This is a genomic window from Salinicola halophyticus (assembly GCF_003206695.1).
Lineage (GTDB): Bacteria > Pseudomonadota > Gammaproteobacteria > Pseudomonadales > Halomonadaceae > Salinicola > Salinicola halophyticus.
This window is the reverse complement of the sequence record NZ_PZJN01000008.1, coordinates 1-55216: the sequence shown is the minus strand read 5'-3', so window position 1 is coordinate 55216 and position 55216 is coordinate 1. Positions and strand designations below refer to the sequence as shown.

At 62.6% G+C, this 55216-nt stretch carries 55 protein-coding genes and 1 other RNA gene; 37 read left to right on the top strand and 19 right to left on the bottom strand.

The window, feature by feature from the left end; genetic code table 11:
* Window positions 1–60: 60 nt before the first annotated feature.
* Window positions 61–1524: a metalloprotease TldD gene (tldD, locus tag DOM58_RS13170; RefSeq protein ID WP_245392269.1), complete on the top strand. Its 1464-nt coding sequence runs from the start codon at window positions 61–63 to the stop codon at window positions 1522–1524.
* Between the two features lie 148 nt (window positions 1525–1672).
* Here tldD and yjgA read toward each other — a convergent pair whose 3' ends face one another.
* Complete coding sequence (gene yjgA, locus DOM58_RS13165) at window positions 1673–2188, bottom strand: ribosome biogenesis factor YjgA (RefSeq protein ID WP_110693351.1); 516 nt, start codon at window positions 2186–2188, stop codon at window positions 1673–1675.
* A gap of 224 nt (window positions 2189–2412) precedes the next feature.
* On the opposite strand from yjgA, the gene pmbA reads away from it, so the two are divergent.
* Window positions 2413–3753 carry a metalloprotease PmbA gene (gene pmbA / locus DOM58_RS13160; RefSeq protein ID WP_110693218.1) on the top strand — a complete coding sequence of 447 codons (1341 nt, stop codon included), beginning with the start codon at window positions 2413–2415 and terminating at the stop codon, window positions 3751–3753.
* Between the two features lie 84 nt (window positions 3754–3837).
* On the opposite strand, the gene DOM58_RS13155 is transcribed toward pmbA, so the two are convergent.
* The 11 genes from DOM58_RS13155 to DOM58_RS13105 all read right to left on the bottom strand — a co-directional run bounded on the left by DOM58_RS13155 (window position 3838) and on the right by DOM58_RS13105 (window position 12746).
* Window positions 3838–4227: an acyl-CoA thioesterase gene (locus DOM58_RS13155; RefSeq protein WP_110693217.1), complete on the bottom strand. Its 390-nt coding sequence runs from the start codon at window positions 4225–4227 to the stop codon at window positions 3838–3840.
* A gap of 82 nt (window positions 4228–4309) precedes the next feature.
* On the bottom strand, window positions 4310–5665 hold the full coding sequence (mgtE, locus tag DOM58_RS13150; RefSeq protein WP_075563101.1) for a magnesium transporter: 1356 nt from the start codon (window positions 5663–5665) through the stop codon (window positions 4310–4312).
* Window positions 5666–5775: 110 nt separating this feature from the next.
* Window positions 5776–6045 (bottom strand): HPr family phosphocarrier protein, encoded by a 270-nt coding sequence (locus DOM58_RS13145; protein WP_110693216.1) that lies wholly within the window; start codon window positions 6043–6045, stop codon window positions 5776–5778.
* Window positions 6032–6973 carry an RNase adapter RapZ gene (gene rapZ / locus DOM58_RS13140; RefSeq protein WP_110693215.1) on the bottom strand — a complete coding sequence of 314 codons (942 nt, stop codon included), beginning with the start codon at window positions 6971–6973 and terminating at the stop codon, window positions 6032–6034. Before rapZ ends, DOM58_RS13145 begins: the two co-directional genes overlap by 14 nt.
* Before the next feature lie 17 nt (window positions 6974–6990).
* Window positions 6991–7467 (bottom strand): PTS sugar transporter subunit IIA, encoded by a 477-nt coding sequence (locus DOM58_RS13135; protein WP_075563174.1) that lies wholly within the window; start codon window positions 7465–7467, stop codon window positions 6991–6993.
* Between the two features lie 9 nt (window positions 7468–7476).
* Window positions 7477–7785: a ribosome hibernation-promoting factor, HPF/YfiA family gene (gene hpf / locus DOM58_RS13130; protein WP_075563104.1), complete on the bottom strand. Its 309-nt coding sequence runs from the start codon at window positions 7783–7785 to the stop codon at window positions 7477–7479.
* A 118-nt stretch (window positions 7786–7903) separates the two neighbouring features.
* On the bottom strand, window positions 7904–9355 hold the full coding sequence (locus DOM58_RS13125; RefSeq protein ID WP_110693214.1) for an RNA polymerase factor sigma-54: 1452 nt from the start codon (window positions 9353–9355) through the stop codon (window positions 7904–7906).
* Between the two features lie 137 nt (window positions 9356–9492).
* A complete protein-coding gene (lptB, locus tag DOM58_RS13120) occupies window positions 9493–10218 on the bottom strand; it encodes an LPS export ABC transporter ATP-binding protein (RefSeq protein ID WP_075563106.1) in 726 nt (241 codons plus the stop codon).
* Window positions 10219–10349: 131 nt separating this feature from the next.
* Window positions 10350–10880, bottom strand: coding sequence for a lipopolysaccharide transport periplasmic protein LptA (lptA, locus tag DOM58_RS13115; protein ID WP_075563107.1), 531 nt, complete (start codon window positions 10878–10880; stop codon window positions 10350–10352).
* Window positions 10877–11488: an LPS export ABC transporter periplasmic protein LptC gene (lptC, locus tag DOM58_RS13110; protein ID WP_110693213.1), complete on the bottom strand. Its 612-nt coding sequence runs from the start codon at window positions 11486–11488 to the stop codon at window positions 10877–10879. The genes lptA and lptC overlap by 4 nt, the downstream gene beginning before the upstream one ends.
* Before the next feature lie 247 nt (window positions 11489–11735).
* Entirely contained in the window at window positions 11736–12746 is a 1011-nt protein-coding gene (locus DOM58_RS13105; RefSeq protein ID WP_110693350.1) for a KpsF/GutQ family sugar-phosphate isomerase, read from the bottom strand.
* A 211-nt stretch (window positions 12747–12957) separates the two neighbouring features.
* Between DOM58_RS13105 and DOM58_RS13100 the strand changes: the two genes are divergently transcribed.
* From DOM58_RS13100 to hisD, 9 genes are all read left to right on the top strand, one after another.
* A complete protein-coding gene (locus DOM58_RS13100) occupies window positions 12958–13773 on the top strand; it encodes an ATP-binding cassette domain-containing protein (RefSeq protein ID WP_110693212.1) in 816 nt (271 codons plus the stop codon).
* On the top strand, window positions 13770–14552 hold the full coding sequence (mlaE, locus tag DOM58_RS13095) for a lipid asymmetry maintenance ABC transporter permease subunit MlaE (RefSeq protein WP_110693211.1): 783 nt from the start codon (window positions 13770–13772) through the stop codon (window positions 14550–14552). The genes DOM58_RS13100 and mlaE overlap by 4 nt, the downstream gene beginning before the upstream one ends.
* Window positions 14549–15010, top strand: a complete 462-nt coding sequence (gene mlaD, locus DOM58_RS13090) for an outer membrane lipid asymmetry maintenance protein MlaD (RefSeq protein ID WP_075563112.1) — start codon at window positions 14549–14551, stop codon at window positions 15008–15010. The genes mlaE and mlaD overlap by 4 nt, the downstream gene beginning before the upstream one ends.
* A gap of 104 nt (window positions 15011–15114) precedes the next feature.
* On the top strand, window positions 15115–15744 hold the full coding sequence (locus tag DOM58_RS13085) for an MlaC/ttg2D family ABC transporter substrate-binding protein (protein ID WP_110693349.1): 630 nt from the start codon (window positions 15115–15117) through the stop codon (window positions 15742–15744).
* A complete protein-coding gene (locus tag DOM58_RS13080) occupies window positions 15741–16103 on the top strand; it encodes an STAS domain-containing protein (protein ID WP_110693210.1) in 363 nt (120 codons plus the stop codon). Before DOM58_RS13085 ends, DOM58_RS13080 begins: the two co-directional genes overlap by 4 nt.
* Window positions 16104–16251: 148 nt before the next feature.
* The gene (locus DOM58_RS13075; protein ID WP_075563114.1) at window positions 16252–16506 is read left to right on the top strand and encodes a BolA family protein; all 255 of its coding nucleotides are present in this window, start codon (window positions 16252–16254) and stop codon (window positions 16504–16506) included.
* 97 nt (window positions 16507–16603) lie between these two features.
* A complete protein-coding gene (gene murA, locus DOM58_RS13070; RefSeq protein WP_110693209.1) occupies window positions 16604–17866 on the top strand; it encodes a UDP-N-acetylglucosamine 1-carboxyvinyltransferase in 1263 nt (420 codons plus the stop codon).
* A gap of 18 nt (window positions 17867–17884) precedes the next feature.
* Window positions 17885–18535 carry an ATP phosphoribosyltransferase gene (hisG, locus tag DOM58_RS13065; RefSeq protein ID WP_075563116.1) on the top strand — a complete coding sequence of 217 codons (651 nt, stop codon included), beginning with the start codon at window positions 17885–17887 and terminating at the stop codon, window positions 18533–18535.
* Between the two features lie 55 nt (window positions 18536–18590).
* Window positions 18591–19901 (top strand): histidinol dehydrogenase, encoded by a 1311-nt coding sequence (gene hisD / locus DOM58_RS13060; RefSeq protein ID WP_110693208.1) that lies wholly within the window; start codon window positions 18591–18593, stop codon window positions 19899–19901.
* A gap of 109 nt (window positions 19902–20010) precedes the next feature.
* On the opposite strand, the gene DOM58_RS13055 is transcribed toward hisD, so the two are convergent.
* The gene (locus DOM58_RS13055; RefSeq protein WP_110693207.1) at window positions 20011–21375 is read right to left on the bottom strand and encodes a Do family serine endopeptidase; all 1365 of its coding nucleotides are present in this window, start codon (window positions 21373–21375) and stop codon (window positions 20011–20013) included.
* A gap of 274 nt (window positions 21376–21649) precedes the next feature.
* Between DOM58_RS13055 and DOM58_RS13050 the strand changes: the two genes are divergently transcribed.
* Window positions 21650–22408, top strand: coding sequence for a Nif3-like dinuclear metal center hexameric protein (locus DOM58_RS13050; protein ID WP_110693206.1), 759 nt, complete (start codon window positions 21650–21652; stop codon window positions 22406–22408).
* Between the two features lie 136 nt (window positions 22409–22544).
* On the opposite strand, the gene DOM58_RS13045 is transcribed toward DOM58_RS13050, so the two are convergent.
* On the bottom strand, window positions 22545–22997 hold the full coding sequence (locus DOM58_RS13045; RefSeq protein WP_075563177.1) for a Z-ring associated ZapG family protein: 453 nt from the start codon (window positions 22995–22997) through the stop codon (window positions 22545–22547).
* A gap of 187 nt (window positions 22998–23184) precedes the next feature.
* Between DOM58_RS13045 and zapE the strand changes: the two genes are divergently transcribed.
* The 5 genes from zapE (at window position 23185) to DOM58_RS13020 (ending at window position 26724) form a co-directional block, all read left to right on the top strand.
* Window positions 23185–24366 carry a cell division protein ZapE gene (zapE, locus tag DOM58_RS13040; RefSeq protein ID WP_245392268.1) on the top strand — a complete coding sequence of 394 codons (1182 nt, stop codon included), beginning with the start codon at window positions 23185–23187 and terminating at the stop codon, window positions 24364–24366.
* 203 nt (window positions 24367–24569) lie between these two features.
* A complete protein-coding gene (gene rplM, locus DOM58_RS13035) occupies window positions 24570–24998 on the top strand; it encodes a 50S ribosomal protein L13 (protein WP_075563121.1) in 429 nt (142 codons plus the stop codon).
* A 12-nt stretch (window positions 24999–25010) separates the two neighbouring features.
* A complete protein-coding gene (rpsI, locus tag DOM58_RS13030) occupies window positions 25011–25400 on the top strand; it encodes a 30S ribosomal protein S9 (RefSeq protein WP_075563122.1) in 390 nt (129 codons plus the stop codon).
* Window positions 25401–25565: 165 nt separating this feature from the next.
* On the top strand, window positions 25566–26192 hold the full coding sequence (locus DOM58_RS13025; RefSeq protein ID WP_075563123.1) for a glutathione S-transferase N-terminal domain-containing protein: 627 nt from the start codon (window positions 25566–25568) through the stop codon (window positions 26190–26192).
* Window positions 26193–26229: 37 nt separating this feature from the next.
* Window positions 26230–26724, top strand: coding sequence for a ClpXP protease specificity-enhancing factor (locus DOM58_RS13020; RefSeq protein ID WP_110693204.1), 495 nt, complete (start codon window positions 26230–26232; stop codon window positions 26722–26724).
* Window positions 26725–26882: 158 nt separating this feature from the next.
* Here the strand turns inward: DOM58_RS13020 and DOM58_RS13015 are convergent, their stop codons facing one another.
* The 4 genes from DOM58_RS13015 to DOM58_RS13000 are packed head-to-tail and all read right to left on the bottom strand — an operon-like array spanning window position 26883 to window position 30349.
* Window positions 26883–27437, bottom strand: coding sequence for a BON domain-containing protein (locus DOM58_RS13015; RefSeq protein ID WP_110693203.1), 555 nt, complete (start codon window positions 27435–27437; stop codon window positions 26883–26885).
* A gap of 6 nt (window positions 27438–27443) precedes the next feature.
* Window positions 27444–28037 (bottom strand): phosphoheptose isomerase, encoded by a 594-nt coding sequence (locus DOM58_RS13010; protein ID WP_075563126.1) that lies wholly within the window; start codon window positions 28035–28037, stop codon window positions 27444–27446.
* Window positions 28038–28059: 22 nt separating this feature from the next.
* Window positions 28060–28440, bottom strand: coding sequence for a YraN family protein (locus tag DOM58_RS13005; protein WP_110693202.1), 381 nt, complete (start codon window positions 28438–28440; stop codon window positions 28060–28062).
* Complete coding sequence (locus DOM58_RS13000; protein WP_110693201.1) at window positions 28430–30349, bottom strand: penicillin-binding protein activator; 1920 nt, start codon at window positions 30347–30349, stop codon at window positions 28430–28432. Before DOM58_RS13000 ends, DOM58_RS13005 begins: the two co-directional genes overlap by 11 nt.
* Window positions 30350–30600: 251 nt before the next feature.
* On the opposite strand from DOM58_RS13000, the gene rsmI reads away from it, so the two are divergent.
* The 16 genes from rsmI to lpxC all read left to right on the top strand — a co-directional run bounded on the left by rsmI (window position 30601) and on the right by lpxC (window position 48965).
* Window positions 30601–31455: a 16S rRNA (cytidine(1402)-2'-O)-methyltransferase gene (gene rsmI, locus DOM58_RS12995; RefSeq protein WP_110693200.1), complete on the top strand. Its 855-nt coding sequence runs from the start codon at window positions 30601–30603 to the stop codon at window positions 31453–31455.
* A gap of 261 nt (window positions 31456–31716) precedes the next feature.
* Window positions 31717–32068, top strand: an RNA gene (gene rnpB, locus DOM58_RS12990) — RNase P RNA component class A.
* A gap of 31 nt (window positions 32069–32099) precedes the next feature.
* Window positions 32100–33122 (top strand): 16S rRNA (cytosine(1402)-N(4))-methyltransferase RsmH, encoded by a 1023-nt coding sequence (gene rsmH, locus DOM58_RS12985; protein WP_110693347.1) that lies wholly within the window; start codon window positions 32100–32102, stop codon window positions 33120–33122.
* A gap of 8 nt (window positions 33123–33130) precedes the next feature.
* The gene (gene ftsL / locus DOM58_RS12980; protein WP_075563130.1) at window positions 33131–33460 is read left to right on the top strand and encodes a cell division protein FtsL; all 330 of its coding nucleotides are present in this window, start codon (window positions 33131–33133) and stop codon (window positions 33458–33460) included.
* The gene (locus DOM58_RS12975; protein ID WP_110693199.1) at window positions 33457–35187 is read left to right on the top strand and encodes a peptidoglycan D,D-transpeptidase FtsI family protein; all 1731 of its coding nucleotides are present in this window, start codon (window positions 33457–33459) and stop codon (window positions 35185–35187) included. Before ftsL ends, DOM58_RS12975 begins: the two co-directional genes overlap by 4 nt.
* Window positions 35184–36716 carry a UDP-N-acetylmuramoyl-L-alanyl-D-glutamate--2,6-diaminopimelate ligase gene (locus DOM58_RS12970; RefSeq protein WP_110693198.1) on the top strand — a complete coding sequence of 511 codons (1533 nt, stop codon included), beginning with the start codon at window positions 35184–35186 and terminating at the stop codon, window positions 36714–36716. The genes DOM58_RS12975 and DOM58_RS12970 overlap by 4 nt, the downstream gene beginning before the upstream one ends.
* Window positions 36713–38068 (top strand): UDP-N-acetylmuramoyl-tripeptide--D-alanyl-D-alanine ligase, encoded by a 1356-nt coding sequence (locus DOM58_RS12965; protein WP_110693197.1) that lies wholly within the window; start codon window positions 36713–36715, stop codon window positions 38066–38068. The genes DOM58_RS12970 and DOM58_RS12965 overlap by 4 nt, the downstream gene beginning before the upstream one ends.
* 9 nt (window positions 38069–38077) lie before the next feature.
* The gene (mraY, locus tag DOM58_RS12960) at window positions 38078–39160 is read left to right on the top strand and encodes a phospho-N-acetylmuramoyl-pentapeptide-transferase (RefSeq protein WP_075563134.1); all 1083 of its coding nucleotides are present in this window, start codon (window positions 38078–38080) and stop codon (window positions 39158–39160) included.
* Between the two features lie 70 nt (window positions 39161–39230).
* The gene (gene murD, locus DOM58_RS12955) at window positions 39231–40586 is read left to right on the top strand and encodes a UDP-N-acetylmuramoyl-L-alanine--D-glutamate ligase (RefSeq protein WP_110693196.1); all 1356 of its coding nucleotides are present in this window, start codon (window positions 39231–39233) and stop codon (window positions 40584–40586) included.
* A complete protein-coding gene (gene ftsW, locus DOM58_RS12950) occupies window positions 40580–41836 on the top strand; it encodes a putative lipid II flippase FtsW (protein ID WP_245392267.1) in 1257 nt (418 codons plus the stop codon). Before murD ends, ftsW begins: the two co-directional genes overlap by 7 nt.
* The gene (murG, locus tag DOM58_RS12945) at window positions 41829–42914 is read left to right on the top strand and encodes an undecaprenyldiphospho-muramoylpentapeptide beta-N-acetylglucosaminyltransferase (protein WP_110693195.1); all 1086 of its coding nucleotides are present in this window, start codon (window positions 41829–41831) and stop codon (window positions 42912–42914) included. Before ftsW ends, murG begins: the two co-directional genes overlap by 8 nt.
* A 34-nt stretch (window positions 42915–42948) precedes the next feature.
* Entirely contained in the window at window positions 42949–44358 is a 1410-nt protein-coding gene (gene murC / locus DOM58_RS12940; RefSeq protein ID WP_245392278.1) for a UDP-N-acetylmuramate--L-alanine ligase, read from the top strand.
* A 55-nt stretch (window positions 44359–44413) separates the two neighbouring features.
* Window positions 44414–45133, top strand: a complete 720-nt coding sequence (locus DOM58_RS12935) for a cell division protein FtsQ/DivIB (RefSeq protein WP_075563138.1) — start codon at window positions 44414–44416, stop codon at window positions 45131–45133.
* 335 nt (window positions 45134–45468) lie between these two features.
* Window positions 45469–46740 carry a cell division protein FtsA gene (ftsA, locus tag DOM58_RS12930; RefSeq protein WP_075563139.1) on the top strand — a complete coding sequence of 424 codons (1272 nt, stop codon included), beginning with the start codon at window positions 45469–45471 and terminating at the stop codon, window positions 46738–46740.
* 30 nt (window positions 46741–46770) lie between these two features.
* Window positions 46771–47940, top strand: a complete 1170-nt coding sequence (ftsZ, locus tag DOM58_RS12925) for a cell division protein FtsZ (RefSeq protein ID WP_075563140.1) — start codon at window positions 46771–46773, stop codon at window positions 47938–47940.
* 113 nt (window positions 47941–48053) lie between these two features.
* Window positions 48054–48965: a UDP-3-O-acyl-N-acetylglucosamine deacetylase gene (gene lpxC / locus DOM58_RS12920; RefSeq protein ID WP_110693194.1), complete on the top strand. Its 912-nt coding sequence runs from the start codon at window positions 48054–48056 to the stop codon at window positions 48963–48965.
* 160 nt (window positions 48966–49125) lie between these two features.
* Here lpxC and DOM58_RS12915 read toward each other — a convergent pair whose 3' ends face one another.
* Complete coding sequence (locus tag DOM58_RS12915; protein WP_110693193.1) at window positions 49126–49611, bottom strand: DUF721 domain-containing protein; 486 nt, start codon at window positions 49609–49611, stop codon at window positions 49126–49128.
* A gap of 62 nt (window positions 49612–49673) precedes the next feature.
* On the opposite strand from DOM58_RS12915, the gene DOM58_RS12910 reads away from it, so the two are divergent.
* From DOM58_RS12910 to DOM58_RS12895, 4 genes are all read left to right on the top strand, one after another.
* Window positions 49674–50018: a hypothetical protein gene (locus DOM58_RS12910; RefSeq protein ID WP_075563143.1), complete on the top strand. Its 345-nt coding sequence runs from the start codon at window positions 49674–49676 to the stop codon at window positions 50016–50018.
* Between the two features lie 103 nt (window positions 50019–50121).
* Window positions 50122–52863: a preprotein translocase subunit SecA gene (gene secA, locus DOM58_RS12905; protein WP_110693192.1), complete on the top strand. Its 2742-nt coding sequence runs from the start codon at window positions 50122–50124 to the stop codon at window positions 52861–52863.
* A gap of 46 nt (window positions 52864–52909) precedes the next feature.
* Window positions 52910–54118: a bifunctional glutamate N-acetyltransferase/amino-acid acetyltransferase ArgJ gene (gene argJ / locus DOM58_RS12900; protein WP_110693191.1), complete on the top strand. Its 1209-nt coding sequence runs from the start codon at window positions 52910–52912 to the stop codon at window positions 54116–54118.
* Between the two features lie 129 nt (window positions 54119–54247).
* Entirely contained in the window at window positions 54248–55201 is a 954-nt protein-coding gene (locus DOM58_RS12895; RefSeq protein WP_075563146.1) for a Nudix family hydrolase, read from the top strand.
* Window positions 55202–55216 lie beyond the last annotated feature (15 nt).

Below are 55216 nucleotides of genomic sequence, written 5' to 3'. Positions count from 1 at the left end.
GTTCAGCAAGGCCTTAAACGGTGGGTGGTCGCACTAAAAAGCAAAGGAAATCAGAACGGTATGAATTCTACTGGAACGATGAGTGGTGACGCTCTCAAGCAGGCAACGGCGCTGTTGCTGGCCCCCGGCGGGCTCGACGTAGGATCGCTGGATGTCGGCCTGGGCCACGCCATGGGCGCCGGCATCGACTATGCCGATCTCTTCTTTCAGCGCACTTGGCACGAGATGTGGGTGCTGGAAGATGGCGAGGTCAAGGATGCCAGCTACAGCATCGACGGCGGTGTCGGGGTGCGTTCGCTCTCCGGCGAGAAAACCGGCTTCGCCTATTCCAGCCAGATCAGCCAGGATGCATTGCTGGATACCGGGCGTACGGCTTCGGGTATTGCCCGCAGCGGTGACCGGCGTAAGCCGATGCCGATTCAGCTCGCGACGGCGACGTCGCGTTACCAGGGTATCGATCCGCTGAGTGGACTGAGTGCCGAGGACAAGATCGCCATGCTCAAGCAGGCGGATCGCGTGGCCCGGGCCGCCGACCCTTCGGTGACCCAGGTCAGCGCCTCGTTGACCGGCGTGCACGAAGTCGTGCTGGTATGTGCCAGCGACGGTACGCTCGCGGCGGATATTCGCCCGCTGGTGCGTTTCAATGTCAACGTGATCGTGGCCAAGGAGGGGCGCCGTGAGCGCGGCAGTGCCGGTGGCGGCGGCCGCTATTCGATGGAACGGCTGCGCGATGAGAACGTTGCCGACACCTACGCCAGAGAAGCCGTGCGCCAGGCGCTGGTGAATATCGATGCCGTGGCCGCGCCCGCGGGGCAGATGCCGGTGGTACTGGCCAACGGCTGGCCCGGCATTCTCCTGCACGAGGCGGTAGGTCACGGGCTCGAGGGCGATTTCAACCGCAAGGGCAGCTCGTCCTTTGCCGGGCGTCTGGGCGAGCAGGTCGCCGCCAGGGGCGTCACCGTCGTCGATGACGCCACGCTCAGTGACTGTCGCGGCTCGCTCAGCGTCGACGACGAGGGAACGCCGGGCCAGTACACGCCGCTGATCGAAGACGGCATTCTGACCGGCTACATGCAGGACAAGCTCAATGCGCGCCTGATGGGCATGAAGCCTACCGGCAACGCGCGGCGCGAATCCTACGCACATGTCACCATGCCGCGCATGACCAATACCTTGATGCTGGCGGGGAACGACGATCCGGAAGAGATCGTCAGGAGCGTCAAGAAAGGGATTTATGCGGTCAGTTTCGGCGGCGGTCAGGTAGACATCACCTCGGGCAAGTTCGTGTTCTCGGCATCCGAAGCGTATCTGATCGAGGACGGCAAGATCACCGCGCCGGTCAAGGGTGCCACGCTAATCGGCAATGGTCCCGAGGCGATGTCGCGCGTTTCGATGATCGGCAACGATATGGCGCTGGACACCGGTATCGGGGTCTGCGGCAAGGAGGGGCAGGGGGTGCCGGTCGGCGTGGGCCAGCCGACACTGAAGCTCGACGAGATCACGGTCGGGGGGACGGCGTCCTGACCTCGGCGGGCCTGCGCTTCGGCCATGCGGCGTCGACAACCGGCATCGGCATGCTCATCGATAACCCATCAACTCCGCTGCCTTGTCGGTTTTCGCCTAGCCTGGCCATTGCTCGGCCGCGCCGCACAGTGAAGGCGTCACGGACAGATCAAAGGCCGGCGGTATCGCGGATCAGCTGGAACAGCTTGCGCGAACTGGCGGGCGGCTTGCCACGCTGTTTTTCGCTACGGGCGTTGCGAATCAGCTGGCGCAGGGCCTGGCGATCGACCTGGGGGTGCGCTTCGATGAACGGTTCGAGCGCTTCGTCGTCTTCGATCAGCCGATCGCGCTGCTGTTCGAGCCGGTGGAAGGCAGCGTTGCGCTGGACGTGTTCATTGTCGATCTCTTCGAACGCCGCTCGGATCGCATCGCGATCCTCCTTGCGCATGACCTTGCCCACATACTGCATGTGGCGGCGCCGGCCTTCGTGGGAGCGAACGCGACCGGTCTCCTCGACGGCCTCGCGCATGTCGTCGGAAAGCGGCAGCCGGGCTCGGACGGCGGGCTCCAGCGCGATGATGCGTTCGCCTAGCGCCTGTAGCTCCTGCATCTCGCGTTTGAGCTGGCTTCTGCTGGGCGGCGCGTCATCCTCGAAAGGCGTGTCGTTGTCCGATTTTCTACCCATGATCTTGACCCTGGCGACGAAGAATGAGGGCCGCAGTATATCAGCGTGATCCGGCTCGCCCACGTCTCGCGTCCGTTCGATGCGCGAATCCGTGCTGATGGCGTCGCTGGCCGAGGTCTTCTTGAGCGGAAACGCTTTGATTGTCGCCGTCTTCCGACCCGGTTTTCGATCAGGTTTTTGACTGTGATGTCTATGATCCGAGTTTTACGAATCAGGAGTTTGAGATGAGCCAAGCCTTCAATGCCGAGGCGCAGCAGTCGCGTCTCGAAGAGCGCGCCAGCATGGCGTTGGACCTTGCCAGTCAGATGGGCGCGGATGCCTGCGAGGTCGGCGCCAGTGTCGATCAGGGGCTGGGTGTGAGTGTGCGTCTCGGTGAAACCGAGACCGTGGAACTGTCTCGCGATCAGGGTATTGCGGTCACGGTCTACGTCGGCAATCGCAAGGGCAATGCGTCGTCGTCGGATGCCGGCGATGCGTCCCTTCGCGCAGTCGTCGAAAAGGCGATCTCGATCGCGCGTTACACCGGCGAAGATCCGGCCTCGGGCCTAGCCGACGCTCGGCTAATGGCAACCGACTTGCCGGATCTGGATCTGCATCATCCCTGGGCGCTGAGCACCGACGAGGCGATCGAGCTGGCGCTGCGTTGCGAAAACGCCGGACGCGAGCGGGCCGGGATCACCAACTCCGAGGGAGCGAGCCTCTCTTCCTCCGAGGTGGTGACGGTGTATGCCAACAGCCATGGCTTCCTCGGCAGCAAGCGGGGGACGCGACATTCGCTCTCCTGCCTGCTGATCGGCGGCAGCGGCGACGCCATGCAGCGCGATCATGATTTCACCACCGCGCGCAAGTCCGCCGATCTGGCAAACCCGGAGTCGGTGGGCATCAGCGCGGCGGAACGCACGCTACGCCGCCTGGGGGGCCAGCGGCCGAAGACCGGGCGGCTGCCGGTACTGCTGGCACCGGACATGGCACGCAGTCTGGTCGGCAATCTACTCAACAGCATCGCCGGCGGCGCGCTCTACCGGGAGTCCTCGTTTCTCTGCGATCAACTGGGCGAGACGCTGTTCCCCGAGTGGTTTTCGCTGGGCGAGCATCCGCGCGAGATCGGTGGCATGGCGAGCGCGGCGTTCGATGGCGACGGCGTGGCCACCCGCGACAACGTGTTCATCGATCGCGGCAAGCTGGCGAGCTACATGCTGTCGGCTTACAGCGCTCGCCGGCTGGGGCTTGAGACCACCGGCAACGCGGGCGGAGCGCGCAACGTGCGCATTCAGGCGCCGACGACGCCGCTGGAGAGTCTGATGCAGCAGATGGGCACGGGCATTCTGGTGACCGAGATGATGGGGCAAGGCCTCAATCCGGTGACCGGTGACTATTCGCGCGGTGCGGCCGGCTTCTGGATCGAGAATGGCCGGATATCCCACCCGGTCGAGGAGTTCACGGTGGCAGGCAACCTGCGCGACATGTTTGCCGGCCTGCAGGGGATCGGCGACGACATCGATCGGCGCGGCAGCATCCAGACCGGCAGCTGGCTGCTCGATTCGATGACGATTGCGGGGCAGTAGAGGCTGGAGCTACGAGCTACGAAAAAAACGTCAGCGACGCCGTCGCTGACGTTTTTTTCTGGCAGAAGCCGGCGGCTTGCGGCCTCAGGCGTCGAAGCGGTCCTTGATATAGGTGATCTCGGTGCGCCCGTGAGCTGCCGGCGCCCCATCCTCGCCTAAATTGACGAAGACCATTCTGTCGATCGTCAGGATGCTCTTGCGCGTGATCTTGTTGCGAACGTGGCACTCCAGCGTGATCGAACTAGTGCCAAAATGGGTGGCAGTGATGCCGAGCTCGATGATGTCGCCCTGGCGGGCGCTGGAGACGAAGTTGATCTCCGAGATGTATTTGGTCACCACCTGGGCGTTACCCAGCTGAATGATGGCGTAGATCGCGGCCTCTTCGTCAATCCAGCGCAACAGACTGCCGCCGAATAGCGAGCCGTTGGGATTGAGATCTTCGGGTTTGATCCACTTGCGGGTATGGAAGTTCATCGGCATCTCCTGTTTTCGATAGCTGGCACGCTCTGGCAGCTGGCGCGTCTCGGTCTCTTCGAGAGGCTTCGCTATCTTGCCTTTACAGATAAAATACGGTTGCCAGTCCCAGGAAGGCGACGAAGCCCACGACATCGGTGATGGTGGTCAGCAGGACGCCGCCGGAGAGCGCCGGGTCGATCTTGAACTTCTTGAGCAGCACCGGGATCAACGTGCCGGCGAGGGTCGCGACGGTCAGATTGATCACCATCGCCATGGCGATGATCTCGCCCAGCCGAATGTCGTCGAAGCGAAACACCGACATCGTCCCCACGACGACCGCCCAGATCAGGCCGTTGGTCATGCCGACGAGCAGCTCGCGCACCAGCAGCCAACGAACGTTGGCCCCGGAGACGTGGCCGAGCGCGATGCCGCGAATCATCACGGTCAGGGTCTGGGAGCCGGCGATGCCGCCCATGCTGGAGACGATCGGCATCAACACGGCGAGCGCGGCGATCTGCTGAATCGTATCTTCGAAGAAGCCGATGGCGATGGAAACGATGGTCGCGGCGAGCAGGTTGATGCCCAGCCAGACCGCGCGTCGGCGGCTGGTTCTCAGTGCTGGCGCGAAGGTGTCCTCGTCTTCGTCCAGACCCGCCATGCTCATGACCTGGTGCTCGGCGTCCTCGCGGATGACGTCGACCACGTCATCGATAGTGATGCGGCCGAGCAGCTTGCCGTCGATACCGACCACCGGCGCCGATATCAGATCGTGCTTCTGGAACAGGGTGGCGACGTCGGTGTCCGACGCGATGGCCTGGATCGCGTGAAAGTCGGTCTCCATGACCTCACGCACCAGCACCGAAACGTCCGATACCAGCAGGCGGTTGAGCGATAGAATGCCGATCAGCTCGTCGCGACGCGTGACCACCAGCAGCGTATCCGTGGCATCGGGCAGGCGCTCGTGGCGGCGCAGGTAGCGCAGCACCACGTCCAGCGTGATGTCCGGACGGATCGTGATCGCGTCCGGGTTCATCAAGCCGCCGGCGGTATCCTCGGGATAGGAGAGGACGGCCTCGACCCGCTGGCGCTCCTGTGCCTCCATCGACTGGAGGACTTCCTGGATGACGGTGTTGGGAAGCTGCTGCAGCAGGTCGGCGAGATCGTCGACATCGAGACCTTCGGTGGCCGTCAGCAGCTGTTCCGCGTCCATGCGGTTGAGGAATTCGATCTGGACGTCGTCGCCCAGATACTGCAGCACATCGCCGTGGAGGTCGGGATCCAGCAAACCCCACAGGATCTCGCGTTCCTTGGGCGGCGTGGACTCCAGCAGGTGGGCGACGTCTACCGGCGCCAGCCCCCGATTGAGCATGCGCCTGGCCTGGTCCAGTGCGCCGCTTTCGAGGGCTTCGTTGAGCTTGGCCAGCCGGGGCTGCAGTTTTTCGGGATTGTTGCTCATCCTGAACGGTCATCCTTGAGCGACTGGCGGTAGGATGAGCATTCTACCATCGTCGAAAAAAATGACGAGGATGTAAAACACTGTTCACGAATGGGTCGGCAGCGTGAGCGCTACTCGTCCTCGTGAAAACGCGCCTCGAACAGCGCGACGATCGCCTCCATGGCAGCATCTGCCTCGTCGCCGTCGGTTACCACGGTCAACTCGGTACCGCAGGGGGCGGCGAGCATCAAAAGGGACATGATGTTGGCGGCGTCCGCGCGGCGTTCGCCATGGTGGATGGCGACGCGAACGGAGAACGGCTGGCAGCACTGCACCAGCTTGGTGGCGGCCCGGGCATGCAACCCGCGGCGGTTGGTCAGACGAAGTTCACGTGTTGGCATCGTGCTCGGATGATCCTGCCTCTTTTGACGGCGCAGCCAGCGATACCGACGCCTTCGAGAGTTCGGTATGAATACCGAGTTCGCGATGACGAAGCCGGGTATCGACGGCTTCATGATGGAAATGGTGAGCCAGCCGCTCGATCAGATAGACCGAACGATGCTGGCCCCCTGTACAGCCGATCGCCAGCGTCAGGTAGCTGCGATGACTGGCCAGGTAGGCCGGTAACCAGCGATCGAGCCAGGCGTGAATGTCGTCGGCCATGGCGTGAACGTCGGGATAGGACTCCAGAAATTCGATGACCGGTTGGTCGCGGCCGTCGTAGGTGCGAAGGCCGGGATCCCAGAACGGGTTGGGCAGACAGCGTGCATCGAACACCATGTCGGCATCCAGCGGCACGCCGCGTTTGAAACCGAAAGACTCGAAGGTCAGGGTCAGGCGTCCGCCGCGGTGGCTGGCGACCTGTTCGCTGATCCGCCCCCGTAGGTCGTGTACCGATAATCCGCGGGTGTCGATCACTAGGTCGGCCATGCGGCGAATCGGTGCGAGATACTCCTGCTCGTGATCGATGGCCTCGGCCAGCGTCATGTCGTTACCGCGAGTCAGCGGATGGCGTCGACGGGTGGCCGAGTAGCGCTCGAGCAGGATCTTGGCATCGGCGGTCAGATAGACGACCTGAGTGTCGATGCCGCGCTCGCGCACCGCCTCCAGCAGGCCCGGAAAGCGCTCTAGCGACTCCGGAAGGTTACGGGCATCGATGCTGACCGCAACATTGGACCGCGAGGGCGGCGCGCCGCGCAGCTCGTCGATCAGCGGCGCCAGCAGATTGGCCGGAAGGTTGTCGATGGCGTAGTAGCCCAGATCTTCCAGCGCCTGCAAGGCGATCGATTTTCCCGATCCCGAGAGGCCGGTGATGATGACGAGCTGCATGGTTTGTCCGTCCTGATTTAACCGTCGTCGCTGCTGTGATGGCGGATGGCGTCGACCAGCGCATCGTGCAGCGCGGCCTGCGTCTCGACCTGACGCAACTGCTGGCGGACGCTGCTCTGGCTCATGATGCCGGCGACTTCTGCCAACAGCGAGAGATGGGCTTCATCGGCCTCTTCCGGCACCAGCAGTACGAACACCAGATCGACCGGTTCGCCATCGATCGCATCGAAGTCGATCGCATCCTCCAGGCGCATGAAACCTGCCACCGGCACCTTGCAGTGAGGGCTTCGCGCATGAGGGATGGCAACGCCGTGACCGATTCCCGTGCTGCCCAGCCGCTCGCGGCCGATCAGACGACTGAAAACTTCCTGGCTATCCAGGCTGGGTGTGTTTTGGGCGATGAAGGTGCTGAAGAATTCCAGCAGACGTTTTTTGCTGCCCCCCGTGACCCCGTAAAGGGTACGTTCGGGGGGCAGAATGCTTTCCAGTGTCATCATCAGGCGTTAACGGGCGCCAGCGCCTTGGGCGCGGGCTTGTGCCTTCTCTTTGTGTTTGACCAGTTGACGGTCGAGTTTGTCGGCCAGCGAATCGATGGCGGCGTACATGTCGGTTTCGCTAGCCTCGGCGTGTAGATCGGCGCCAGCGGCATGCAGGGTACAGGCAGCCTGTTGACGCTCCTTCTCGACACTCAGGGTGACCTGAACATTGGTGATGTTGTCGTAGTGACGCTCCAAACGAACGAGCTTCTCTCCAACATAGTCCCGTAGGGCGTCGGTCAGCTCGACGTGGTGGCCGGTAACGTTCACTTGCATGGCACGCTCCTGTTGCGGCAGATGGCACTTCGGATTGTAACCCTTTTCAGGGCACTGCAAAGTCATCGTGATCGATCTGACGTAGATTGGCGAGCGTTGGTTGATCTTCCGCTCGGACTCAAGCCAGACGTTTGCGTTCGCTGGAGGAGGGAATGCCCATGGCTTCACGATATTTGGCCACGGTCCGCCGGGCGACGCAGATTTCCGACTGGGCCAGCAATTCGACCAGTTTGCTGTCCGAGAGCGGCTTTCGCGGTGGCTCCTCGCCGATCAGCTTCTTGAGTCGGGCGCGAATCGCGGTGCTCGAATAACTGTCGCCATCGCTTCGCTGGCCACCGACCTGACTCGAGAAGAAGTACTTCAATTCGAAGACGCCGCGAGGCGTGTGGATGTACTTCTGCGTGGTGACGCGGGAAATCGTCGATTCATGCAGTTCGACGCTGCCGGCGATGTCGGCCAAGATCAGGGGTTTCATGGCTTCCTCGCCGTGGGCGAGGAAATCGACCTGACGCGACATGATCTCGCGGCCGACGCGCAACAGGGTGTCGTTGCGGCTGGAGAGGCTCTTGAGCAGCCAGCGGGCCTCCTGGAGGTGCTGGCGCAGAAAGGTATTGTCGTCGCTCTTGTCGGCGCGTTTGATCAGCGCTGCGTAGTCCGGCTGGATGCGCAGGCGTGGCAGCGATTCGGCGTTGAGTTCGATACGCCAGCCCTCGGGGGAGGGCGTGGCGACGAGATCGGGGATCACGTAGTGGTCGCGACTGGTATCGAAGCGCTGCCCCGGGCGGGGTTCGAGCGTGCGAATCAAGGCGATGACGCAGTCGAGTTCGTCTTCTTCCAGGCGCAGGCGCCGCATGAGCAGGCGTCGGTCGTTGCCGGCCAGTGCCTCCAGAAACTGACGTACCAGCCGCTTGGCCTGGGGCAGCAGCGGCGTTTCGCTCGCCAGCGCGCCGAGCTGAAGCAGCAGGCATTCGCGCAGATCGCGGGCGCCGACCCCGGTGGGATCGAACTGCTGTACCCGCATCAGGACATGCTCGAGGTCCGCCGTGCTGACGCTTTCGCCGCGCTGGGCTCGGAGGCCGGCGGCGAGTTCGTCGAGTGAGCCGGTGAGATAGCCGTCGTCACCGATGGCGTCGATCAGGCATTCGCCCAGCTCGCGCTCGCGGCCGTCGAAATCCCCCATCGCCAGTTGCCATGACAGATGGTCGTGCAGGCTGGTGGCGATTGCATTGCGGTCGAAATCCGGCGCGTCTTCGCTGCTACTGCCGTTGCCACTGAGCGAGCCCGCGTTGGCATCCTGGTAGGTGTCGCTCCAGTCGCTGTCGAGCGCCAGTTGGTCGGGAATATCGCTTGCCCATTCGTCCTCGGGCGCTTCCTGAGACTCTTCTTCGGAACAGGGCTCTTCGGAATAGGGCTCTTCCAGCTCCAGCATCGGATTGGATTCGAGGGCTTGCTGGATCTCCTGGCAAAGGTCGAGCGTCGACAGCTGCAGGAGTTGAATCGCCTGCTGGAGCTGAGGCGTCATGGTCAACTGCGTGCCGACTCTAAGTTGCAGCGAGGGCTTCATGGACATGGTGAGGCGATCGTCACAATCAACGAGAAGGGGACTACGTTACTGACTGATCGGGTAGCGTGCAACGACTTATACAGGAAAACAATGCAAGAAACATGCCAGTGACTCGCATCAGTTGGTGCCGGTTCGCAAGGCGGTCATAGCCGGAACTCGTGACCCAGATAGACGTCACGCACGCGCTGATTGTCGAGAATAGCGTCCGGACGACCTTCCGCGATGATCTGGCCATCGCCGACGATATAGGCGTTATCGCAGATGTCGAGCGTTTCGCGCACGTTGTGATCGGTGATCAGTACGCCGATTTCGCGATCACGAAGCTGGCGGACGATACGCTTGATATCGCCGACCGAAATCGGATCGACACCGGCAAAGGGTTCGTCGAGCAGCACGAAGGCGGGTTCGGTAGCCAGTGCCCGGGCGATTTCCACGCGGCGACGTTCGCCACCGGACAGGCTCATACCGAGGTTGTCACGGATGTGGTCGATATGAAAATCGTTGAGCAACTGCTCGAGATGGTGGCGGCGTCCGGCGCGGTCCAGATCCTTGCGGGTCTCGAGGATGGCCATGATGTTGTCGGCCACGCTCAGCTTGCGAAAGATCGAGGCCTCTTGCGGAAGATAGCCGATCCCGGCGCGGGCGCGGTCGTGCATCGGGGCGCGACTGAGGTCGTGATCGTCGATATGGACGCTTCCCGCATCCGCCTTGACCAGGCCGACGATCATGTAGAAAGACGTGGTCTTGCCGGCCCCATTGGGGCCCAGCAGGCCAACGATGCTGCCCTGACGCAGGGTCAGGCTGAAATCATGGACGACGCGGCGTCCCTTGTAGCTCTTGGCCAGATTGGCGGCCGTCAGCGTTTTCATTCGGTCGTTCCTTGTCACGGCACAACGCGGGGCAGAGTAGACCGTCGCGATCGCGACGGAGATCGGCATCTGGCCCGCTCACTTCGAAATCAGGTCTCGAGCACCCTCGGGATCCGGGCGCGATCGAGGTGCTATTGGGACGATTCGCGCGGGGTCAGCGTCATGCGGACGCGGCCGTCGCTGTTGCCGTCGCTGTCCTGGCTGGCGCGAGCCTGGACGCGGCGTGAGTCGAGATAGTATTCGACGTAGGCGCCGTCGAAAGTATCGCCGCCCTGGTGCAGTTCGGCGTTACCGATCAGCTCCACCCGCCGTTCTGCGGCGTGATAGACCACGGTATCGCCCCAGCCCTTGACCAGTTCCTGGTCGGCCCCCGGCTTCTGTTCGAGATAGGCGCGCTCGCTGCCCCCGCCCTTGGCGGTGACCTGGCCGACCTGACCGTTGTCGGCGCGCTGGATATCGACCCGCGCCGCCTTGAGATGCATGCTGCCCTGCTGCATGTCGACACCGCCGGTGTAGACGGCAGTACCTTGACGGTCATCGATATCGAGCTGGTCCGCCGCGATCTCGATCGGCGCGCTGGCGTCGCTTTCCAGCGCGTTCGCCGAGAAGCTTGCGATGCCCAGCGTCGTCAGCACCAGAAGTTGGCCGAGTTCTCGCCTCATGATCCTTGATCCTTGGGTTGCTGTGACTGGGATTGCTGTGGCAGGCGTCCCTGCACGTTGTCGGTCAGGCGCATACGATCTTCATCGATCCAGGCATCGAAGCGGTCGCCACGCATGCTCTGGTCATGCTGACGCAACACGGCGGACGTGTCACTCCAGACGTGCGCCTTGCGGCTGTCGTAATGCAGCGTCCGGGTCTCCAGGCTCCAGGCCTGTTCCGGCTGTACCAGGCGCGCGTCGCCTTCCAGCGTCAACTGCTCGCCGCTACGATTCATGATGCCCGTGTCACTGGTCACCTGCCACTGGCGCTGCTGGTCATCGGTCAGGTAGCCATGAGGGGTCTGGGTGCGAATGATGTCATCGGCCGGGGTATGCACCAGGCGAGGCGTTTCCAGCCGTTGGTAGGCACGGCCCTGCTCGTCGTAGCGGGTCATGCTGGCATCCTCGAGGTAGTAATCGGGTTCGCCCACGGTATTGCCGAGAGTTTCTCCGCTATCGTTGTCCCCGCGCTGGTCCAAATAGGTCAAGCCACCCCCCAGTGCCAGCAACAGTACCAGCAGGCCGAGGCGGCGCCACCAGGGAGACTGAAATCGGGTCGTCTTGGCCACGGATTCTCCTCGTGTGGGTCGATTGGATCATGATCGGCTATCTAGGATAGCGGTCGTATTCGTCGAGCGTGCATTCATCGAGCGGCAATGATCGGCGCTTGTCGATGCTCTGATCGGTGTCGTGATCGACCTGATGATCTACGCTTGGGTCCATGATTCGATAGATGGCTCGATAGATGCCCGGATGGACGACGCGCTCGGCGGGTCCTTCGCGCTTTGACGCCGCATGGTCTTGACGCCGCGCAGTTCAGATTACGCCGCTTCTCAGCAGATCATGCATGTGCAGCGCGCCGACCGGAATACCGTTCTCGACTACGGCCAGCGCGGTGATACGGTTGTCTTCCATGATCCGCACCGCTTCGGCAGCCAGCATCTCCGGTGTCGCTGTCTTGCCACCGCGAGTCATGACGTCGTCGACCCGGAGCAGCGTGAAATCGCCGCGCTGATCGAGCGTTCGACGAAGATCACCGTCTGTATAGACACCGGCGAGCACGCCGTGTTCATCGACGACGCAGGTAAAGCCCATGCCCTTGAGTGTCATCTCGAGCAGTGCTTCTCTCAGCGGGCTGCCAGTGGCGACGCGAGGCAGGCGGTTGCCGTCGTGCATGAGATCGGCGACCCGCAGTAACAGACGTTTGCCCAGCGTGCCGCCGGGATGGGAAAGCGCAAAGTCCTCGGCGCTGAAGCCACGGGACTCGAGCAGTGCCAGCGCCAGCGCATCGCCCATGGCCAGGGCCGCGGTCGTGGACGAGGTTGGCGCCAGATCGTGGGGGCAGGCTTCGCGAGAAACGCCGACATCGATATGCACGTCGCTGTAGCGGGCCAGCGTGGAGGCCGGCCGGCCGGTCAGGCTGACCAGCGGTGCGCCGAGACGCTTGAAAAGCGGCAGCAGGCCGGTGATTTCCTGGGTCTCGCCCGAATTGGACAGGGCAATGACGACGTCGTCGCCGGTGATCATGCCAAGGTCGCCGTGACTGGCTTCGCCGGGATGAACGTAGAAAGCCGGAGAGCCGGTGCTGGCCAGTGTTGCTGCCATCTTGCGGGCGATGTGACCTGACTTGCCCATGCCGGTCACGATCAGGCGCCCGCGGCAGTCGAGCAGTAGCCGGCAGGCCGCGTCGAAAGAGTCGTCGAGTTTCTCGACCAGTTCGCCGATGGCCTGCTGCTCCAGCGTCAGCGTGCGTCTGGCGCTGGCGCGAAAGTCCAGCCCGGCGGGTTCGCTCGGCGGCTCTGCAGAAGCGGTTCGGGGTTCGGTCATGGCATGCATATCGGTCGCGGTATGGAGAGCATCACGCTCGGATCGATTCTTCAAAGGCGATGCAAAGGATAGAGAGTATACCTTCGTTTGCGAGGGGATTCGTCCCCGGAACGGTCGCGGGTGTTGTCGTCGTCGAGTGACGGCTGGTCGCTGCCGGTTAGGTTAGGATACAATGTTCGATAATCAATCTCACTGAACTGGTGGATGCTGCATGGATGACCCGATTATGGTCGAGGTCAAGGATCTGCACTTTTCCCGCGGCAACACTGACATTTTTCGCGGTGTCGATCTGCAGATTCCGCTCGGCAAGATAACCGCTATCATGGGGCCCAGCGGAACCGGCAAGACTACCCTGCTGAAGTTGATCGGGGGGCAGCTGGTGCCGGATCGAGGGCAGGTCCTCATCGACGGCCAGGACGTACACCAACTTCCCCGGCGCTCGCTGTTCACGCTGCGTCGCCGGATGGGCATGCTGTTCCAGAGTGGTGCCCTGTTCTCCGACCTCGACGTGTTCGAGAACGTCGCGTTTCCGCTTCGGGTTCATACCGAACTACCCAACGCGATGATTCGTGACATCGTGTTGATGAAACTGCAGGCGGTGGGGTTGCGGGGTGCGCGGCATCTGATGCCGTCCGAGTTGTCCGGCGGCATGGCCCGGCGTGTCGCGCTGGCGCGAGCGGTGGCGCTGGACCCCGAATTGGTGCTCTACGACGAGCCGTTCGTGGGTCAGGATCCGATCTCGATGGGTGTGCTGGTGCAGCTGGTCAAGAAGGTCAATCAGGCCCTCGGATTGACTGCCGTAATGGTCTCCCACGACATCAAGGAGACACTGTCGATCGCGGATTACGTCTATATCATTGCCGATGGCCGGGTCATGGCTCATGGCACTCCCCAGACACTCAACGTCAACGACGATGCCCATGTAAAGCAGTTCGTGCATGGCGAGCCCGACGGGCCGGTGCCGTTTCACTATCCGGCTCCGGATTTCTTCGACGACATTCTGGCGCCGGCAGGGCAGTTCTCATGACGCGATATATCGCCACGCTGGGTCGGGCCACCCTCGACACCTTGAGCACGATCGGTCGAGCCGGTCTGTTCCTGATTCAGTCGATCTTTTGCCTGCCTTCCCGCGAGGGTTTTCATCTCTGGCTTCGCCAGATGCACTTTGTTGGCGTGATGTCGGTAGCGATCGTGCTGGTGTCGGGACTGTTCATCGGAATGGTGCTGGCGCTGCAGGGCTTCACCATTCTGGTGAGTTTCGGGGCGGACGAGGCCTTGGGCCAGATGGTTGCGCTGTCGCTGGTCCGGGAATTGGCGCCGGTGGTCGCTGCGCTGCTGTTCGCTGGCCGCGCGGGCTCTGCGCTGACGGCCGAGATTGGCCTGATGAAGGCCACCGAACAGCTCACCAGCATGGAGATGATTGGTGTCGATCCGCTGCGGCGCATCGTCGCCCCGCGGTTCTGGGCCGGTTTCATTTCGTTGCCGATCCTGACCGTTCTCTTCGGCGTGGTCGGTATCTGGGGGGGATATCTGGTCGGCGTCGATTGGCTGGGTGTCTACAAGGGTTCCTACTGGAGCAACATGCAGGACAGCGTCGACTTCGTCGATGACGTTCTCAACGGTGTGATCAAGAGCCTGGTATTCGGTCTGGTCGTGACCTGGATCGCAGTATTCCAGGGTTACGACCTGGTTCCCACCTCGGAAGGTATTTCACGCGCGACCACCCGGACGGTGGTATACGCCTCGCTGGCGGTATTGGGCCTCGATTTCGTGCTCACCGCGTTGATGTTTGGAGATCTAGGATGAAGCGCAATAATTTGCTGGAACTGGGCGTCGGCATTTTCATGCTGGCAGGCATTCTGGGTCTGGTGTTCCTGGGTCTCAGGGTCAGTGGCCTGGGCGTGGGAATGCCCAACGATACCATCACGCTGAGTGCGAACTTCGCCAACATCGGCGGATTGCGGCCCCAGGCCAAGGTCACCATGTCCGGCGTACGCATCGGCGAGGTGACCGATATCCAGCTCGATCCCAAGTGGTTCGATGCCAAGGTCACCATGCAGCTGGATTCGAAGTACGACGGCAAGCTCTCCAACGACACCACGGCGGCGATCCTGACCTCGGGGTTGCTGGGAGAGCAGTACATCGGCCTGACCGTGGGCGGGGCGCCCGACATGCTGCATGATGGGGATGTCATCCACGATACTCAGCAGGCGCTGGTGTTGGAGGAACTCATCCAGCAGTTCGTGTCCAATATGTCCAAATAAGTCGATAGATCGAGATCGTAGACAAGGAGTCGATGATGAAAATGATGTCTGCACGTAACGCCATGAGTATTTCCAGTCGTGATACTTGGGCGCGCCGCGTCTGGATGGCCGGGCTGACGCTGATCGCGATGTGTCTGGCAAGCGTCATTACCCCGGCGCAGGCGGCACAGTCGCCGACGCAGGTCATTCAGCAGAGCGTCGACTCGCTGATGTCCGAGCTGGATGGCAAGAAGGACTACTATGCCCAGCACGAAGGCGAGTTGGCGAAACTGGTCGATACCAACATGGCGGAAGTGGCCGACTTTCGATACATCGGCGCCAGCGTGATGGGCCGCTATTTCCGCGGCGCTTCACCGGAGCAGCGTTCGAAATTCGTCAAGGTGTTCCGCAAGACGCTGATCGACACCTACGCCAGGGGCCTGGTGACGTTCGACTACAAGACGCTCCGAGTGAAAGACGAGCAGGAGGCGGGTCGCTACGACGACCAGGCGTCGGTATCGATGGAAGTCGTCTCTACCAGCGGCGAGACTTATCCCGTCAATTTCACGCTGCGTCAGAGTGACGGACAGTGGAAGGTGATCAATGTGATCGTCAACGGTATCAACCTTGGCCTGACATTCCGCAATCAGTTCGATCAGTCGATGCGTGACAACAATCGCGATATCGATGCAGTGATCGACAACTGGGCGCCGGAAGTGGGTACCGACGAGCTCCAGAAGGGTGGCGACGCGTGAGCTTGCTGCTCGAGCGCAAGGACGCCACGCTGGAAGTCGTCGACGATCACGTGCTGACGATTCGCGGCGAGGCGGACTTCGACAGTGCCGGCCCACTGGCCCAGGCGGGTCGGCACTGGTTGGCGGATCAGCCGGGACAGACCGAGGTCTCGTTCGATCTGACCGGCGTGCAGGTCGCCAGTAGTGCGGTTCTCAGTGTGCTGCTGGTGTGGGTGCGTAGCGTCAATCGTCACTCCCTGACGTTGCGCCGTGTATCGCTGTCGGCGCCGCTTCAGCGACTGATGGATATCACCGAGCTGGCGCCACTGCTGCCGGCCGTAGAGACGACCTGCGCCGAGCCTGCGCCGGCCGGCCGCTAGCATCTCCCGCATCCTAGCGCCCCGTAGCATTCGGTGACTTGCAGCGTTTTTACACGCTGGCGAGATCGCCAAGACGGGGCGCTTTCCGCTACCATGTGGCGCTTTCCCTGCGCATTCTGCGCAGCCGTCACAAGGGAGCCCGATCGTCATGCAACCCAGCGATGTCAAAAGCCGCCTCGAGAACCAGATCGACGGCTGCGAGTTTCATATTCAGGGCGAAGGCTGCAACTTCCAGGTGATCGCCGTGGGGGATGTCTTCGACGGCATGAGCCCGGTCAAGCGCCAGCAGCTGATCTACGGCGCGCTATCCGACGAGATCGCGTCCGGCGCGCTGCACGCCATCACCATCAAGACCTTTACGCCGGCGCAGTGGCAAAAGGCGCCTGAAAACTTGGGCGCTTGATTCACAGAAAACCTAGGCGCTTGATTCAAAATCGACGCCCGAACGTCGTTCTGGACCTTCGGGTCGATCATCTCTCTCGATTCTATAGCGAACCTTCATGGACAAGCTGATCATCACCGGCAACGGGCCCCTCGATGGCGAGGTCTGGGCCAGCGGCGCGAAAAACTCCGCGCTACCGATTCTGGCGGCGACGCTACTCGCCGACGAGCCCGTCACCATCGGCAATCTGCCGCATCTTCAGGACATCACCACGACGCTAGAACTGCTCGGGCGCATGGGTATCGAGCCGGTCATGGGCGAGAAAATGAGCATCCAGATCGATGGCTCCCAGGTGCGTGATTGTCATGCGCCCTATGAGCTGGTCAAGAAGATGCGCGCGTCGATCCTGGTGCTTGGCCCGCTGCTGGCCCACTTCGGCACGGCCGATGTGTCCTTGCCCGGGGGGTGCGCCATCGGCTCTCGGCCGGTCGACCTGCATATCCGCGGGCTCGAGGCGATGGGCGCCGAGATCACGGTCGAAAACGGCTACATCAAGGCGCGTGTGGATGGCAAGCTCAAGGGCGCCACGATCTTTTTCGACACCGTCACGGTGACCGGGACCGAGAACCTGCTGATGGCAGCGACGCTGGCCGAAGGGACGACCGTGCTGGAAAACGCCGCTCGCGAGCCGGAAGTCGTCGATCTGGCCGAGTGCCTGATCGCCATGGGCGCCAATATTCGTGGACAGGGCACCGATACCATCACGATCGAAGGGGTCGAGCGTCTTCACGGCTGTCATTACGAGGTGATGCCGGACCGTATCGAGACCGGAACTTTTCTGGTTGCCGGGGCCGCGACCGGCGGTCGTGTTCGCGTGCGCAAGACGCGCTCGGACATTCTGGAAGCGGTGCTGGCGAAGCTCGAGGAAGCCGGCGCGACCATCACCACCGGTGAAGACTGGATCGAGCTCGATATGGGCGGGCGACGGCCCAAGGCCGTCAATCTGCGCACGGCGCCGTATCCGGCGTTCCCGACCGACATGCAGGCGCAGTTCGTGGCGATGAACGCCGTGGCCGAAGGCACCGGCACCGTGGTCGAGACGATCTTCGAGAACCGCTTCATGCACGTGCAGGAGCTCAACCGCATGGGCGCGCATATTGCGCTCGAGGGCAATACGGCGGTGGTGACCGGTGTCGAGAAGCTGTCCGGCGCGCCGGTCATGGCGACGGATCTGCGCGCTTCGGCGAGCCTGGTCATTGCGGCGATGCTGGCGGAGGGGGAGACCATGGTCGACCGGATTTACCACATCGATCGCGGCTACGAGTGCATCGAAGAGAAACTGCAGCTACTGGGCGCGCGCATTCGACGCGTGCCGGGTTAAGCGACGGCTAGAGAGACCATGAGCAACCAACTGATTCTGGCGCTTTCCAAGGGCCGTATCCTCGAAGAGACCTTGCCGCTGCTGGCGGATGCCGGTATCACGCCGGCGGACGACTTCGGCAAGAGCCGCAAGCTGCTGTTCGATACCAACCTGCCCGACGTCAAGCTGGTGGTCATTCGCGCTGTCGACGTGCCGACCTACGTGCAGCTAGGCGCGGCCGATCTCGGCGTCGCCGGCAAGGACGTGCTGCTGGAACACGGGGCCGAAGGGCTTTACGAGCCTCTCGACCTGGGAATTTCCCGCTGCCGCCTGATGACGGCGGGCATCGTCGGCGCGCAGCCGGCTCACGCCCGGCGCCGCGTGGCGACGAAGTTCGTCAACGTGGCGCGTCGCTATTATGCGGAGCAGGGGATTCAGGCCGAGGTGATCAAGCTTTACGGCGCGATGGAGCTGGCGCCGCTGATGAACCTGGCGGATGAAATCGTCGACATCGTCGACACCGGCAACACGCTGCGTGCCAATGGCATGGCGCCCCGCGAGCTGATCGAGAACATCAGCACTCGGCTGGTGGTCAACAAGGCATCGATGACGATGAAGCACGAACGCCTGCGGCCGCTGATCGAGCGTTTGCGTCAGGCGGTCCAGGACCGAGGTGCGAGCGCCGTCTGAGCGGACTCAGGCAGCGGCATCGACAGCGTCGTTCGAACCTAGAGAGAATCGATAGATGAGCCAGATGACGACCATAGCCCGTCTTACCACTCAGGACGTCGACTTCGAGGCGCGACTCGAGTCGCTGCTGGCCTGGGAAGGAGTGTCCGATCACGAGATCGCTTCGCGGGTGGCGGAGATTCTTGCCGCCGTCCGTCAGCGCGGCGATGACGCCGTGATCGAATACACCAATCGCTTCGACCGTCTGTCCGTGAGCTCGATGTCGGAGCTGACGATCGGCGCCGATCGCCTGGCGGCAGCGTTCGCCTCGGTACCGCAGGCGCAGCGTGAAGCGCTACAGCACGCCGCCGAGCGTATCCGCACCTATCATCAGCGCCAGAAGCCGGAATCCTGGCAGTACAGTGAGCCGGATGGAACCGTGCTGGGGCAGAAGGTCTCGCCACTCGACCGGGTCGGCATCTATGTCCCCGGCGGCAAGGCCGCTTACCCCTCGTCGGTGTTGATGAACGCCGTGCCGGCGCACGTGGCTGGCGTGGCGGAAATCATCATGGTCGTGCCGACGCCGGACGGCATCGTCAACGAACTGGTACTGGCCGCGGCGCATCTTGCCGGCGTCGATCGCGTCTTCACGTTGGGCGGCGCTCAAGCGGTGGCGGCGCTGGCCTACGGCACCGAGAGCGTGCCGCGGGTCGACAAGATCGTCGGGCCCGGCAACATCTATGTCGCCACCGCCAAGCGAGCGGTGTTCGGCCAGGTGGGGATCGACATGATCGCGGGGCCTTCGGAAATTCTGGTCGTTTCCGATGGCGAAACCGATCCGGACTGGCTGGCGATGGACCTGTTCTCCCAAGCCGAGCACGACGAGGACGCCCAGGCCATTCTGGTGACGTGGGACGCGGAGCACCTGGAGGCGGTATTGGCCTCGATCGAGCGTCTGCTGCCGACGATGGAGCGAGAGGCGATCATTCGCGAGTCGCTGGCTCGCCGCGGGGCGCTGATTCTCTGCGACGGGCCGGCGCAGGCGGTCGAGCTGATCAACCGGATCGCGCCGGAACACCTGGAGCTCTCCGTGGAGGCGCCACAGGAGATGGCGGAAGGCGTGCGTCACGCCGGCGCCATCTTCATGGGCCGTTATACGGCGGAAGTCCTGGGCGACTACTGTGCCGGTCCTAACCACGTGCTGCCGACCTCCGGAACCGCGCGCTTCTCGTCGCCGCTGGGGGTCTACGACTTCCAGAAACGCTCGTCCCTGATCCAGTGTTCGCCGGAAGGCGCCGACACGCTGGGTCGAACCGCTTCCGTGCTGGCGCGCGGCGAGTCACTGACGGCTCATGCACGGTCGGCCGAGAATCGATTCAAGCGTTAGCAAAAGGGCCGCTTGGCACGCACAACATTTGGCAATAATGTGGCCGTTCACGATCGAGATCGCCGCCCTTCGAGGCGGCGATCTCGTCTTTCATGGGTGACAGATCGAGCTAGGGCTGGTCGTTGTCGCTGCCGCCGCGATCGGGTGGCGTAGTTTCGACACGCTGCTCGTTCGTGTCATCGGTATTGGGCTTTGTGGCGCCGGGTTCGTCATTGGCGCTGGGTTCGTCATTCGTGCCGGGTTCGTCATTGCCGTCGGGTTGCGTCGCCTGCCGGGGCGCATTGTCGCGACTTTCCGCTGGCTGGGGGCGTTCGCCGACGTTCAAGGTAACCTGGCGTTTTTCTCCGCCGCGCACGATCGTCAATGGCAGCTTTGTACCCGGTGCGATCTCGGCAATATCCACCTGTGTTTCCCGCGGATCGAGGATCGGCTTGCCATCGATCGCCAGCAGGATATCGCCAGGTCGTAGCCCGGCCTGGTCGCCGGGGCCGCCGGATGCCACGTTGGCAATGATGACGCCGCTCAAGGTCTTGAGGCCGAACGAGGCGGCGAGATCGGGTGTCATCTGCTGGGCATCCAGGCCGAGCCAGCCGCGGATGACGCGACCCTGGGTCACGATGTCATCCAGGATGCTGCGGGCCAGATTGGCCGGGATCGCGAAGCCAATGCCCTGGGAGCCACCGGAGCGCGAGAAGATCGCGGTGTTGATACCGATCAGCGAGCCATTGGCATCCACCAGGGCGCCGCCGGAATTGCCCGGATTGATCGCGGCGTCGGTCTGGATGAAATCTTCGTAGCGGCTCAGGCCGAGGTGGTCCCTGCCGGTGGCGCTAATGATGCCCATGGTGACGGTTTGGCCGACCCCGAAAGGGTTTCCGATCGCCAGGGTGACGTCACCGATGGCGATATCTTCGGAGTCGCTCAGCTTGATGACCGGGAGGTTGTCCATGTCGATTTTGAGTACCGCCAGATCGCTGTCGGGATCGGTCCCGATCACCCGAGCGATGGCTTCCCGGCCGTCCCGCAGTGCCACCTGGATCTCGTCCGCATCGCTGATGACATGGTTGTTGGTGAGGATGTAGCCATCCTCGCTGACCACGACCCCGGAGCCCAGGCTCGACAGCATGCGCTGACGCTGAGGCATGTTCTTGCCATAGAACTGGCGGAAGAACGGATCCGACATCAGCGGGTGCTGACTGGTATCGACCACGCGAGACGAGTAGACGTTGACCACTGCGGGCGCGGCGTGATTGACGGCACGGGAATAGCTGACGGGGCCTTCGTGGCGATTCAGCGCGGGGGCGTCGACGACCTCGGGCGCGGAGCGATCACCGTTGGTCGTGGCGGTCGACGTCTCGGTTTGCTGGCTGGGCTGCTGGCTACCCAGCAACGACGGAAATGCGTAGAGCAAAACGATCGACAGCAGAATGCCGCAGAGGGCGGGCCACAGGTAGGTAACGAGATGGCGACGCATTTGCTGGGTCCTTGGACTCGGGATCGGACTATGTCGTAGCAGCCGATGGCGATAAACGATGACGGTGCTTACATGGGTGCGGCTCGCCGACACGAGGAACGGTTCGGCCAAACGGCGTCTACTCGCTGACAGCGTCGCGTCCAGTCAAGGCCAGTCGCGTTGTCGTGTTATCGACAGCGGAACGCTAAGCTCGATGACAGCCACGCCGCCGAGGCGTGATGGCAAGACGTATCATAAGTGTAACATTCAACAATGCTTTTCGCTGGGAGGCAGTATGGTTTCACGGCAGGTGCTGCAGGCGGCTATCGATGCCGAATTGCGTGTCGACACCTTCAAGGACTACACGCTCAACGGGTTGCAGGTCGAAGGACGTCAATCGGTCGGGCGAATCGTGACCGGTGTGACCGCCTGTCAGGCGCTGCTTGACGAGGCGGTCGCCTGGAACGCCGATACCGTCCTGGTCCATCACGGCTATTTCTGGAAAAACGAGCCGGCAAGCGTGACGGGCATGAAGCGGCGTCGCTTCGCGACCTTGCTGCAGAATGATCTCAATCTTCTGGCTTATCATCTGCCTCTGGATGCGCACGTCTCGCTTGGCAATAACGCATGTCTGGGGCGACGTCTCGGCTTTCGAGCCGAACGCTGCCTCGACGGTGAGCTGGGGCAGGGCCTGCTGTGGATGGGCGTGCCGGAGGCAGAGCTCGACAGCCAGGCGCTGGCCGAGCGTATCGAGAAGCGGCTGGGGCGCGCGCCCACGTTGATCGAGGGCCACGCCGGTGTCATCCGAAGCGTGGCCTGGTGTACCGGCGGGGCGCAGGACATGTTGCCGCTGGCGGCGGAGGCGGGGGCCGATGCGTTCATCTCCGGGGAGATCTCCGAGCGCACCACGCACATGGCGAGAGAGCTTGGCATCACCTATCTGGCCGCCGGTCATCATGCCACCGAACGGGATGGCATCGAGGCGTTGGGGCAGTGGTTGGCCGAACGATTCGATATCGAGCAGCGATTCATCGATATCGACAACCCTGCCTGAGCGACCGCTGCCAGCCCGNNCGGGCTGGCAGCGGCGGGCTAGCGTCGGTCGAACGTCAGTGACGTCGATAGCGTCAGTGACGTCGATAGTGCCAGCGACGTCGATAACGCCGGTGGCAGGATTGATGCGAGGCGTATCAGTAGCGCGGGGGTTGAGGCGTGCCTTCCTGTTGCCCGGCGGTATGGCGTTGGCGAACGCCGTAATCCTCGGACAGCGTGCCGCCAGCACCGTCGGCGTAGTCGCGCGGCACTTCCGGCGCGTCGATCTCTTCGCTCTCCTCCTGTTGGCCGTGCAGGCGGCGCTTCAACTTCAGGTCGTCGACCAGCTTGTCCGCGCCCTGAACGAGATGCAGTTCGAGGTCGTGGCTCTGACGCTGAATGCTGGCAGCCAGATCGGCTACCTTGGCGAAGTGGTCGTTCAACCCGTCCTTGACCTGGTTGAGCTCCAGTTCGGTCTCGGCCAGACGTTGCCGCACTTTCTGATTGCGGGCCACGTTGGCGTTCATCAGGTGATAACAAAGGGCGCCGATACCGATGCCCGCCAGGAAGCAGGCGATTGCCAGAATCCAGTCGATATTGCTTTCGTTCACAGTGCGCTCCTCGTCGTCGTGCCCGGCACGATCTGTCCTGTAGACCATTGCATGAGATCGATGCGGGGCCATTATATCGATCTGTCTGGCTACCGGGTCAAACCTTGCTTGTGCTCGACCCCTGTCAAGAGTTTCGTCGAAGCGTATAATCTCGCCACTTGTCCCGACGTGAGGTCACGATACTGCCATGAGTTCTCCCCAGTCTGCGACGTCCGATTCCAGCGCCATGACGCCGATGTCCCGCTATCGCGCCGACCTCGAGCGCGATGACTTCAGCTATGACGCCGCGCAGGAGAATGCGGTCAAGCATCTGCAACGTCTCTATGACGATCTCCAGCGCACACCGGCTCCCAAGCCCTCGTTCGCGGGACCGGGGGAGTCGAAGCTGTCCAAGATGGCGGGGCTGTTCGGCAAGCGCAAGTCATCGGAGCCGGAGGCAAGCGACAAGCCGCGAGTGATGGGACTTTACTTCTGGGGCGGCGTCGGGCGCGGCAAGACCTATCTGGTCGACGTGTTCTACGAGTCGTTGCCGTTCGATCGCAAGATGCGCACGCATTTCAACCGTTTCATGCAGCGGGTCCATCGCGAGCTCGAAATTCACAAAGGTGAAAAGAACCCGTTGACCCAGATCGCTGCCACCTTTGCCAGCGAGGCGCGTGTCATCTGTTTCGACGAGTTCTACGTCAAGGACATCACCGATGCGATGATTCTCGGCAATCTGATGGAGGCACTGTTCGCGCAGGGCGTGGTGCTGGTGACGACCTCCAACATCGTCCCGGACGAGCTCTACAAGGACGGTCTGCAGCGGGCCCGCTTCCTGCCGGCAATCGATCTGCTGAAGCGACACTGCGAGGTGGTCAACGTCGATTCCGGAGTGGATTATCGTCTGCGCACCCTCGAGCAGGTCGAGATATTCCATTCGCCGCTCGATGACGAGGCCGAGCAGCTGCTCGCGAAGAGCTTTCGCTCGGTGGCCGGCAACGCGGGGCGCGAGAACGCGGTACTGACGATCAATCATCGTGAATTGAAGACGCGTCGCCTGCACGAGGGGGTCGTCTGGTTCGATTTCAAGATGATCTGTGACGGGCCGCGCAGCCAGAACGATTACATCGAGCTGTCGCGGGAATTCCACACCGTGCTGGTGTCGGGTGTGCCGCGCATGGGCGGAAGCAACGACGATCAGGTGCGCCGCTTCATCAGTATGGTCGACGAGTTCTACGACCGTGCGGTCAAGCTGCTGCTCTCCGCCGAGACCGAAGTCGAGTCGCTCTACACCGGGGGTAATCTCGGTTTCGAATTCGAACGCACGCTGTCACGCCTGCAGGAGATGCAGTCTCGCGACTACCTGGCGCTGGCGCACAAGCCTTGAAACGAGGGGCGGCGGTACCGTGGCAAAATCAAGGCTCGATCTTCCGTCGCCCGATCGGCTCGTGTACAATATGCGCTCTTCGATCTGTTACCGCCTTGTCGGTGACCCTCGCGGGCACCATGAGACCGGTAACCCAAGAAAAATAGGGATGGCCGAGAAGCGTTCGCTTCGACGCCCAAATACGCTTATTTGGTGAAACACTCATGAAGACGTTCAGTGCCAAGTCGCATACCGTGGAGCGCGATTGGTATGTCGTTGATGCATCGGGCAAGACGCTCGGTCGTCTGGCGACAGAAATCGCACGCCGCCTGCGTGGCAAGCATAAGCCGGAATACACCCCGCACGTCGACACCGGCGATTACATCGTCGTCGTCAACGCCGAGAAGGTGCACGTGACCGGCAACAAGGCGCAAGCCAAGACTTATTATCGGCATACCGGTTATCCGGGCGGTCTGCGCACCATGTCGTTCGAGAAGCTGATCGATCATGCGCCGGAGCGTGTCATCGAAACCGCCGTCAAGGGCATGCTGCCCAAAGGGCCGCTGGGTCGTGCCATGCACGCCAAGCTCAAGGTGTATGCCGGTACCGAGCATCCGCACGCCGCGCAGCAGCCGCAAGAACTGAACATCTGAGGGTAATCCGTCATGGCACAACAGTATTACGGCACCGGGCGCCGCAAGACTTCCACCGCTCGTGTGTTTCTCAAGCCGGGCACCGGCAAGATCACCGTCAACGATCGTGAGCTGGGTGAGTTCTTTGGCCGCGTGACCGCACAGATGGTCGTGCGTCAGCCGCTGGAACTGACCGAGACCACTGGCCAGTTCGACGTCTACGTCACGGTCAAGGGCGGCGGTGGTTCCGCCCAGGCCGGCGCGATTCGTCACGGCATTACACGCGCGTTGATGGTCTACAACGAAGAGTTGCGTCGTCCGCTGCGTGCGGCCGGTTACGTGACCCGCGACGCTCGCGAAGTCGAGCGTAAGAAAGTGGGTCTGCGCAAAGCTCGTCGTCGTCCGCAGTTCTCCAAGCGCTGATCCTGCGGGATCGCGTCTGCGCAAAACGCCCGACTTACTCAGTCGGGCGTTTTGCCGTTGGTACGATGCGTATGAGCATTTGTGCTTCCCATGGTCGCGGCGGGGACCCAGCCGGTTTGCCCGTCGTGTTACCATTGGCCATTGAATTAATGCGAGGAAAGTTTCATGGGTGTAGTGGCCAAGCGATCGTCGATGATCTTTTACTCCGGTAGTGATGATCATTTCAGCCATCGCGTCAGAATCGTGTTGGCAGAGAAGGGCGTGGCCGTCGATATCCTGGAAGTCTCAGCCGACGAGCACAACGCCGAACTGGCGGATCTCAATCCATACAACAGCGTGCCCACGCTGCTGGATCGTGACCTGGTGCTGTACGAGTCCAAGGTCATGATGGAGTATCTCGACGAGCGTTTCCCGCACCCGCCGCTGTTACCGGTCTATCCGGTGGCGCGTGCGCAGAGTCGCCTGTGGATGCACCGCATCGAGCGTGAATGGTGCCCTCTGGTCGAACAGATTCAGCAGGGTTCCAAGAAGGACGCAGAGAAGGCCCGCAAGGAACTGCGCGAAAGCCTGACGGGGATCTCGCCGATCTTCGAAGATATGCCGTTTTTCATGAGCGAAGAGTTCACGCTGGTGGATTGCTGCATTGCGCCGATTCTCTGGCGCTTGCCAGCGCTGGGCGTGGAGCTGCCCGAAAAGCAGGTTGCGCCGCTGGTAAGCTATATGGAGCGCGTCTTCGCGCGTGACGCTTTCAAGGTGTCACTATCCGAATCCGAACGTGAAATGCGTAGCTGACACGGCCGTGTCCCAAGCTGCCCCGAGAGGAGATGACATGCTGACTAGCCGTCCCTATCTGGCGCGAGCCCTCTATGAGTGGTTGCTGGATAACGAGCAGACGCCCTACGTCGTGGTCGATGCGGGAAAACCCGACGTCAGGGTTCCGCAGCAGTTCGTGCAGAACGGTCAGATCGTGCTGAACATCGCACCGGCAGCGGTGCGGGACCTGTCCATCGACAACGCGGCGGTCACCTTCGGAGCGCGTTTCAGCGGTCAGCCGATGCAGGTCGTGGTGCCAATGGATGCGCTGATCGCCATCTACGCCCGCGAAAACGGTGTCGGCATGGTTTTCGGCCAGGAGCCGGTCATGCCGAGTTTCGCCAGTGAAGAGGATGCGGCGCTGGAAGACGAAGGGCGGCCCACGCTCGAGAGCGTCGAAAGTCGCACGGAGGAAGAGGCGACCAAACCATCCGAGTCCGTCGACGAAACGGATGAGGATTCGTCCAATCGTCCCGGAAAGGGAAAGCCGTCCCTGCGCATCGTCAAGTAGGCTCTGCGTTCACCGACGTCGTGATGTCGTCGATGTTCGTGGCAAGTTGAAGCTTGAAAAAAGCCGCCGCCGAANNTTCGGCGGCGGCTTTCTCTTTCCGGTCCGGGGCCGGGCTTGGACTCAGGCTCGGGCTCAGGTCCAGACTCAGACTCAGGCGATCAATTGAGGTATTCGAATACCTTGACAATGCGCTGTACCCCACCAACGCCGGAAGCGGCGCCGGTCGCCTCGGTGGCCTGCTGCTGGGTAACCAGGCCCATGAGGTAGACCGTTCCGTTTTCGGTAATCACCCGAATCAGGTTGGCGTCCAGGTCTTCGTTGGCGACGATATTGGCCTTGATGCGGCCGGTGATCCAGGTATCGGTCATGCGCTGGCTGACCGGCGTATTGGCCGATACGGTCAGCTCGTTGTGCACCTGGCGTACGCTGCGCACGTCGCGGGCGATCTCGGTGGCCCGCTGCTTGAGATCGTCGCTGGGAACCTGGCCGGTCAACAGCACGTTGCTGTTGTAGCTGTCGACATTGACATGCGCATCGCCATAGCGGGCGTCGGAGGCGTTAAGCGCATCGAATATCTTGCCCTGGATGTTGCTGTCTTCGACTTTGGCGCCGGGCGTGCGTTCGGCGTAGTTCTCTTCCTGACTACCGGTGGCGCATCCGCCGAGTGTCAGCAAGCCAATCAAACAGGAGGAAACGATCAGGGTTCTTTTCATGGGGGCTCACTCGTTGCTGCCAAAAAGCTGTTGGTCGATCAGATCGCACAGACAGTGGATCACCAGAAGGTGGACTTCCTGAATGCGCGCGGTGGAAGTCGCGGGAACGCGAATTTCGCAATCTTCCTGGCCAAGCAGGGAAGCCATGTCGCCGCCGTCGCGACCGCTCAGGGCAACCACGCTCATTTCGCGGTCGTGGGCAGCCTGGATGGCCTGAACCATGTTGGCCGAGTTGCCGCTGGTCGAAATGGCCAGGAGGATGTCGCCGGGTTGACCTAGAGCGCGGATTTGCTTGGAGAATACGTCGTTGTAGCTGTAGTCGTTGGCGATCGACGTCAGTGTCGAGGTGTCGGTCGTCAACGCCAGTGCCGGCAGGCTCGGGCGCTCGCGCTCGAAGCGATTGAGCAGCTCGGAGGAGAAGTGCTGGCTGTCGCCCGCGCTTCCGCCATTGCCGCAGGCAAGAATCTTGCCCTCGCTCACCAGGCATTGAACCATCATCTGGCTAGCCACTTCGATGAACGGCGGTAACACCTCGCTGGCGTAGGTCTTGGTATCGATGCTTGAGTTGAACAGATCGAGAATGCGTGCTTGAAAATCCATGAGTTGCCTATCGGGGCCTGGGTCAATATGCGTCGAAGGCGGATCGAATCCAGTCGAATTCGAGCGCGGGCAAGCTTCCGGTCACGCCAACGACGTCGAAGCGGCAGGGGCATGATAGCCCGTGTGCGTGAAGATAAAAACGCGCCGCCTTGATGATTCTTCGCTGCTTGGCCGGGGTGATCGTTTCGAGCGGGTTGCCGTAGTCGCTACGCCGACGATGTCGCACCTCGACGAAGACCAGATCATCGCCATGCTGCATGACCAGATCGATCTCGCCACCCTTGGCGTGCTGATTGCTCGCAACCAGCACCAGGCCATGGGTTTCGAGCCAGCGGGCGGCGGCCTGTTCGACCTGCTGCCCGAGTTGGCGGCGATTGATCGATGTGGATCGATCAGTTGGCATCTGACGAGGGGGTGGACGGTGGGTTGGCGCCCGACGACTGGATGGTGCGATCTTCTTCGGCATCGAGCGCGGATCCGTTGAGGCTGCCGTTGGCCGAATCCGGCGAACGAGACAAGGAGGCGCCTCGCTCGTCAGCGCGGACCCGATTCGATGTCGCGCGGCTCGGGACCGGCGTCAACAGCGGCTGGGGGCTGCCGGACTGGAAGACGGCCCATGGCAGCGTGCGCTGGATGCGGCCGTCGTCGGCAGCCTGCAGCATGCCGGTGGCACCGAAGATCTGCGTATTGGGCAGGGCCTGGATCAGCGGCAGGCGCCGGGCGAGTTCATAGGCGTCGACGCCCATGGCGTTGAGCTTGAGCAGCCCCGGATCATCCTGGCTGGACAGCTGCTGGTAGGTGGAGCCGAACGGCAGCGCATCGGCGCCCCCGGTGGCGGCATCCGGAATCATCCACGGGATATCGACGAACTGCACGCCATTCAGATCGTGATCCGCGCGTGGCTGGGAGATCCCTTCATAAACGTGCGACGTAGCGTACACCGATAAATTGCCGGCGTAGTAGAAGTCCAGCGTGGGCGGCACCTGGCGGGCATAGCTGGGCAGCGCCAGAAGGAACAGCATGTCCATGCTCGAGGGGTCGCTGTTCAGCAAGTTGCGCACTGCGGTAGCAACCGAGCCCGAGGGGTCGTAGCTGACCACCGAGGCGACGTCGCCACCTTCACGTTCCCAGCCTTTGCGGAACGCGGCCAGGACGCGGGAGCCCCAGTCATTGTCCGGAACCATGATCCCGGCGCGTGAGTGACCGTCGAGATAGGCGCGATGCGCTACCTGGCGCGCTTCGTCTTCCGCGGAGAGGCCGTACTGGAACAATTTGGCGGCCTGATTGTGAGCATGCTCGCCGTAGTTCAGCGCCAGAGTGGGTAGCGGAACGCTGCTGCGAGTTTCCAGCTCACTGACCTTGCTCTTGTCGAGCGGCCCGATGACCGCTTGAGCGCCGGCCATAGTCGCCTGGGCATAGAGGGCATCGGTATCCTGCTCGCTGGAGTCGATGAAGGTCAGCTGCGGCGGGCGTTCTCCCTGCGCCTCGGCGTCGCGAGCGCGCGCTTCCAGGCCTTGACGGATGGCCGAGGCCACATTGGCCAACGGACCGCTGCTCGGCAGGAACACCGCGATCTGGTTGATCTTGTTGTCCTCGACTTCGCGCAATGTCGTCAGATCCTTGGGCAGGCGCCGGTTGGCCGGGTGGTCCGGATAGCGGCTGCGCCATTGATCCAGGCGGTCGAACAGGTTGGAAATATCGCTGCTGCTGGTGCGATAGAGGCGGGCGAGATTCACCCAGCCCTGAGTGAGTGAGTCGTTGCCCGAGGTGGCCAGCGCATCGAGCGCAGTCGGGCTGAGGGTCGATAGCGGCTTCCAGATTTCGTCGTTCAGCTCGTAAGGGGCATCTTCGCGTTGCAGACCGATCAACAGGCGGGCGGACGCTTCCGGTTCGCCGACCATGTTGAGGGCGATACCACGCCGGTAACGCAGCGTCTGGCGATCGTCGCTGGAGAGGTTGCTGGTGCTGTCGAGGATGTCGGTGGCGCGAATCACGCTGTCGCCTTCCTCTTCGTTCAACGCGCTATCGGAGAGTACCAGGGCCCAGCGGATTCGCTGTGCGTCGTCGAGCTGGCCCTCGTTAATCTGGCTGGCGATCTGGAGCGCCTGCGCCGTGTCGCCCTGGCGTGCTAGGATATCCGCCGCCTCGAGACGGGAGGCGGCAGCCTGCTGGCCGCTCTGGCTGTTGGCCTGATCGAGCAGTTCCTGAGCGCTTGGCCCACTGGTGCCTGGCATCATGTTCTGCCCGGCACAGCCAGCCAGCATCAGGAGTGCGATCAGTGGCAGAAAAAGTTGCCGCAGCGCATAACGCATAGTGTCTATCCCTTTACGTGTTGAGGGTCTTGCGCTGTCGATACCGGTCATCGCTGAGCCGGAGATCGAGAGCGGCAGCTCGAAGACTCGAGGCGCTGACCTGTTCCCGTTCCGTGGGCGGCTTCGGCATTTCGTTGGCCAATGCTGGCTGCCCGTCGCTGCCTCGCGGAGGCTTCCTTGTTGAACTGAAAATCGAGTCTGCCGTTGGCAGTCGTCGATGTCTGAATGCACGTCAATCCGGATGGTACCGAATGAGCGAGACAAAGGAAGGCGTATTGTACGTGGTCGCCACGCCGATTGGGAATCTCGAGGATATCAGCGCCAGGGCGGGCCGGCTTCTTTCGGAGGTCGACGCGATTGCGGCCGAGGATACCCGACATACCCAGCGCCTGCTGCGTCATCTGGGAATCGAGCGTCCGCTGATTTCACTCCATGAACATAACGAAACCGCTCGCGTGGAGCAGTTGCGCCGACGCCTGATCGAGGGGGAGTCGCTGGCACTGGTGAGCGATGCCGGCACGCCTTTGATCTCGGACCCGGGCTTCGTGCTGGTTCGGGAGCTGCGCCGGGCGGGTTGCCGTGTGGTTCCGGTGCCCGGTCCCTGTGCGCTGATCGCCGCGTTGAGTGTGGCCGGGCTGCCGACGGATCGTTTTACTTTCGAGGGATTTCTTCCCGCCAAGTCGGGGGCGCGCCAGAAACAGTTGGCCGCCGGAGCGGCTCGCGCCGAGACGCGGGTGTTCTACGAGTCGCCGCACCGAATTCGCGATCTGCTCGCCGATCTTGCCGCGGTGGTCGGCGAGCGCCGGGTGGTGCTGGCGCGTGAGTTGACCAAGACCTTCGAGACATTGCTGGAGGGCTCCGCCACCGAGTTGCTGCAACGGATGGAAGAGGATCCGGATCAGGCGCGCGGGGAGTTCGTGGTGATGCTGGCCGGTGCGCCGGCCAGGGGCGAGACCGCCGACGATGCCGAGGGTGAGGCGCTGATTCGGGCGATGCTCGCCGAGGACGTCGGGGTCAAGACCGCGTCTGCCGTGGCGGTGCGTCTGCTCGGTGGGCGACGTAAGCATTGGTATCAGCTGGCGTTGACGCTGAAATCCGACCCCTAGATTCCCGTCGGGCGGTTCGTCACCCGACTGTCGTTATCTGCCTCTCTTCACCTGGCTGTCGAGCTGCTGTGTTCGTCTCGCCGCTATGTTTCCTGGGCGCTATGTCCATTTCGCCGCTATGTTCGCCTGGTAGTAATGTCCGTTTCGCCACTAAAAGTGTCGGCGTCGGGCGACGTTTCCATGCCAATCTTGGCGGCTTTCGTCGATCGCGACAATGCCGCCTTGAGAGGGCTCCGGGGGGCTGCTATTCTTGCGCGCTTGGGAGTTGGCCAGACAGTCGCCGCCGGCATTGCCGGGGGAGGAAAGTCCGGGCTCCATAGGGCGAGGTGCCAGGTAACGCCTGGGCGGCGCAAGCCGACGGCTAGTGCAGCAGAGAGTAGACCGCCTAAGCAGCGTATTCGCTGCCGGTAAGGGTGAAAGGGTGCGGTAAGAGCGCACCGCGCGCCTGGTAACAGTGCGTGGCAAGGTAAACCCCACCTGGAGCAAGACCAAATAGGGATCCGTTGGCGTGGCCCGCGCTGGATCCGGGTAGGTTGCTCGAGAGACGTGGCGACGCGTTTCCTAGATGAATGACTGTCTTAGACAGAACCCGGCTTATCGGCCGACTCCCTCTCCGATTTTTGCCGTTCGACACCGAGATCCGCATGCTGCACCGCGACAACGCTTCAGAGGCACCCTCAGGCGGTACGGCAGATCGCCCCGATTTTCGTCATACCAGCGTTCTGCTCGAGGGTGCCGTGGATGCCTTGGTGCAGTCTCCCTCGGGTGCCTATCTCGATGGGACTTTCGGTCGCGGCGGCCATTCCCGCGCGATCCTGTCGCGTCTCGACGGTCACGGCCGGCTGATCGCGATCGACCGCGACCCTGCCGCCCTGGCCGTTGCCTCCGAGATCGACGACGCTCGATTGACGGTATGCCAGGGTGTCTTTGCCGAGCTGGACCGCCACGCGGCGGCGTGCGGCGTCCATGGCAGCCTGAGCGGTATTCTCCTCGATGTCGGCGTTTCTTCTCCCCAACTGGACGATCCCGAGCGTGGGTTCAGCTTTCTGCGTGATGGCCCACTAGACATGCGCATGGACCCGACCTCGGGCATCGGTGCGGCCGAATGGATCGCGCGCACCGGCGACCAGGAGATGGCTCGCGTCTTCAAGACCTACGGCGAAGAACGTTTTGCCAAACGCATCGCCCGCGCCATCGTCGCCGCGCGGCAAGAGGCGCCGGTCCAGCGTACCCACCAGCTCGCGGAGATCGTCAAGGCGGCCCACCCCGCCTGGGAGAAGGGCAAGCATCCGGCGACGCGGGTCTTCCAGGCGATCCGCATTCACCTGAACGATGAACTCGGGCAGCTGGAGCGGGCACTGGATGTGGCGCTCGACTCGCTGCAATCGGGAGGGCGACTGGTCGTCATCAGCTTTCATTCGCTGGAAGACCGGCTGGTCAAACGTTTTATCCGGGATCAGGCGCGTGGCGATACGCACCTGCCTCGCGGCATGCCGATCCGCGAAGACCAGCTCAACAAGCGTCTCAAGCCGGTGGGCAAGGCGATGCGTGCCAGCGACAGTGAAATCGATGCCAACCCGCGCTCGCGTAGTGCGGTGATGCGTATCGCCGAGAAGCTGGGACCTGCCGTCGAGAAGTCGAGACCGCCTGCCGAGAAGTCGAGTTAAGGAGCCCCATGGCCGTTCAAGGACGACACCGCCTACTGCAAACCGGTGACTGGCCATTCGCTCGGCGCCCGAGTGGTCGCGCGCTGCTGCTCGGCGCGGTACTCGTTGCGGTTCTGATCACGGCGGTTGCCGTCATCAGTACGTCTCACCTGACCCGCGTGCAGTACGCCAGATTGCAGAAACTGGAAAACCAGCGCGACTCTCTACAGACCGAGTGGGGGCGACTGTTGCTCGAGGAGAGCACCTGGTCATCGCCGGCACGGATCGAAGCGTTGGCGAGCAAGCGCCTGGACATGCGCGTGCCGAGCGTCGATGAAGTGAAGGTGATTCATCCATGAGTGCGACGCGTCGCAGGCCACCGGGTAGATCGCGTCGGCCGGAAGGTCCGCTGGGCGCGGGGCGTTACTGGTTCATGCTCTTCATCATTCTGGTGGCCCTCTCCGCATTGGCCGGTCGTATCGTCTATCTCCAGGTGATCGATCGCAGCTTTCTTCAGAATCAGGGCGACGCTCGCACCTTGCGGGTCGAGACCATCGGTGCCCATCGGGGAATGATCAGCGATCGCAACGGTGATCCACTGGCGATCTCCACTCCGGTAGTGACGCTGTGGGCCAACCCCAAGGAATTGCCTCAGGATCCCATCCAGCAGACCTTGCTGGCCAAGGCGCTGAAGATCGATCCCCAGCAGCTCGAAGATCGGATCGAGCGCTATTCCGACCATGAGTTCATGTACCTGCGGCGGCAGTTGACGCCCGCCGCGGCCAAGCCCGTGCTCGATCTGCAGATGCCCGGGGTCTATTCGCGTGACGAGTACAAGCGCTATTACCCGGCGGGGGAAGTGGCGGCCCAGGTCGTGGGCGTGACCAATGTCGACGACAAGGGGCAGGAAGGGCTCGAACTCGCCTACAACCGTTATCTGACCGGTCAGCCGGGCAAGCGTCGCGTGCTCAAGGATCGCAAGGGGCATCTGGTTCGCGATCTCCATTTGATCGAAGAGGCCAAGCCGGGCGGCGATCTCACACTGTCGATCGATCTGCGTCTGCAGTACATGGCCTACCGGGAGCTGGCTGCGGGAATCCGGGAGAACGACGCCGATGGCGGCTCGCTGGTGATGCTCGATGCGCGTACCGGCGAGGTGCTGGCGATGGCCAACCTGCCCTCCTACAACCCCAACAATCGCGGTGATGTCGACGTTCGCGGGCTGCGCAACCAGGCGGTCACCGACGCCATCGAACCCGGCTCGGTGATGAAACCGCTGGCGATGTCGGCAGCGCTGGCTACCGACAAGTACACCCCGGATACCATCGTCGACACCACGCCGGGCTGGATGGTGGTGGACGGCTATACCATCAGCGATTTCCGCAATTACGGCAAACTCGATCCTGCGGGAATTCTGTTCCACTCCTCCAACGTTGGCATGTCGCATATCGCGCTGTCGCTGCCCCAGGACATCATCTGGAATCGTTATCGCGAACTGGGGCTGGGCCAGTCACCCGGCACCGGCTTTCCCGGGGAAAACAGCGGCAGTCTGCCGTCGCTGACCAATCTGCCGCGCAGCGTTCAGGCCGCCATGGCCTACGGTTACGGCATCGCCGTCACACCGCTGCAGCTGGCGAGCGCCTATACGGCCATCGCCAACGATGGCAAGCGCCTGTCGCCGTCGCTGCTCAAGCTCGACGGTAGCCCCGAGAGCCAGCAGGTGATCTCGCCGACGATCGCTCATCAACTGCTCGGCATGATGGAAAAGATTGTGCAACCCAACGCCGGCGGCCACATGGCGATGGTCCCGGGCTATCAGATTGCGGGCAAGACCGGCACCGTGCGCAAGGTCACGAGCTCCGGCTATCAGGAAAAGGAATATCGAGGCCTGTTCGCGGGTATCGCTCCGGCTTCCGATCCGCGAGTCGTCACCGTGGTGATGATCGACAACCCCAAGAAGGGTGACTATTACGGTGGCCTGGTTGCCGCGCCCGTGTTCAGCCGTGTGGTCGGCAGCGCCCTGCGCCTGCTCGATGTTCCGCCCGACGCCCCGTCCAAGGCGGAGAAACAGGAGGCGTCCCGATGAAAATCGATGCGACGCGGCTGGCGACAACGCTGGCCGAGCTGTGGCCGGATCTCGCCGTGGCGTCTCGCCTGGCGACCTGGCTGCCGGCGACGACCGAACTGAGGCTCGTGCAGGATAGCCGCCAATTGCAGCAGGGCGATCTGTTTCTGGCGGTGCCTGGCGTCAGTGTCGACGGGTGTCACTTCATTGAAACCGCGTTGCAGGCCGGTGCTGTCGGCGTTCTGTGTGAAGCGGATGGGCTGGATTCGACTTGGCTGGCGGACGATCGCGTTCTGGCGCTGCCGGGATTGACGCATCGTCTGGCCGCGCTGGGTCGCGGGCTGTTTGCGGTGCCGGAGACGCTCAAGCTGATCGGTGTCACCGGCACCAATGGCAAGAGTTCCGTGACCCACTACATCGCCTCGTTGCTGGAGGCGCTGGGCACGTCGGCGGGGGTGATCGGTACGCTGGGCTACGGCCGGCCGGACGCCATTCGTCCCGCGCTGCAGACGACGCCGGGGCCGTTGGCGCTGCAGCAGATGCTCGGCGAAATGGCGCGCGAGGGCGTCGAGGTCGTGGCAATGGAGGTTTCGTCCCACGCGCTGACTCAGGAGCGGCTGGGCGATACGCGGGTCGACGCGGCGGTTTTCACCAATCTGAGCCGAGATCACCTCGATTATCATGGCAGCATGGCGGCCTACGCCGCGGCGAAGGCACGGCTGTTCAAGAGAGAGTCGCTTCAGCTTGCCGTGGTCAACGGCGATGATCCCCTGGCGCGGCTGATGCTGGCCGGTCTGTCGTCCGGTGTTCGAGTGCTGGCGACGGGCAATGGCGAAGCGACGACGCTGCGAGTCGTCGATTGCGAAGCGCTGCCCAACGGTCTGCGCGCGATCGTCGCCACCCCCGATAACGAAGGCGTGCTCGAGCTGCCGCTGATGGGCCGCTTCAATCTCGACAATACGCTGCTGGCCATGACCACGCTCTATGGCTTGGGCTATCCGCTGGAATCCCTGTGGCAGGCCGCCGGCGGACTTCGGCCGGTGCCGGGGCGCATGCAGCGTCTGCCACGCGAAGAAGGCGCGAAGGTGCCGGTGGTGGTGGTGGATTATGCCCACACGCCGGACGCGCTGGAGAACGCCCTGTCCGCCTTGCGCATGCATTTGCCCGCCGCGAACGGGGGCGAGCTGTGGTGCGTGTTCGGCTGTGGCGGCGATCGCGACAGTGGCAAACGTCCCCTGATGGCGGCGGCGGCCGAGGCGCTGGCAGACCGAATCGTCGTGACCGACGACAATCCGCGTAGCGAGGATCCACAGTCGATTCGCGATCAGATCGTCGAGGGGCTGTCGGACACGGCTCGCGTGCGCAGCTGGGCCATCGCCGGCCGTGGTCAGGCGATCGAGCGCGTCATCGCCGCCGCCGGTCCCGACGACATCGTGTTGATCGCCGGCAAGGGCCACGAGGACTATCAGGAAATTGCCGGGGTGCGCCACGACTTCAGCGACGTCGATGTCGCGGCGCGAGCCTGCCGGGCACGGGAGGCGGTTCAATGAACGGCAGACTCAGTACCATCGCCGCGCAGCTGGGTGCCACGCTGCGAGGGGCTGACATCGAGTTCTCGCGGGTCGTTACCGACACCCGGGCGCTTTTGCCCGGTGACCTGCTGGTCGCGCTAGAAGGAGAGCGCTTCGATGCGCATGATTTTCTGTCCCAGGCGCGCGAAAAGGGTGCGGTGGGGGCGATCGTCTCCCGGCCGGTCGACGATTCGCTAACACAGATCGAAGTGCCGGATACGCGGCTCGCGTTGGGGCTGCTGGCGCGGGCGCATCGGCTGGCCTGGGATGGTCAGCTGATCGCGGTGACCGGCAACAGCGGCAAGACGACGGTCAAGGAGATGCTGGCGTCGATCCTGCCGGCCCGCGCGCCGACGCTGGCTACACGGGGCAATCTGAACAACGACATCGGCGCGCCGCTGACCCTGCTCGAGCTTAGCGCGGAGCAGCGCTATGCGGCGATTGAGCTGGGGGCCAATCATCTGGGAGAAATCGCCTGGACGACGGCGCTGGCCAAACCGCAGGTCGCCATTATCACCAACGTCACCGGCGCGCATGTCGGGGAATTCGGCGGGCTGGGGCAGATCGCCCAGGCCAAGGGCGAGATTCTTGCCGGATTGCCGGTCGACGGCTGTGCCGTGCTCGACCGCGACGAGCGCTACTTCCCGGTGTGGCAGTCGCTGGCCGGACGCGCCCGGGTGATCGATTTCGGTATCGATACCGGGGCCAGCGTCGTCGCCGATGATCTGGTTTGTGACGCGGCCGGGCGTTATGCTTTCACGCTTCACCTGCCGGGCGAGACGCCGGTGCGGGTCACGCTGTCATTGATGGGCCGGCACAACGTGCGTAACGCACTGGCCGCCGCGTCCGCGACACACGCCCTGGGCTTCTGTGGCGCGGAAATCGCCGCCGGGCTCGAGGCCTGTCACAGCATGGCCGGAAGGATGCAGGCGCTCGACGGCATTCGCGGCAGTCGGGTGATCGACGATAGCTACAATGCCAACCCCGGCGCGATGCGAGCGGCGCTCGAGGTGCTGGCTTCGCTGCCATCGCCGCGCTGGTGTTTTCTCGGCGCGATGGGCGAAATGGGGGCTGACGCCGAGCGTCTGCATGCCGAGGTCGGGCGCGCAGCACGCGACCTCGGCATCGAGTTTCTGGGGACGTACGGCGAACCCGCACGTGCCGCCATCGAGGCCTTCGGTGACGAAGGCCGTCATTTCAATGACTGGGCAACGCTCGAGCGTTTTGCCCAGGATCAGCTTCCTTCCCGGGCCAGCGTGCTGGTCAAGGGTTCGCGTAGTGCCGGCATGGAACGACTCGTTGCCGCACTGCGTGACGATGCCTCAAGGTGAATCTGACTCATGCTGCTTTTTCTGGCTGAACTGCTGACCCATTTTCAAAGTGCTTTCAATGTTTTCGGATACCTGACCCTGCGCGTGATTCTGGGCACGTTGACAGCGCTCTTCCTGAGTCTGTGGATGGGACCACAGATGATTCGACGTTTGGTCGAGCGTCAGATCGGTCAGGCCGTGCGCGACGATGGCCCACAGTCGCATCTGTCCAAGGCCGGCACGCCGACCATGGGCGGGGCGCTGATTCTGGTCTCGATTGCCGTGAGCACGCTGCTGTGGGGCGATCTGACCAACCACTACGTATGGCTGGTGCTGGCGGTGACGCTAGGCTTTGGCGCCATCGGCTGGGTCGACGACTACCGCAAGGTGGTCGAGAAGAACCCTCGCGGTCTGCCCGCGCGGTGGAAATACTTCTGGCAGTCGGTCATCGGGCTCGGCGCTTCGATCATTCTTTATTTCACCGCCGCGAGCCCGGTCGAGACCAGTCTGATCGTGCCGCTGTTCAAGGACGTGGTGATGCCGCTCGGCGTGTTCTACATCGTCGTGAGTTATCTGGTCATCGTCGGCAGTTCCAATGCGGTCAACCTGACCGATGGTCTCGACGGGCTGGCGATCATGCCCACCGTACTGGTTTCCATGGGATTGGCGGTGTTCGCCTACGCCAGCGGCAACGCGGTGTTCGCCAACTATCTACACATTCCCGAAGTGGCGGGCGCCGGCGAGCTGGCGGTATTTTGCGGCACCATCGCTGGGGCCGGGCTCGGCTTCCTGTGGTTCAACACCTATCCCGCCCAGGTCTTCATGGGGGACGTCGGTGCGCTGGCGCTGGGCGCGGCGCTGGGTATCGTCGCGGTCATCGTGCGTCAGGAGATCGTGCTGTTCATCATGGGCGGGGTGTTCGTGATGGAGACGGTGTCGGTCATCCTACAGGTCGGTTCCTACAAGCTTACCGGTCGCCGGATCTTCCGCATGGCGCCGTTGCACCACCACTTCGAACTCCAGGGCTGGCCGGAGCCGCGGGTGATCGTGCGCTTCTGGATCATCACCGTGATCCTCGTCCTGCTGGGGCTGGCGACCCTGAAGCTGCGTTGATGTCATGAGCGATCAGTCGGGGATTGCGCGAGTCGTATCGCGTTCGAAGAAGGACGACGGAAGTGGGGCGATGCCCTGGCTGGTCGTCGGGCTGGGGATATCCGGCCGGGCGATCGCTCGGTTTCTGCAGCAGCGCGGTGAGCGCTTCGTGGTAGCCGACACGCGGGCAGCGCCGCCCGGCATCGACGCCTTCCGCGAGGCCTATCCGGACGTCGAGATTCATCTCGGCGATCTGGCGGCGCTGGATCTGTCGAGCTTTGCCGAGATCATCGTGAGTCCCGGCGTCGATCTCGGCCGCAGCGGTCTGGCCGCGGTACGCGATCGCGTTATCGGGGAAATTTCCCTGTTCGCGCGCCATTGCAGGGCACCGATCGTGGCGATTACCGGATCGAATGCCAAGTCCACGGTGACCACGCTGGTCGGTGAGATGGCTCGGGAGGCGGGCAGACGAGTGGCCGTGGGCGGCAATCTGGGGGATGCCGCACTGGATCTGCTGATCGATCATCCGGATGCCGAGCTGTTCGTGCTCGAGCTTTCGAGCTTCCAGCTGGAGACGCTAGACGCTCTGGGCGCGAGCTGTGGCGCTTTCCTCAACCTGTCCGCCGATCATCTCGATCGCCATGGTGACATGGCCGGATACCGGCACGCCAAGGCGCGAATTTTCGAGGGCGCGGCGCATGTCGTCGTCAACGGCGAGGATCCCGCCACCTGGCCGGACGACACCTCGTTGCCTTGCGAGCGCTTCACGACGCAGTCGCCTGCAGGCGACGCCTGGGGGATCGCCAGTCCGGGTAGCGTGCCAGGGGAGACGGAGGCCACGGGCGAGTGGCTGTGCCATGGCCGGCAAGCCTTGATGCCGGTCAACGAGCTGCGCCTGGCCGGGCGTCACAACCAGGCCAATGCGCTGGCGGCGATGGCGATCGGACACGTCGTCGGCTTGCCGCTGGCGGTCATGCGCGGTGTTCTGGCCCGGTTTGCGGGCCTTCCCCATCGCGGTGAGATCGTCGCCGAGCGTGGCGGCGTGCGCTGGATCAACGACTCCAAAGGCACTAACGTGGGCGCGACCCTGGCGGCGATCGCCGGGTTGGGAAAAACCTTGACCGGGCGCTTGATCTGGCTGGGTGGCGGGGTCGGTAAAGGGGCGGATTTCGCGCCGCTGGCGGCACCGCTCGCCCGGCACGCTCGCGAGGCGATCGTCTTCGGTCAGGATGCGCCATTGCTGGTCTCGGCGCTCGAGTCGCAGGTAGCTACGTGGCGTGTCGAGACGCTTCTGCAGGCCATGCGCCGGGCGGCTTCGATCGCCGAGCCCGGAGACTGTGTGTTGTTGTCACCCGCTTGCGCCAGTCTCGATCAGTTTCCCAACTATCTGGCGCGGGGCGAATCGTTCCGGAAGATTCTCGATCAAGGACAGGAAGTCGCATGTTGAAAGCCATGTTGAGGACGTCGCAGGATCGGCTCACCACGCGGCATCACGCATTCGATGGCTGGCTTCTGCTGGCCACGCTTTCGCTGATGCTGATCGGCTGGGTGATGGTGACCTCCGCCTCGACCGAAATCGCCGCCAATCTGACCGGCAACCCTTATTACTTCAGCATTCGGCATGGCATTTTCGTGCTGGCGGCGATCGGGGTCGGCCTGGTCGCCGTGTGTCTGCCGCTGGACTGGTGGCGTCGAAAGGGGCCATTGATGCTGATCGGCGCGCTGCTGCTGCTGTTCTTGGTGCTGCTCGTGGGCCGCGAGATCAATGGTAGTCGCCGCTGGATCCCGCTGGGTATCATCAATATTCAGGCCTCGGAAGTCGCCAAGCTCTGCTTGATCGTCTACGTAGCCGGCTACCTGGAGCGGTATCTACCTGAGGTTCGCCGAAGCTGGGGCGCGTTCATGCGCCCATTGGCGGTGATGGCTTTGATCGGCTTCCTGCTGATTCTGGAGCCCGACTACGGGGCCGTCGTGGTGCTGACCGGCTGCGTGATGGGAATGTTGCTGCTCTCGGGTGCCCCGTTGTGGCGATTCCTGCTGATCCTGGCCGTCGTCGGCTCGGGGGCGGTGATGCTGGCAGTGGCGGAGCCTTATCGTCTTCAGCGCATCACCAGTTTTGCCAACCCCTGGGCGGACCAGTACAACACCGGCTACCAGCTGACTCAGGCGCTGATCGCCTTCGGTCGCGGCCACTGGTTCGGCCTGGGGTTGGGCAACAGCGTTCAGAAGCTGTTCTATCTACCCGAGGCGCATACCGATTTCGTCTTCGCCGTGCTAGCGGAAGAGCTGGGACTGTTCGGCGCCATCGCGGTGATTCTCCTGTTCGCGCTGCTGGTGTTCCGCGCGTTCCGGATCGGACGCAAGGCCGAGCTGGCCGGGAACCCGTTCGCGGCCTACCTCTGCTACGGCATCGCGCTGGTCATCGGCGCCCAGGCGTTCATCAACATCGCCGTCAGCTCCGGCATGCTGCCGACCAAGGGCTTGACGTTGCCATTGCTGAGTTACGGCGGCTCGAGCCTGATCATCAGCGGCATCATGATGGCCATTCTGTTCCGGGTAGACGCCGAAGTGCGGCGACTGGGACGGCGACCGAAGCCCGACGACGATTCCCGTCCCGATTTGAATTCCCGTCCTGAAACCGACATCGGGCCCGGCATCCGACCGGCGCGCGGCACGATGGAGCCCGATCATGAGTGAACTAAAGCGCGTCCTGATCATGGCCGGGGGCACCGGCGGGCACGTCGTACCGGCGCTGTCGCTGGCCCGGGCCCTGCGCGAACGTGGTGTCACGGTAGAGTGGCTGGGAAGCCCGCGCGGGATCGAGAACCGTCTCGTTCCCGCTGACGGCATTCCGCTGAACCAGATCGATGTGACGGGACTGCGAGGCAAGGGGTTGGCCGGCTGGCTGGCGATTCCGTGGCGTTTGACGCGTGCCATCCGGCAGTCGCGCCGGGTGATCCAGCGTTTCGACCCGCAACTGGTCGTCGGCCTGGGCGGGTTTGCCAGCGGTCCCGGCGGGCTGGCGGCGCGATTGAGCGGCAAACCATTGGTCGTCCATGAACAGAATGCCGTCGCCGGACTCACCAACCGCTCACTGGCGCGGCTGGCGACGCGCGTCTACGCCGCCTTCCCGGGGGCGTTTCCCGGTGGCAAGGCCGAGGTGGTTGGCAATCCGGTGCGCGCGGATATCGCCGCGTTGGGCGAGCGGCCCCGAACGGCCGAGCAGATGAACGGCCGTGCGCTGCGCCTGCTGGTGCTGGGCGGCTCGCTAGGGGCGCAGTCGCTCAATCAAAAATTGCCGGAAGCACTGGCGGCGCTGACGTTGTCGCCGCGGCCCGAGGTTCGTCACCAGGCCGGGCGCGACAAGGACGATGTCACACGAGACGCCTATCGCGCGGCCGGTGTCGCAGCCGAGGTCAGCGCTTTCATCGACGATATGGCCGAGGCCTATGACTGGGCGGATATCATCGTGTGTCGCGCCGGGGCGCTGACCATTGCCGAGCTGTCGGCAGCGGCCAAGCCGTCGTTGCTGGTGCCGTTTCCGCACGCGGTCGACGATCACCAGACCCATAATGCGCGCCATCTGGTCGAGGCCGGTGGCGCCGAGTTGATCCAGCAGGCCGAGTTGACCCCTGAACGTCTCCAGGCGGCGCTCGAGTCACTTTTACAGCCCGACGTGCTGGCGCGAATGGCGGTCCAGGCTCGGCGGGTAGCCCACCTCGATGCCGTCGATCGTCTGGTCGACGGCTGCATGGAGATCGATTTTGAGCGATAGCATTCAGACGCGTCCGACGCGATCGCATCTGGGCATGCGGCGCATCCGTGGCATCCATTTCGTCGGAATCGGCGGGGCCGGCATGTGCGGTATCGCCGAAGTCCTGGTCAATGAAGGGTATGAGGTCAGTGGCAGCGATCTTCGCGAATCCGCGGTGACGCAGCATCTGCGCCAGTGCGGCATTCGCGTGGCGATCGGTCATGCGGCGGTCAACGCCGAGGGTGCCAATGTCATCGTGGTGTCGACGGCAGTCGATCCGACCAATCCCGAGATCCAGTGGGCGCGCGAGCATCGCGTCCCGGTCGTACGCCGGGCGGAGATGCTCGCCGAATTGATGCGCTTTCGTCATGGCATCGCCGTTGCCGGTACTCATGGCAAGACCACGACCACGAGTCTGTTATCGACGCTGTTCGCCGAAGCCGGACTCGATCCGACCTTCGTCATCGGTGGCAAACTGACCAGTGCCGGAACCAACGCGCGGTTGGGTAGCGGTGACTTTCTGGTCGCCGAGGCCGACGAATCCGATGCGTCTTTTCTCCATCTCCAGCCGATGACATCGATCGTCACCAATATCGATGCCGACCACATGGCGACCTATGATGGCGATTTCTCGCGGTTGAAGACGACGTTCATCGAGTTCCTGCACAACCTGCCGTTCTACGGTCGTGCCGTGCTTTGTCTCGACGATGACAACGTGCGGGAATTGCTGCCCCAGGTTCAGCGCCAGTTCGTGACATACGGTTTCAGCGAAGAAGCCGATTATCGAGTGAAAGACTTCCAGCAGACTGCCGAAACCATCCGCTTCGTTGCGGAACGCCCCGACGGCCTGGCTTCGCTGAACATCACGCTGGCAATGCCCGGTACCCACAATGCGCTGAACGCGCTGGCGGCGATCGCCGTGGCCACCGATGCGGGCGTCAGCGACGACGATATCGTCAAGGGGCTGGCGTCGTTCGGAGGTGTCGGCCGGCGGTTCCAGGTTCATGGCCATTACTCGCTGCCTAGCGGTGGCGAAGTAATGCTCGTCGACGACTATGGCCATCACCCGCGGGAAGTCGAGATGGTGATCCGTGCGGTGCGGGCTGGCTGGCCACAGCGTCGTCTGGTGATGGTCTATCAACCGCATCGCTACAGTCGTACCCGCGATCTCTACGAGGATTTCGTGCGCGTGCTTTCCGGCGTCGACACGCTGCTATTGCTGGATGTCTACGGCGCCGGTGAAGCGCCGATTCCGGGAGCCGAAGGCAAGACGCTGGCGGGATCGATTCGCCAGCGGGGCCAGGTCGACCCGCTGTTCATCGAAGAGAAGTCGGCTCTGCCTGCGATCCTGTCGCGGGTGTTGCGCCCGGGGGACATTCTGCTGACGCAGGGCGCCGGTGATATCGGCGGCATTTCCCAGCGACTCGCCCAGAGTGCGCTCCATCTCGACGAGGTGGACCTTTGAGCGAGTCACCAAGGATCGACAATGGGCGCGACGACGTCAGTATGGGGCGATCGACATGAACGCGAACGCGCGGGGTACGCTACTGGGTGTGCTCATGCTCGTCGTGCTCATCGGTGCCGGCGGCAGGGCGCTGTGGTTATGGCTGGACAAGCCCATCGAACGGGTGTCGATCAGCGGCGACCTGAATTACGTGAGCGCGAGTTACCTGCAGAAGGAATTGGCGCCACTGGTGAGGGGGCACACCTGGCTGTCTCTATCCTTGACCGATCTGCGCAACGAAGCGCGTCAGATCGGGTGGCTTCGAGAAGTGACAATCTCACGGGAGTGGCCGAATACTCTGCGCTTCGTGCTCTACGAACAGGATCCAGTCGCCCGCTGGAATGATGATCGGTTGCTCAACAGCCGGGGACAGTCGTTTGCCCCTGGGCCTGTGACCGATCTGGGTCGTCGGCTACCTGATCTCGGCGGCCCCAAGGGATCGGGTCGAGAAGTGCTGGGTTATTACGACTCGTTGCGCCGTACGCTGTCCAATCTCGGACTGTCGATCACCCAGTTGAGATTGGAACCTCGAGGCGCCTGGCGTTTTCAAGTCAATGATGGCGTGTGGGTGATTCTGGGACGTACCGACTTGGACGCACGACTGGCTCGTTTTATTGCTGCATGGAAGCGACAGTTAAGTGAGGAAGCGTCGCAGATACGCTACATCGACTTGCGTTATCCCAACGGAGTTTCAGTGGCGCGCCATGGTGAAACGACCGCGACCTCCGATGATTAGTCCTTGTCATCATGGTTCGTAAAGATGGCCTCGATCTCCCGGCTGGCGCATCCTGGAGAACATCACTCGGCAGTTGGACGGAAACAGTAGCAGGACTTTGGCCTCGTCCGACCCTCGTCGACATACCGCTATTGGCCCATTCTGTTATTTCTCGCGGCTGTAAATAGCCGCGAGCCTCCTTCCTTATTTCCCTTTTAAAGAAAAAGAGCTTAATGTGGCTTTTGTTTCAGTGATGGGCTGGTGAAAAAGGTCGACTTGTTCCTATAATAAGCGCGAGTCTTTGTTAGCCCATTTTTATCGGTTTACTGGTGAAGTTTGAGGAGCGACCCCGACCTATGGCAGGACAATCCAACGCTTCCAACATGGTGGTCGGGCTGGATATCGGAACATCCAAGGTGGTCGCCATCGTGGGGCAACCCACCGACGATGGCGGGTTGGAAATCGCCGGGATTGGTTCACATCCTTCTCGTGGTATGAAGAAGGGTGTCGTGATCAATATCGAATCAACCGTTCAGTCGATTCAGCGTGCCGTGGAAGAAGCCGAGCTGATGGCCGGCTGTGATATTCATTCCGTGTATGTCGGTATCGCCGGGAGCCACATCAGCTCCATGAATTCCGATGGCGTCGTGGCGATCAAGGAGCGTGAAGTCGCGCAGGCCGATATCGAGCGCGTGATCGACTCCGCCCGCGCCCGTGCTATCTCGGAAGGTCAACGAGTGCTGCACGTCATCCCCCAGGAGTTCGCGATCGATACCCAGGAGGGGATCCGCGAGCCGCTCGGGATGTCCGGCGTACGCCTCGAGGCGCGCGTGCATCTGGTGACGGCGGCGATGAACGCCGTGCAGAATATTGAAAAATGTGTGCGACGTTGCGGTCTGGAAGTCGACGACATCATCCTCGAACAGCTCGCCTCCAGTCATGCGGTGCTGACAGAGGACGAGCGCGAACTCGGCGTGTGCATGGTCGATATCGGTGGTGGCACGACGGATATCGCCGTATTTACCGAGGGCGCCATTCGACACACCGCGGTGATCCCGATTGCCGGCGATCAGGTGACCAACGACATCGCGATGGCGTTGCGAACACCGACCCAGTATGCCGAAGACATCAAGGTCAAATATGCCTGCGCGCTGACACAACTGGCGAGCAGCGATGAAATGATCAAGGTTCCCAGCGTCGGCGATCGTCCGGCGCGGGACCTTTCGCGTCAAGCCTTGGCGGAAGTCGTGGAACCGCGTTACGAGGAACTCTTCACTCTGGTGCGCGAAGAATTGCGCCGCAGTGGCTACGAGGATCTGGTGGCGGCTGGCGTCGTGCTGACAGGCGGCACCTCTCGCATGGAGGGGGTCGTGGAGCTGGCGGAGGAGATATTCCACATGCCGGTTCGCATCGCCTGCCCGTACAATGTCCGCGGTTTGGCGGACGTGGTGCGCAACCCGATTTATTCGACAGGTGTTGGTTTGCTATTCTACGGAATGAAAGATTCCAAGCACTCTCGCGCAGTATCAGCCCAGCCTCAACGGGAAGATCTACTTCCCCGGCGCGCAACCAGGGATGAGGTTTCGACGCTGGAGCGACTCAAAGGCTGGTTTAAAGGAAATTTCTGACAGGCCGTACGCGGTCTTGGAGACGGGGCAATGTTCGAACTAGTAGATAACGCACCTTCTAGTAGTGCAGTCATCAAAGTCATCGGTGTCGGCGGCGGCGGCGGCAACGCTGTCAACCACATGGTCGAGAGCAACATCGAAGGCGTCGAGTTCATCTGCGCCAACACCGATGCCCAGGCGCTCAAGCGCGTGGCGGCCAAGACCGTACTGCAGCTGGGTGGCGAGATCACCAAAGGGCTGGGCGCGGGAGCCAATCCGGATGTTGGACGTCAGGCCGCGATGGAAGATCGCGAGCGCATCGCGGAAATGCTGCAGGGTGCGGACATGGTCTTCATCACTGCCGGCATGGGTGGCGGTACCGGTACCGGTGGCGCGCCCGTCGTGGCCCAGGTGGCCAAGGAACTCGGCATTCTGACGGTCGCTGTCGTCACGCGGCCGTTCCCGTTCGAAGGTCCGAAGCGCATGCGCGCGGCGGAAGAGGGAATGAAGGAGCTTTCCGAGTACGTCGATTCGCTGATCACCATTCCCAACGAAAAGCTGCTGTCGGTGCTGGGCAAGAATGCCAGCCTGTTGACCGCGTTCAGCGCCGCCAACGATGTGCTGCTGGGCGCAGTCCAGGGGATCGCCGAGCTGATCACCAGCCCCGGTATCATCAACGTCGACTTTGCCGATGTGCGCACGGTGATGTCGGAAATGGGGATGGCGATGATGGGCACCGGCGCGGCGACGGGTGAAAACCGTGCGCGTGAAGCCGCCGAAAAGGCCATTCGCAGCCCGCTGCTCGAAGATATCGACCTTCACGGCGCCCGCGGCATCCTGGTCAACATTACGGCCGGTCCGGATCTCTCCATCGGTGAGTTCAACGACGTGGGGGCAACGGTTCAGGAATTCGCTTCACAGGATGCCACCATTGTCGTGGGTACCTCCATCGACATGGAAATGTCCGATGAGCTGCGGGTGACGGTTGTTGCTGCAGGTCTCGACGCGCAGAAAGAGAAGGCGGCTCCTCGCGAAACTGCGGCTTCACGTCCGGAAACGACGGACTATCGCAAGCTGCAGCAGCCGGCGGTAATGCGCCAGCAGGCAGCGCGTGCCGAGCAGGAAGCGGCGGCGAAGAAGCCCCAGCAGGACCGACGCAAGTCTTCGGATATGGACGACTATCTGGACATTCCGGCGTTCCTGCGTCGTCAGGCGGATTGATAGCTTTTTAAGCTGCCGATCATCATTCTGTAACGTCGATATGGTTGGTAGGCTATTGGTTTGGTGTTATAGTGAACACCGTTTCCAAACCATTTGACTGTTAGGTCGATGCCATGATCAAACAACGAACGTTGCAGAACACGATCCGCGCCACCGGCGTGGGGCTCCATTCCGGAGAGAAAGTGTATCTGACGCTGCGTCCTGCGGCGCCCAACACGGGCATCGTGTTTGTGCGTACCGATCTCGACCCGGTGGTGCACATTCCGGCTCACGCCGAGAGTGTCACCGATACCAACCTGTGCACCGCGCTGTCCAAGGATGGCGTCAAGGTGGCCACGGTCGAGCATCTGATGTCGGCGTTCGCGGGTCTGGGTATCGACAACGCCTATGTCGAACTGAGCGCGCCGGAAGTGCCGATCATGGACGGCAGCGCCGGGCCGTTCGTCTTTCTGATTCAATCGGCGGGTATCGCCGAGCAGTCGGCGGCCAAACGGTTCATTCGTATCAAGCGCGAAGTCACGGTCAATGACGATGGCAAGCAGGCGACCTTCCTGCCGCACAACGGTTTCAAGGTCAGCTTCGCGATCGATTTCGACCATCCCGTCTTCGAGCAGCAGAAGCAGACGGCCAGCGTCGATTTCTCTACCACCTCCTTCGTCAAGGAAGTGTCGCGCGCACGAACCTTCGGTTTCATGCGCGATCTCGAATTTCTGCGCTCACAGAATCTGGCCCTGGGCGGTAGCCTCGACAATGCCATCGTTGTCGACGATTATCGCATCGTCAATCAGGACGGCTTGCGATATGACGATGAGTTCGTGAAGCACAAGATGCTGGATGCGATCGGCGACCTCTATCAGTTGGGTTGTAGTCTGATCGGCGAGTTCAAGGGCTACAAGTCCGGCCATGGACTCAATAATCAGCTCTGCCGCGAGCTGCTGGCTCATCCCGAGGCTTACGAAATCGTGACCTTCGAAGAGTCGACCCAAGCTGCGCCTATCTCTTATGCAGCGCCTGCCATGGCGTAATACGCCAGTCGTGATCCTTTCACTCACGCGGCCGAGGGTGCCGCTGGGTTGGACGCCGATCTTCGGATCGGCGTCGTCGTGTCTGCGTGTTGGAAATCTCGGCGGTCATTATCGTCGGCTCGTGCGCTCAGCTCGTACGGACGTCAAGCTCGTCTCCGCCTTACGTCGGGGTTTCGTCGGCGGGCTCGGACGGTGCATCGGCATGAGACGCCAGTCGATTCAACGAGCGCTTGAGTGGGGAGTCATCGAGGTTTTCCGCGCAGTGGGAGAGCGCCTCGGCGCCGGCCTCCGACAGGCGACGCGTGTGGCGCGGCACTGCCTTGACGGGACGGATCGGACGCACCTTCAGCGAAAATTTCATGATCGCCTCGAATCCCGGCAGCTGATGCAATAGCTTGAGCAGGCGCGGTTGCTCGTAACGCAGCCAGGTCAGCCAGGCGGCGCGATCGGTGATCAGTGTCAGCACGCCGTCGCGGTAGCCACCGACGTAGAGATGCTCGGCGACATCCGGCGGCAGCTGACGCCTCAGATGCGTCTGGGCGCGTTCGATCAGTGTCGCCATGCGCATGACGTCACCCAGCCCCCCGGGTTGTTCCAGCAGTCGGGAAACGGGCTGGGCTCGTAAACGCTTAGCCTTTATACTCATCGGCCTGCACGCAGTGGGAAATGTCCCGCTAAACCTATCACGACGCGGAGTTCGTCGACAGCATGACTTCGGCCAAAGCGCAGTCCGGTCAGCGCGGCGCCATCTGGCGCCCCCGGCAGCGAGCCCATTGGTGGCTGGCCAGCGTGCTGGTCGGTTGTCTGCTGCCTGCAGGTCTGCTCCACGCCGAGGCATTGCGGCTGGCCGAGCGCCTGACCCAGGTCTATCTGATGGCCCCGGAGGCCATTCGCGCGGAATCCCGGCGCGTCGCACGCGTGGCTGCCAAGCGGCCCGTTCATCCGCAGGCCGCGGCGGCCCGAGCGCGACGCTCGTTCTATGTCGAACCCGCTATCTCCCTCAGCGCCGCACTGGATGTCATCTCCCGCCGCGGTCCGCCGGTTTCTGCCTGATCTCTGGTCATACGTTTCATCTCATCGGCAGCCGACGCGGCTCTTATTGTCGTGTCGTTGCCTCGGCGCAGTACGAGAAACAGAGTTAGGCAGGAACCACATCATGTTGAATGGATTGCTACATAAACTGGTCGGCTCCAAGAACGATCGCGACGTCAAGCGCATGCGCAAGCAGGTGGTGGCGATCAACGAACTGGAAGCCACTTTCGAAGCGCTCGACGATGTCGCGCTCCAGGCCAAGACCGCCGAGTTCCGCCAGCGCCTCGCCGACGGCGAGAAGCACGAGTCGCTGCTTCCGGAAGCGTTTGCTACCGTCCGCGAGGCGAGTAAACGCGTTCTGGGCATGCGTCATTTCGATGTCCAGATGGTCGGCGGCATGTCCTTGAACGACGGCCGAATCGCGGAAATGAAGACCGGTGAAGGCAAGACTCTCGTCGGAACCCTCGCGGTCTACTTCAATGCCCTGCTGAGCAAGGGCGTTCACGTGGTCACGGTCAACGACTACCTGGCCAGTCGTGATGCCAACTGGATGCGTCCGCTCTACGAATTTCTCGGACTGAGCGTCGGCGTCATCGCCTCCGGTCAGCCCAACGACGAAAAGCGCCGCGCCTACGCCTGCGACATCACCTACGGCACCAACAACGAATATGGCTTCGACTACCTGCGCGACAACATGGCGTTCTCGATGCAGGACAAGGTCCAGCGCCCACTGCACTACGCGATCATCGATGAGGTCGACTCGATCCTGATCGACGAGGCACGGACACCGCTGATCATCTCCGGCCCGGTGGAAGAGAACGTCGAGCTCTATCGCACCATCCACACGCTTTCCAAGCAGCTCGAGCAGTGCACCGACGAGGAAGACCCGAGTACCGGCGACTTCCTGATCGACGAAAAGCAGAAGCAGGTCGAATTGACCGAGGAAGGGCATCAGAAGGTCGAGGAGCTGATGCGCGAAGCGGGCCTGCTGAAAGCCGATGAATCGCTCTACGCCGTGCAGAATCTCGGCCTGCTGCAGCACATCCACTCCGCGCTGCGTGCGCGCTGTCTCTATCATCGTGATGTCGACTACATCGTCGCCGACGACAACGTGGTCATCGTCGACGAACATACCGGGCGCACCATGCCGGGGCGGCGCTGGTCGGAAGGGCTGCACCAGGCAGTCGAGGCCAAGGAGGGGGTATCGATCCAGCGCGAGAGTCAGACGCTGGCTTCTACCACTTTCCAGAACTATTTCCGTCTCTACGAAAAACTGGCGGGCATGACCGGTACCGCAGATACCGAAGCCTTCGAGTTCAACCACATCTACGGTCTCGACGTGCTGGTGATCCCCACCAACCGTCCCCTGGCGCGCCAGGATCTCAACGATCTGGTCTACCTCAGTGCCGAAGAGAAATACGCCGCGATCATCGAGGACGTCAATACCCAGCGCGAAGCCAACCGGCCGGTGCTGGTGGGTACCGCGTCGATCGAGACTTCGGAATATCTCTCCAAGCTGATGCAGGCGAAGAAGATTCCGCACAACGTGCTCAACGCCAAGCAGCACGACAGCGAAGCGGAAATCATCGCCCAGGCCGGCCGCCCCGGTGCGATCACCCTGGCCACCAACATGGCCGGTCGTGGTACCGACATCATGCTGGGCGGTAACTGGGAGGCCGAGGTCGCCAAGCTCGAGAATCCGAGCGAGGAACAGATCGCCGCGATCAAGACCGAGTGGGAGCAGCGCCACGATGCGGTGCTCGAATCCGGCGGTCTGCACGTGATCGGCTCCGAGCGCCATGAGTCGCGACGTATCGACAACCAGCTTCGCGGGCGTGCCGGCCGTCAGGGCGACCCCGGTTCGACGCGATTCTTCCTGTCGCTGGAAGACAGCCTGATGCGCCTGTTCGGCTCCGACCGCGTGCAGCGCTTGATGGGCGCCTTGGGGCTCGAGGAAGGCGAGGCGATCGAGCACAAGATGGTGTCGAATGCGGTCGAACGGGCGCAGAAGAAGGTCGAGGGCCGCAACTTCGACATCCGTAAGCAGTTGCTGGAGTACGACGACGTCTCCAACGACCAGCGTCGAGTGATCTACGAGCAGCGTGACGACATTCTTGCCGCCGACGAGATTTCCGATAACGTCGCCAGCATCCGTGACGAGGTGCTCGAGCAGACCATCTCCGACTACGTGCCGCCGCAGAGCCTGCCGGAACAGTGGGAGCTGGCCGGGCTTCAGGATCAGCTCAAGCAGGAGTTCAATCTCGACCTGCCACTGGTGCAGTGGGCGGAAGAGGACGACAACTTCAACGAGGAAGTGCTGCGCCAGCGCCTACACGATCAGCATCGCGGGTTGTATGTCGCCAAGGTCGAGGCGATCGGCGGCGACATGATGCGACGCTTCGAGAAGCAGGTGATGCTTCAGGTGCTGGACACCCGCTGGAAGGAACACCTGCAGTCGATGGACCACCTGCGCCGCGGTATCCACCTACGGGGCTATGCGCAGAAGAACCCCAAGCAGGAGTACAAGCGCGAAGCGTTCGAGCTGTTCCAGTCGTTGCTCTACAACATCAAGCACGACGTCACGCGAATTCTGAGCCACGTCCAGGTACGTCGCCAGGAAGAGGTCGAGGATCTCGAACGCCAGCGTCGCGAAGCGCTCGAGCGCGAAAAGGCCTCCAGTCAATCGGTGCACGAAGATGCGGTGGCCGCTGCCCAGCAGACGGCCGAAGGGGACGAGCCGGAACCCGAAGCCGGGGACGACAACGCTCAGCCTGTCCGTCGCGAGAGCCCCAAGGTCGGCCGTAACGATCCTTGCCCGTGCGGTTCCGGCAAGAAATTCAAGCAGTGCCACGGCACGCTCAGCTGAAGCGTGGCGGGCTCGGCGCGAGCCGGGCCTTTCAAGGAGAATCGAGATGGCCGTAGGTAAGTCAGTATTCCCGGAGATGCCCGCCATCGGAGGCGTGCGCCTGGGCACGGCGATGGCCGGGATCAAGAAGCCGGATCGGCGTGACCTGGTGGTGATCGAGATACCGGAAGGCGCTGCGGTCGCGGCGACGTTCACGCGCAACGCCTTCTGTGCCGCGCCGGTACAGGTGGCGCGTGATCACTTGCAGCAGTCCGCGCCGCGCTATCTGCTGATCAATACCGGCAACGCCAATGCCGGGACCGGGGCTCGCGGGCGTCAGGATGCCGAAAGCTGCTGTGCCTCTTTGGCCGATCTGGCCGGGGTTGATGCCGCTCAGATACTGCCGTTCTCGACCGGCGTGATCGGCGAGCCTCTGCCGGTGGCGCGCATCGTCGGCGGCATGTCGGCGGCAATGGAATCGTTGGACGAAGGCGGATGGGCACTGGCCGCCGAGGGCATCATGACCACCGACACCCGGATCAAGGGCGCCTCGGCTCAGGTCGAGCTCAGCGGCGGCACCGTCACGATCAACGGCATCAGCAAGGGCTCGGGCATGATCCAGCCCAATATGGCGACCATGCTGGGTTTCGTCGCCTGCGACGCGACCGTCGAGGCGTCGAAGCTTCAACAGTGGCTGCGCGAATCGGTCCAGGTCTCGTTCAATTCGATCACGGTGGATTCCGATACCTCCACCAACGACGCCTGCACCCTGATCGCCACGGGCCGCGGTGCGGCTATCGAGTCTGCCGACGACGAGCGACGCTTCCGTGAGTCGCTGACGGCGGTATTGACCGAGCTGGCTCAGGCGATCATTCGCGATGGCGAGGGCGCGACCAAGTTCGTCACGCTCGACGTCGAACAGGCGGCCAGTGTCGACGAGGCCCGCGCGGTCGCGTTCACGGTGGCGCACTCGCCGCTGGTCAAGACCGCGCTCTATGCCTGCGATGCCAATTGGGGGCGGATTCTCGCCGCTGTGGGTCGCGCGCCGGTGGAGGGCCTCGATGTCGAGCGTATCGTCATCGATCTCGGCGGCGAACGCCTGGTCGAACACGGCGGGCGCGCCGATAGCTATACCGAAGAGATCGGCAGCCGGGTCATGGCTCAGGAGGAGATCCCCATCCGGATTCGGCTTGGTCGGGGCACGGCCAGCGCGACGGTCTGGACCTCGGATCTATCCCACGATTACGTATCGATCAACGCGGATTACCGTAGTTGAGCGATTCCGGACGATGCGCGCCATGTCGACCTCGTGGGTCAAGAGTCAGCTCTGTCTGAAAAAATCGACGAGCGCAGGCATTTTCGAGACAAAGCGTAAACACTGCAGTGGTACGAGAGACTGAGCAAAATGATTAAAAGACGGGTCCATGTAGCGGCAGCAGCCGTCATTCGCGGCGACGGACGGGTGCTGATCGCCAAGCGCCCGGCAACGGCCGATCAAGGCGGTCTGTGGGAGTTCCCCGGGGGCAAGCTGGCGCCCTACGAGACCGGGTTGGAGGCGCTCAAGCGGGAGCTGAGCGAGGAGCTTGGCATTCAGATCCTGCGCGCCCAGCCGCTGATCCGGGTGCACCATGAATACCCCGACAAGCATATCCTGCTGGACGTGTGGCAGGTGCGCGAATACGACGGCGACCCATACGGCCGGGAAGGCCAGCCGGTGCGCTGGGTCGATGTGGATGACCTGCCCAACTATCCGTTCCCGGCGGCCAACCTGCCGATCCTGCAGGCGGTGGCGCTTCCCCAGGAGTATCTGATTACCGCGGAAGAGGCGGACGATACGGTCTTTCTGCAGCGGCTCGAACGGGCGCTGAAGGAAGACAATGTCCGGCTGGTGCAGCTGCGCGCGAAAGGCCTGGACGATGCTGCCTATCAGGCAAGGGCGGAAAAAACCCTGGAACTGTGCCGGCGCTACAGGGCCAAGCTGCTGTTGAACGCCGATCCCGAATGGCTGCAACGGGTCGATGCCGACGGCATACATCTGACCAGCGCGCGGCTGATGGCGCTCAAGCATCGCCCGATCCCCGGCAACAAGTGGCTGGGCGCCTCGACGCATGGTGACGAGCAGCTGGTTCAGGCGGGTGCGATCGACTGCGATTTCGTCACTCTTTCACCGCTGGCGCCGACACCGTCGCATCCCGATGCCGTCACCATCGGCTGGCACGATTTCCAGCAGATGGTGGAAACGGCCGCGATGCCGGTCTTCGCGCTGGGCGGCATGACTCGCCATCACGCCAGTCAGGCGCGCGCGGTCGGCGCTCAAGGCATCGCGTCGATCCGTGATTTCTGGCGCAACGATTCCTGAGCCACGAGCCACGAG

What these genes read in the sequence shown, in the direction of transcription:
- murA (WP_110693209.1), top strand. Translation starts at nt 16,604, where the DNA reads ATGGACAAGCTGATCATCACCGGCAACGGGCCCCTCGATGGCGAGGTC.
- mlaE (WP_110693211.1), top strand. Translation starts at nt 13,770, where the DNA reads ATGACGCGATATATCGCCACGCTGGGTCGGGCCACCCTCGACACCTTG.
- DOM58_RS12975 (WP_110693199.1), top strand. Translation starts at nt 33,457, where the DNA reads ATGAGTGCGACGCGTCGCAGGCCACCGGGTAGATCGCGTCGGCCGGAA.
- murD (WP_110693196.1), top strand. Translation starts at nt 39,231, where the DNA reads ATGCCCTGGCTGGTCGTCGGGCTGGGGATATCCGGCCGGGCGATCGCT.
- mraY (WP_075563134.1), top strand. Translation starts at nt 38,078, where the DNA reads ATGCTGCTTTTTCTGGCTGAACTGCTGACCCATTTTCAAAGTGCTTTC.
- argJ (WP_110693191.1), top strand. Translation starts at nt 52,910, where the DNA reads ATGGCCGTAGGTAAGTCAGTATTCCCGGAGATGCCCGCCATCGGAGGC.
- zapE (WP_245392268.1), top strand. Translation starts at nt 23,185, where the DNA reads ATGAGTTCTCCCCAGTCTGCGACGTCCGATTCCAGCGCCATGACGCCG.
- DOM58_RS13020 (WP_110693204.1), top strand. Translation starts at nt 26,230, where the DNA reads ATGCTGACTAGCCGTCCCTATCTGGCGCGAGCCCTCTATGAGTGGTTG.
- murC (WP_245392278.1), top strand. Translation starts at nt 42,949, where the DNA reads ATGCGGCGCATCCGTGGCATCCATTTCGTCGGAATCGGCGGGGCCGGC.
- DOM58_RS13100 (WP_110693212.1), top strand. Translation starts at nt 12,958, where the DNA reads ATGGATGACCCGATTATGGTCGAGGTCAAGGATCTGCACTTTTCCCGC.
- lpxC (WP_110693194.1), top strand. Translation starts at nt 48,054, where the DNA reads ATGATCAAACAACGAACGTTGCAGAACACGATCCGCGCCACCGGCGTG.
- DOM58_RS12910 (WP_075563143.1), top strand. Translation starts at nt 49,674, where the DNA reads ATGACTTCGGCCAAAGCGCAGTCCGGTCAGCGCGGCGCCATCTGGCGC.
- DOM58_RS13055 (WP_110693207.1), bottom strand. Translation starts at nt 21,375, where the DNA reads ATGCGTCGCCATCTCGTTACCTACCTGTGGCCCGCCCTCTGCGGCATT.
- DOM58_RS13155 (WP_110693217.1), bottom strand. Translation starts at nt 4,227, where the DNA reads ATGAACTTCCATACCCGCAAGTGGATCAAACCCGAAGATCTCAATCCC.
- ftsZ (WP_075563140.1), top strand. Translation starts at nt 46,771, where the DNA reads ATGTTCGAACTAGTAGATAACGCACCTTCTAGTAGTGCAGTCATCAAA.
- DOM58_RS12965 (WP_110693197.1), top strand. Translation starts at nt 36,713, where the DNA reads ATGAACGGCAGACTCAGTACCATCGCCGCGCAGCTGGGTGCCACGCTG.
- lptA (WP_075563107.1), bottom strand. Translation starts at nt 10,880, where the DNA reads ATGAGGCGAGAACTCGGCCAACTTCTGGTGCTGACGACGCTGGGCATC.
- lptB (WP_075563106.1), bottom strand. Translation starts at nt 10,218, where the DNA reads ATGAAAACGCTGACGGCCGCCAATCTGGCCAAGAGCTACAAGGGACGC.
- DOM58_RS13005 (WP_110693202.1), bottom strand. Translation starts at nt 28,440, where the DNA reads ATGCCAACTGATCGATCCACATCGATCAATCGCCGCCAACTCGGGCAG.
- hpf (WP_075563104.1), bottom strand. Translation starts at nt 7,785, where the DNA reads ATGCAAGTGAACGTTACCGGCCACCACGTCGAGCTGACCGACGCCCTA.
- mlaD (WP_075563112.1), top strand. Translation starts at nt 14,549, where the DNA reads ATGAAGCGCAATAATTTGCTGGAACTGGGCGTCGGCATTTTCATGCTG.
- DOM58_RS13015 (WP_110693203.1), bottom strand. Translation starts at nt 27,437, where the DNA reads ATGAAAAGAACCCTGATCGTTTCCTCCTGTTTGATTGGCTTGCTGACA.
- ftsW (WP_245392267.1), top strand. Translation starts at nt 40,580, where the DNA reads ATGTTGAAAGCCATGTTGAGGACGTCGCAGGATCGGCTCACCACGCGG.
- DOM58_RS13025 (WP_075563123.1), top strand. Translation starts at nt 25,566, where the DNA reads ATGGGTGTAGTGGCCAAGCGATCGTCGATGATCTTTTACTCCGGTAGT.
- rpsI (WP_075563122.1), top strand. Translation starts at nt 25,011, where the DNA reads ATGGCACAACAGTATTACGGCACCGGGCGCCGCAAGACTTCCACCGCT.
- rapZ (WP_110693215.1), bottom strand. Translation starts at nt 6,973, where the DNA reads ATGCAGCTCGTCATCATCACCGGCCTCTCGGGATCGGGAAAATCGATC.
- secA (WP_110693192.1), top strand. Translation starts at nt 50,122, where the DNA reads ATGTTGAATGGATTGCTACATAAACTGGTCGGCTCCAAGAACGATCGC.
- ftsL (WP_075563130.1), top strand. Translation starts at nt 33,131, where the DNA reads ATGGCCGTTCAAGGACGACACCGCCTACTGCAAACCGGTGACTGGCCA.
- DOM58_RS13000 (WP_110693201.1), bottom strand. Translation starts at nt 30,349, where the DNA reads ATGCGTTATGCGCTGCGGCAACTTTTTCTGCCACTGATCGCACTCCTG.
- DOM58_RS13105 (WP_110693350.1), bottom strand. Translation starts at nt 12,746, where the DNA reads ATGACCGAACCCCGAACCGCTTCTGCAGAGCCGCCGAGCGAACCCGCC.
- DOM58_RS13085 (WP_110693349.1), top strand. Translation starts at nt 15,115, where the DNA reads ATGGCCGGGCTGACGCTGATCGCGATGTGTCTGGCAAGCGTCATTACC.
- DOM58_RS13145 (WP_110693216.1), bottom strand. Translation starts at nt 6,045, where the DNA reads ATGCCAACACGTGAACTTCGTCTGACCAACCGCCGCGGGTTGCATGCC.
- DOM58_RS12895 (WP_075563146.1), top strand. Translation starts at nt 54,248, where the DNA reads ATGATTAAAAGACGGGTCCATGTAGCGGCAGCAGCCGTCATTCGCGGC.
- DOM58_RS12970 (WP_110693198.1), top strand. Translation starts at nt 35,184, where the DNA reads ATGAAAATCGATGCGACGCGGCTGGCGACAACGCTGGCCGAGCTGTGG.
- DOM58_RS13075 (WP_075563114.1), top strand. Translation starts at nt 16,252, where the DNA reads ATGCAACCCAGCGATGTCAAAAGCCGCCTCGAGAACCAGATCGACGGC.
- ftsA (WP_075563139.1), top strand. Translation starts at nt 45,469, where the DNA reads ATGGCAGGACAATCCAACGCTTCCAACATGGTGGTCGGGCTGGATATC.
- rsmH (WP_110693347.1), top strand. Translation starts at nt 32,100, where the DNA reads ATGCTGCACCGCGACAACGCTTCAGAGGCACCCTCAGGCGGTACGGCA.
- tldD (WP_245392269.1), top strand. Translation starts at nt 61, where the DNA reads ATGAATTCTACTGGAACGATGAGTGGTGACGCTCTCAAGCAGGCAACG.
- mgtE (WP_075563101.1), bottom strand. Translation starts at nt 5,665, where the DNA reads ATGAGCAACAATCCCGAAAAACTGCAGCCCCGGCTGGCCAAGCTCAAC.
- pmbA (WP_110693218.1), top strand. Translation starts at nt 2,413, where the DNA reads ATGAGCCAAGCCTTCAATGCCGAGGCGCAGCAGTCGCGTCTCGAAGAG.
- DOM58_RS13050 (WP_110693206.1), top strand. Translation starts at nt 21,650, where the DNA reads ATGGTTTCACGGCAGGTGCTGCAGGCGGCTATCGATGCCGAATTGCGT.
- rsmI (WP_110693200.1), top strand. Translation starts at nt 30,601, where the DNA reads ATGAGCGAGACAAAGGAAGGCGTATTGTACGTGGTCGCCACGCCGATT.
- yjgA (WP_110693351.1), bottom strand. Translation starts at nt 2,188, where the DNA reads ATGGGTAGAAAATCGGACAACGACACGCCTTTCGAGGATGACGCGCCG.
- DOM58_RS13125 (WP_110693214.1), bottom strand. Translation starts at nt 9,355, where the DNA reads ATGTCCATGAAGCCCTCGCTGCAACTTAGAGTCGGCACGCAGTTGACC.
- DOM58_RS12915 (WP_110693193.1), bottom strand. Translation starts at nt 49,611, where the DNA reads ATGAGTATAAAGGCTAAGCGTTTACGAGCCCAGCCCGTTTCCCGACTG.
- DOM58_RS12935 (WP_075563138.1), top strand. Translation starts at nt 44,414, where the DNA reads ATGAACGCGAACGCGCGGGGTACGCTACTGGGTGTGCTCATGCTCGTC.
- DOM58_RS13135 (WP_075563174.1), bottom strand. Translation starts at nt 7,467, where the DNA reads ATGACACTGGAAAGCATTCTGCCCCCCGAACGTACCCTTTACGGGGTC.
- murG (WP_110693195.1), top strand. Translation starts at nt 41,829, where the DNA reads ATGAGTGAACTAAAGCGCGTCCTGATCATGGCCGGGGGCACCGGCGGG.
- hisD (WP_110693208.1), top strand. Translation starts at nt 18,591, where the DNA reads ATGAGCCAGATGACGACCATAGCCCGTCTTACCACTCAGGACGTCGAC.
- rplM (WP_075563121.1), top strand. Translation starts at nt 24,570, where the DNA reads ATGAAGACGTTCAGTGCCAAGTCGCATACCGTGGAGCGCGATTGGTAT.
- DOM58_RS13010 (WP_075563126.1), bottom strand. Translation starts at nt 28,037, where the DNA reads ATGGATTTTCAAGCACGCATTCTCGATCTGTTCAACTCAAGCATCGAT.
- hisG (WP_075563116.1), top strand. Translation starts at nt 17,885, where the DNA reads ATGAGCAACCAACTGATTCTGGCGCTTTCCAAGGGCCGTATCCTCGAA.